Here is a 53047-nt window from a genome sequence, read left to right as displayed (position 1 = left end):
GGTATGACTTCTTCTCCAGCTTCCAAAATATCCTTTGAGGTAGGGTAGGCTAATAAGGTAAGCAAAGAAACATTCGAGTATAATTCTCCAAATACACCTACATACTCTGGAAATACTTGATCCAAAACAGATTGAAACTGTAATTTAGATTGTACAAACATACCTGTTAAATTCTCATGTTGTCTCGTCAGATTACGCAAATTTAAAAGATGAATTCCTCGCTTCTTACATGGTTCCAAATCCTCTTTATAGTACAGCTCGCAGAGGTGGTAGGCATCGATTACGTCTGTTTTGACTTTACGTAAACTCGAACTTTTTGCTTTGTATGAAATGAGTGGGTTCACAATGATTAACAGGTAACCTCTTTTTTCGAAATACTGTACAACAGGCATATGATAATGACCAGTAGACTCCAAAACAATGGGCGGTTTTGAGTCAGTAAATTCTTCTACCTCCCTGATAAATGCATGAAGTTCGTGTAAGCCTTCTAGGGTATGTGCTACTTTAAAGCTCTTTTTATAGGGTTTCTTCTTTTCCAAGAATGCTTGTACCTGATTTTCTCCTTTTGCGACATCCAGACTAATGACTGGATTCATGATTAACTCCTCCTCTTAAAGAATTAGCTGGTAACCCCTATATGGTTCCTTATAGTGTCATAGCTTCGCTTGTTATACGAGATCTCAGTCCCAACCAGCTTCAATCATGTTTCTATAAGTAGGGGGCGAACGGTTTAGTTGTCAGGCTTAAATCCCACGGGTGCGGTCGTTCTACCCCAGCTACCATTAGTATTCTAGACCCTAAACAAAAAGGTCAACCAATAACATTGGTCAATCTTATAATACGAACGGGTGCTAGAGCTGAAGATCAAGGCTGCTAATAAGCAGTCTTTTTTTGTTATGCAGCTACGGGCAGGTTAGTTAAAGAGTCTGTGGGATGGACTTATGTTATGAATTTTGATGTGGCGGAAACATCACTAATGAATTCTATATACTGCATCACAGTCAAAGATAAGAATAATAAACAAATTGTTGGAATGGGGAGAATTATTGGGGATGGGGCTATCTATTTTTATATTCAAGATATAATTGTTCATCCGAATTATGAAAGAAAAGGTATTGGTAAAGACATAATGAATATTTTGGTCGAATATTTAAATCTAAATGCACCAGATAAGGCTTTCGTCGGTTTGTTTTCATCACAAGGTAAAGAACCATTCTATGAAAAATACGATTTTAAAGATTACTCACCAAATATGACAGGGATGTTTACTGTAATTTCAAAAGAATGTACATAATAGACTTTTAATTGCAGGATAGCTTAATAAGGGTTCACTAAAGATTCACAAAATGTTAGAACTAGTTAATTGAATTAAAGGATGTTCTATATTAAAGAAAGAGCCCTAAGGAGAATTAAATGAATAAAAGAATATTTTTAACTACTATATTGTGTTTTTTCTTTTCTATCGTAAGTGTTTGTGAAGTTAATACTAATAAAATAGAAAATGTAGAACGCATAGAGTACTTTTTTAAAGAACCCTCTAAAATCCCATTCGAAGTCAATGAGGTCAATACTGAAATTGATATTAACGACGTAGATTCTTTGTATCAGTATATATTTCATTACCAAGGACACCTTTCGGAATTGGAGAGCCAAATGGTATCCCTAGCAAATGAAATAGAAGAATATAAGATTATCCAAACAATCCCTGGAATCGGTAAAAAAATCGCAGCCACGATTATTTCAGAAATTGGGGGAATTGATCGGTTTAATCACCCTAAGAAATTAGTTGCCTACTCTGGAATTGATCTTAGTGTCCATTCATCTGGGAAGTTTACAGCGACCAATCGGATAACCAAACGAGGTTCCAGTACGCTAAGGTATAGTTTATATCTAGCCATTTTGTGTGGAATAAGAAGTTCCAGAAATAAAAAGCTCAAAGCGTTCTATGATAAAGAAACGATTAGAAGGAAAGCCTTCAAAAGTAGTGCTTGTTGCTTGCATTAATAAGCTTCTTCACTGGATTTATGCTTTATTAAAGAAGAAAGAACATTTCCTAGGTTTAGCTTAGAAAGAGGATGGTTCTTCTTTTTAAATAACCGCCTCTAAGACATTAATAACATCTACTTGCTTGTTAATTTGCTTTATGATTTGCTTTAGAACAAACTCATTATCAATATCTAGCACAACTGTCATATTAGCTATGCCTTCCTTGTCCGATTGATTGACAATGACACTATGAATATTTAAATTTCGCTTGAAAATAAGATTCGTAATTCGATTTAGTACACCAGGACGATTCAAAACCGTCAATACAAGCGTTCCTTTCATTGCTTATAGCCCTCCATTTCATGAAGGCCTTTGCCTGGGGCAACAATCGGATAAACATTCTCCATTTCTTCAACTCTCATATCAATTAGAACGGGCTCCGGCATCGCCAATGCTTCTTTTAACACTGCCTCTGCTTCAGTAGTTGTAGTGGCTACAAATGATTTAATGCCATATGCATCTGCCAATTTCACAAATGATGGTTGACTGCCCAATAAGCTTTGAGAATATCTTTCTTTATAGTATAACTCTTGCTGTTGGCGAACCATTCCAAGCGAATAATTATTTACGATGATAATTTTAATAGGTAAATTCATTTCAGCTATGACACCTAACTCTTGGAATGTCATTTGAAAACTTCCATCACCTACAATCGCAACTACCGTCTTTTCAGGTTGAGCTATTTGAGCTCCAATTGAAGCGGGGACACCAAACCCCATCGTTCCGAACCCTCCTGATGTTACCCACGCATGAGGCTGCCTAAAAGGATAAAATTGTGCTGTCCACATTTGATGTTGCCCTACATCTGTAACAACTGTTGCGTCTCCACTTGTAAGCTTGTGAAGTAATTCAATCACTTTCTGTGGTTTTAGACCTTTATTATCTTCATCATAATATAGCGGATATGTTTGCTTCCAATGCTGGATGGTATGTTTCCACTCTTCACACTCACTCTTCTTACCATTTTGCTTGATCAATTGAATTAACGCTTCCTTAGCATCACCGACAACTGGTATGGCAGTAGGTACGTTTTTCCCGATTTCAGCTGGATCAATATCGATATGTGCAACTATAGCTTTCGATGCAAATGATTTTAAATCACTCGTAACTCGATCATCAAAGCGAGCTCCTATATTAATTAATAAATCACATTCACATAATGCCATATTTGCAGCATACTCACCATGCATTCCAACCATACCAATATATTGTGGATGATCAGCAGGAAAACCACCTAATCCAAGTAGTGTGTGTACAACTGGAATGCCTTGTTGTTCCGCAAATTTTTTAAATTGTTGTGAAGCCTTTGCGTGCAGTACACCAGCTCCAGCTAGAATGATAGGTTTTTTCGCAGTACTAATAGCTTCTAGTAGCTTTCGAATCTGTAAAACGTTAGGTATGATTGTTGGTTGGTAGCCTGGTAAATATATTTCAGGGTCCTCATTTACTTCAGCTTGTATTAATGCCATATCCTTAGGAATATCAATTAATACTGGTCCCGGTCTCCCAGTAGAAGCGATATGAAATGCTTCTTTTATTATGCGTGGAATGTCTTCTACGTTTCTAACTTGAACATTATATTTCGTAATTGGTGTTGTAATGCCTAAAATATCAGCTTCTTGAAAGGCATCTGACCCGATCACTGATGTTGCTACTTGCCCAGTTATGATAACGAGCGGAATAGAATCAATCATAGCGTCCGCTAGTCCCGTAATAATATTTGTTGCTCCAGGTCCAGAAGTTGTAATAACAACACCTGGCTTTCCTGTAATTCTTGCATATCCTTCAGCCGCATGAATGGCTCCTTGCTCATGGCGAGTAAGAATATGAGGAATTCCTGCATCATAAATGCTGTCATAAATCGGTAACACCGCTCCTCCTGGATATCCAAACATCACTTCAACATTTTCCCTCTTTAAAGCATTCAATAAAAGATTGGCTCCTGATAGCTTCTTTCTTTGCGTCTGCTTACTAGTACTCGCTAATTCGTTTAACATCTCATTGTCCTCCTACAAAGTAATTTTCACTTCTGCAAACAATTTGCGGTTATTGAGGCAATAAGAAAAACCCCTTCACCCCCAAATTGTCTAAACGAATAGACTAAGGGGTGAAGAGGTTAATAAACCAATCCACGGTACCACCCTTATTCGTACAACATGTACGCACTAGTTTGTTTTGTTAACGAGTGCTGGTTACACCCGTTCAGCTTTACTCGACTATCTTTCAAGCTGACGCTCCAAGGTTACTTCACTTTATGTTGATCATGCTGGCTCCCACCATCCCAGCTCTCTACCATGTCAGCTCATAAAGCTACTTGTCCTCATCATCACTTTAACTATATATTAAATTTTCTGAATTTTTATTATTGTTCGTTATGATACATTGATTTTAAAAAGTCGTCAATAGTTTTTTGAGTAAAATCGAGGTAGAGAGTGTTTGAGGTTGTATCAAGGGCAATCGTTTGTTCTGTCGTTTTTTACCTCGAGATTTAATGAGGTTTCAAATGAAGATTGGAATTGTGAGGGAGAAAAAAACACGTGGAGAAAAACAGTTTGTTTGTCTCCACGTGTTTTTTTAGGTCTTATTAGTATGCTATGTACCTCATTTTATAACCATTTTACCTTAGGCTCTGTACCGTTTATAATACGTTTAATATTTGCACGGTGGCGATAACAGATAAAAATAGTTAATACGCCTAATACGATAATTAGTGGCATATCCTTTAGAAAGAATGACGTTACTAACGCAGCAATGGCTGTAATCATACTTGTTAGAGATACATATTTTGAAATATATAATGAAACAAAGAATACTACGACCATTCCAATGAATAAAATCGGTGCATATCCTAATAAAATTCCAGCAGAAGTAGCTACGGCTTTACCACCTCTAAATCCAGCAAAGATCGGAAACATATGACCGACTACTGCAATTATCCCAGCTAGAAGTGGATGTATTTGATTGCTAACATCTAGTAATTGTGGAAGCAAAGTGGCAAGTGTACCTTTCAAGATGTCTAGCAAAGTTACCGCAAATCCAGCTTTTTTGCCTAAAATTCTAAATGTATTTGTGGCACCTAAATTACCACTCCCATGTTCACGAATATCCTTACCGTAGAATAATTTACCGACCCATAAACCAGAAGGGATACTTCCTAATAAATATGAAAGAATAATTACAAGAAAAATCATCATTTTTTTAATAGTCCTCTCTAAAGTCAAAACTTACTATTGTATTTTACCACGATAGTGAGAAAATGCTAAGTAAGATAAGTAAATTAATATGTAATGCCATTTGAAACATTGATATAAGTGTGCTATTACATATAAAGAACATTATTATTTTAATATATAGGGGAATACATAATGAAACAATTATTATCATCACTTCAGTGGTTAGCCTTTATTTTTTCTAGTTCTATTATTGCACCAATTGCTGTAGCTAGTCTTTTTGGTCTTAATCCGATAGAATCAGCGGATTTTATACAGCGAGCAGTATTTGTATTAGGGGTAGCGGGGTTATTACAAGTATTAATTGGGCATAAGCTACCAATTAATGAAGGTCCAGCGGGTTTGTGGTGGGGTGTGTTTGCGCTATATGCCGGTCTATCAACCACATTATTTGCTTCACATATGGAAACGTTACAAGCTCTTCAAGGTGCATTGCTTGTAAGTGGGGTATTTTTCATACTTTTAAGTAGCTTTGGATTCATTAAAAAACTTAGCGCTTTATTCACACCAACTGTAACAGGTGTGTATTTATTATTACTTGTTTTGCAGTTAAGCGAATCTTTCATTAAAGGAATGTTAGGTATCAATGGAGAGCGAACAGTTATTCATAGTCAAACAGCTATCCTAAGCGTGTTGCTAGTAATTATAACGTTTTGGTTAACAAGACACAAAAAAACTATTATTAAACAATATGCAATTCTTTTATCATTATTAATCGGATGGTTGCTGTTTGCGATTTTTCATTTAGCTTCCAAACCAAATATCCAAGATGTCAAAATTTTCTCTATGCCGGAAATGTTTGCATTTGGGAAACCAATTTTTAATGCGGGTATGATTATCACAGCTATTTTCGTGACATTTTTATTGATTGCTAACATGATTGCGAGCATTCGTATTACAGAGACTATTTTAAAGAAAATGGATGTGAAAGTGGAAGAGTACAGTTTGAATCGTTCCGGCTTAATTAGTGGCTTCACACAAATGTTAGGTGGAGCATTCAGTACGATGGGACCTGTTCCTATATCAGGTGCAGGAGGCTTCATAGCGGCTACAGGTATTTCGAAGAGATTACCGTTTATCATTGCGAGTATTCTCGTTATTTTAATTAGCTTTTTTCCACCAATCATGAGTATTTTTGCTGCGATGCCGCCAGCTGTGGGCTATTCTGTTAGCTTTGTTATCTTTGCAGGTATGCTAAGCGTAGCATTGAGCGAGCTACAAAATAGTAATGATCGTATTAGAACAGTAATTGGTGTGGCTTTATTAAGCGGAACAGGAGTTATGTTCTTACCAACAGAAGCCTTTGCAGGTATTCATCCTGTTGTAACATCCTTACTATCAAATGGACTAATTTTAGGAACTTTCGTTTGTATATGTGGTGAACAGTTTTTAAAGTATTTAGCTAGAAAAACTAATTAAATTGCAAATAAACATAAAAAGAATCGTGTCTTTCTTGTTGGTTGGATTATGGTGGTCAAATATAATCAAACAAGGGCGATTCTTTTTTATCTATGCTCAATTATGTTTGCATAATGTTTTCTAATGCATTTATATATCTTTTAAGTTGGCATAACCAATTTTTTAGATATTTTTCATATACTTGAGGAGATGTTACATTAATTACACAGCTTACTACCGGGTGGATATTTCTGAATTTTCTAATCATTAATGTAGTAGCAAAAAAATATGTATGGTGTATCAGCAGGGAGAGAGCTAGTTGCTTACAAATAAGTGAAAACGATTTCACTGTGAAGTTATAACAAGTTCAACTATTTTTAAATGCGGCTGATTCATAAAGAAACCATAGTATCAATATTTTGAAATAAGAATTGAAAGGGGTAATTTAAATGCCAGCAAAAACAGGTCAACAGTATATTGAAAGAGTAGATCAAGCACAAGCGGAGGTCTGGATTGATGGAAAGCGAGTAGAAGGGAAGGCGTCTGAACACCCTGCTTTCAAAGGTGTAATGAAATCACAAGCGGAACTATATGATTTGCAACATGACCCAAAGAAAAAAGATTATATGACATTTGAAGATTCAGTAACAGGCGAACGTGTAGGAACATCATTCATTCAACCTAAGACTAAAGAAGATTTAGAAAAACGTCGCTTAATGATGCAAGAATGGGCGAAGCATACAGGTGGAATGATGGGGCGTTCACCAGATTATATAAATGTAGGTATTATGGCGTATGGCGCTGCTTCTGCTATGTTTGGCAACCAAGATCCTTTCTATGCGAAGAACATGCAAAACTATTATGAATTCTGTGCAAAAAATGACGTTTCATTAACGCATACTTTAATTCAACCTCAGGTAAATCGCGGAGTTAATTCAGCTCAGCTACCTGATCCATATATTGCAGCACGTATTGTAGAAAAAACATCTGAGGGTGTTGTCATTCGAGGAGCTCGTTTATTAGCAACTCAAGGTGGAATTACTGATGAAATCATGGTGTTCCCTTCAACATTATTACAGCAAGTAGAGGAAGAAAATCCTTATGCTTACGCATTTTCAATTCCTAACAACACAAAGGGACTTAAGTTCATTTGTCGTGAGTCATTCGATTATGGTAAATCAAACTTTGATCATCCACTAGGTTCACGTTTTGAAGAAATGGATGCAATTGTTGTATTCGATGACGTTGTTGTACCTTGGGATCGTGTCTTTGCATTGGGCGATGTTGGAGTTTGTAATCGAGCATACAATGAGAGTAACGCAGTAGTTCATATGACACATCAAGTTGTTTCGAAGAATGTAGCTAAAACAGAGTTCGTTCTTGGAATTCTACAATTAATGGTTGAAACAATTAATATTGGCCAATATCAACATATTCATGAAAAAATGTCTGAAGTGATTATTGCATTAGAAACGATGAAAGCATTCTTAATTTCATCAGAAGCAAATGCAAAAGTTGATAAGTGGGGAATTATGACACCAGATTTTGGACCATTAAATGCAGCACGTCATTACTTTCCAAAAATATATCCTCGTTTCGGCGAAATTATGCAGTTGATGGGTGCAAGTGGTTTAATGGCGATACCATCAGAATCAGATTTTAACTCAGAAATTCGTCCAGATTTAGACAAATATTTACAAGCTGCAAATGGAGATGCATATAATCGCGTGAAGCTTTATCGTCTGGCATGGGATGTATGTATGAGTTCGTTTGGATCAAGACAAACATTATACGAGCGCTTCTTCTTCGGAGATCCAGTGAGAATGGCAAGCACATTATATAACGGCTATGACAAGCAAATCTATGTGGATCGTGTTCAAGAGTTCTTGAATCGTTCTGAAAGCTTAATTAAAAATGGATAATTCCTAAGGGATAGGGGATTATATTATTTTTAGTAAAATGGGAGGCTAGGGGCTATGGATTTTAATATTATCCGAGTGGCAAGAGTTGTTTTGAATGTAAGTGATTTGGATCGTTCTAGAGACTTCTATGTGAAAACATTAGGTTTTATTGAAACTGAAAGTGATAGCGAGCATATTTACTTACGGGGTTTAGAGGAGCATGTTCATCATAGTCTTGTCTTAAAGAAGTCTGAGAAAAAAGGTGTTCAGGCATTAGGTTATAAGGTTGCTAGTGAGGGAGATTTAGATAAATTAGCACTGTTATTTCAATCAAAAGGCTTAAGAACAAAATGGCTAGAAAAAGGGACACAACATGCATTAGGAAGAGCATTGCATGTACATGATGTTTCTAATCTTCCGTTAGAATTCTTCTGTGAAATGGATGGAGCAGAGCGATTGCTACAACGATATGATTTATATAGAGGATCAAGAGTTCAACGTATTGATCATGTAAACTGTGCTGTTCCAGATGTGCAAAAAGCATATGATTTCTTTACGAATGAACTAGGATTTTCTTGTTCTGAATACACTGCGAATGAAGAAGAAAAACTTTGGGCTGCATGGCTACATCGCAAACCTTGCGTACATGATCAAGCATTTATGAATGGGGTAGGTCCACGCCTTCATCATTTTGCTTATTGGTTACCAGATCCAATGGCATTAATTCATACTTGTGATGTATTAGCATCTGTTGGATATGCAGATTCAATCGAAAGAGGACCAGGACGACATGGACTTTCGAATGCATTCTTCTTATATTTAAGAGATCCAGATGGTTATCGTATTGAGCTTTACAATGGTGATTATTTAACAAGTGATCCTGATTTCAAACCAATACGTTGGGATTTGAATGATGAGAGAAGACAAACTTTCTGGGGGCATAAAGCACCTGATAGTTGGTTCAATGAAACATCTCCATTCTTAGATATTGACACGGGAGAGCAAGTTGAAAATTCAGAGCCTACATTAACGCAAAAGAAGCCTGAGTTTATCATTTAACCTGTCATTCATTCGGAAATGTGTTAGGAAGAGATCATACGTTATTTATTGTGAAGTCAAAATGATCGTTTTACATGAAGGAGTGTCATTAGCATTTTTTGAAGGGAAATACGGTCAAGTTATAAATTAATGCGTGGAAATCTTTAAGGGGGTGTCAACTGTGGAAATTGAATATATTAGGCATCCTTTTAAGGATTCTTCTCAATACAAAGTAGAACCATGTGTATTAGCACTTGGATTCTTCGACGGAGTGCATACCGGTCATCAAAAAATTCTTCAACATGCGAAAGAAATAGCTGAGCAAAAACAACTTATCTTTGGCGTTATGACATTTTTTCCTCATCCTAAAGAAATCTTTAATCCTGCACAAGCTCCTATGACTTATTTAAGTCCATTATCATTAAAGGAAGAGCAATTTAGAAGTTTAGGTGTAGAGAAGCTTTATGTCGTACAATTTACAGCTGAATTTTCACAATTATCTCCTGAAGATTTTGTAAAGGATTATTTGATTGGATTGAACTGTAAACATGTTGTGGCAGGATTCGATTACCATTATGGGCATAAAGGTAATGGAAGTATGAAAACACTAAAGCAACATGGATTAGGATATTTTGATGTTACCACTATAGGCGAAATAACTTATGGAGAACAAAAAATAAGTTCAACTGCAATTCGACAGTTGCTTGCTATTGGAGATGTACAATCCATTCCTTCCTATCTTGGGCGACATTATGAAGTGCATGGAAAAGTAGAGCGAGCTTCTTTATTCTATAGTAGTGATCAATTCATTAGTATAAGAGTTGAAGAGGCTTTCCGATTACCTACTAATGGTATGTATGACATTATGGTGGAATTGGATGGAGAACAATTTAAAGGTAAATGCTTGCAAATGAGAAGTAGGAATGACCAATTGTTTATACTGATTCGTTTGAGCACTTGTTTTACTAATATGAGTCAAAAAAGAGTAACAATTAGGTGGATTTCTTTTGTGATGAGTGAGCTAGATGATAGTCGAGATATGGAAACATATTTTATTCAAAATGAAGATCCGATTACGATTGAGGATTCATTTTATAATAAGTATGTAATTGTATAAGAGCCAGTAAAAGGTCGAGCCAAAACTGATTTTGGTTCGACCTTTTATATTTTTGTTTCTCTCTGTATTTGGATGTGTGACACTTTGCGGTTTAAAGCTATTTTACAATGAGAATTCGTAAATAAAATTAGATAGTTTTTGTTTAAAAATAACTCAAACTTCGTATAATTTTGCTGTGGATTTTTAGTTAATATGAATGTAGTTAAACAAATTGAATATAGAAGAATGTTGGAGGGATATATTATGATGAATGGCAAGGAGTATTTAGAGAGTTTACGAGATGGTCGAGTAGTCTTTTTAAATGGAGAAAAAATTGATGATGTCACAACACATCCTGCATATCAAAACTCTGCAAGATCAATCTCACAATTATATGATGCCTTACATAACCCAGAAACAGCACCAATTTTAACAACAAAAACAGAAGAAGGCCATTTAACACATAAGTTTTTTAAAGCATCAAAAAATGCACAGGAAATGATTGAAGCTAGGGATGCAATTGCTGAGTGGTCTAGAATGAGTTTTGGATTTATGGGAAGAACACCAGACTATAAAGCAGCTTTTACTGGTTCACTAGGACCGTTCTCTGACTATTATAAGGGATTTGAACATAATGCGAAGAAATGGTATACCAAAGCAACGAAAGATGTGCCATTCTGTAATCATACAATCATTAATCCAGCTATGGATCGTCATAAACCGTTACATGAGAATAAAGAAGTTTTCGTACGAGCAGTAGAAGAGAGAGACGATGGAATTATTGTAAGTGGAGCGAAAATGGTAGGAACATCAGCGGCATTAACGAATTATAATTTTGTAGCGAATTACTCACCAGTAGACCTTGGTGAAGGAGATCAAAGTCATGCTTTAATATTCTTCGTACCAATGAATGCTCCTGGTTTAAAGATGATTAGTAGACAGTCTTATGAGCAAATGGCAGCAATGCAAGGAAGTCCTTATGATTATCCTTTATCTAGTCGTTTCGATGAAAATGATGCTGTAATCGTTTTAGATAATGTATTTATTCCATGGGAAGATGTTTTTGCATATAAAAATGTTCAAATTGCAAACGGTTTCAGAGCAGAAACTGGTTGGTTAAATCGATACACATTGCATGGCTGTACACGTTTTGCTGTAAAACTAGATTTCATGGCAGGGTTATTAATGAAAGCTGCTGAAATGGCAGGAACAAGCCAATTTAGAGGTGTTCAAGCGAATATTGGAGAAGTTATTGCATGGCGTAATATGTTCTGGGCTATTTCAACTGCAATGGCGTCAGATCCACTACCAGGTGCAAACGGTACAGTTCTACCAAATAGTACGTATGCAACTGCATACCGTGTATTTGCTCCGATGGTTTGGCCTAAAGTGAAATTAATATTTGAACAAGTGGTTGCAGGTAGTCTTATTCAACTTCCTTCAAGTTCAAAAGATTTCTTAAATCCAGAAATTCGTCCATATCTTGATCAATACTATAAGGGATCAGGTGGAGTAACAGCTGAGGAAAGAGTAAAATTAATGAAATTAGTGTGGGATGCAATCGGTACAGAATTTGGTGGACGTAACGAATTGTACGAAATCAATTATGCTGGTAATCATGAAAACATCCGTTTAGAAACTTTAAAATTTGCTGATAAAAATGGTCAATCTGCTATGTTTACATCATTTGTAGATGCTGCAATGAAAGATTATGATTTGAGCGGCTGGACGAATGATAAGTGGATTAATGCAAGTAATCCAAAGTCGTCTAGTCTAGTTTAAAAAATAATGATAACCCGTAGGAAAAGGATTTTTTTCTACGGGTTATATTAGTTTGGAGAAGTTAGAAGAAAAATCACAAATTAATGAATTAACCGAGGTTTTTTGCTCATTTAAAAAGTGTTTTATTATCCAAAATATAGCTAAATAGTATTAAAGTGGATTTTTTGCTATAATAATAGAAAGGTTACGTATAGGTGGTGGGGGTGTGTCAGCTAACTTTCAACTTGTTAGAGATGAAGGAAAAATATACTTTGACAATGAACGAATAATTTTAACTTCTTCATCTATATTTGGAGCGTTACGTAAAGACCTAGTGGAAAACCTGGGAATTGAAAGAACGAAAGGATTTTTACTCCGATATGGGTGGAATCTTGGGATGAATGATGCAAAGAAAGTGCTGCAACAAGAACACACGTCTATTCAACAATTACTTAGACAAGGCCCCATAATGCATAGAATGCAAGGATACACGGATGTGCAAACAACAGTATTAGAAATTAATACAAACGAAGATGGAAGTATTCAAGCTGTAATAGTGAAAGGTATTTGGAAAAATTCATATGAAGCAGAGGAACATTTATTACAGATGGGAATTTCCAATCATTCCGTATGTCATACGTTAATTGGCTATGCAAGCGGTTACTATTCAACCATTTGTGGTCATGAAGTGATTTTTAAAGAAACTTCTTGTAAAGCAGTTGGAGCTAGTGTGTGTCAGTATGAAGGGAAATCAATAAGTCTATGGGATAGGCAAATTGATGAAGAACGGAAGTATTATAAACCACTTCCTATCGTTCAAGAGCTGGAGGTTACATATGAACGATTACTAGAAGAAAAAAATAATCTATCACAAGTAACAGCTATACATAGTAAGTTAACTGAACAATTGATGAATGGACGAAATCTACAGTCTATAGCTAGAACTATGTTTCAATTAACTCATATTCCAATCATTATAGAGAATGTGTACAATGAGGATTTTTTACATGTAGGTGTTGATAAAGATGTGGTGGATAATATACGAATAAAGCTAAAAGAAATAGTTCATCACAATAATAAAAAAGATGAATCTTTACACAGTCAAGTTTACGAAGAGGAACAATTTCGTTTGCTTTATACACCGATCGTGCTACAGCAGAGGACATGGGGGTATTGTGCTTTTGTTATTATGAAAGAGCTAGAGGATAACAAAGAATTCACTGAAATTAATAAGATGGTTCTAGAACGTATTTCAACAGTATGCTCATTGTATATTTTAAACGAAAAAAATAGTTTTGAAGCTTTAGAGAGAGTAAAAGGTTTATTTCTTGAACAAATATTAAATAAAGAGATTCATTCAGAAGGGGAAATTATCAAAAAAAGCAGGTATTTAGATAGCCCGCTTGAAGAACCGTATTTTATGCTTGTGATTGATTATAAAAAGCAACGTAAACAAGCTAATGAAAATGATTATTTTATACAGCAACAAATGATGGAATCAATTTTTCATTTCTTTAAGAATAATCATATAATCGTTTTGACAGCGCAAAAGGAAGGGAATATCGTACTGTTGATAACGGATCGAAACCATCAAATACGACATTCCCGAATGAATTTAAGTCATGACATCTTTGCTTATTTACAATCATCCTTTCAAGGTTTGCAGTTTAAATTTGGGTTAAGTTCTGTAGCTGAAAAAGTTGAAAGCGTTTTCGATATGTATCAACAAGCTTTAACGGCACTTCTTATGAATAAAGGAATTACGAATATAACGGCTTTTGATGAATTAGATGTTATGGGTATATTAATGCATTCTGGTAATAATCAAATGGTGTTACAAAAGGCGAAAAACACTTTGGAACCATTACTAAAACCGAAAGAACCAAAGATGGAAGAATTATTGAAAACTCTTTATGTGTTTTTACAATGCGGCGGTAACTTAGAGAAAATCATGGAAGAAATGTCTATTTCAATGAGTGGCTTACGCTATCGATTAAAAAGAATTGAAGAATTATTAGGAATTGAAATAAGACAACCAAATAATAGTTTTCAACTATATGCATCTCTTGAGGCGTTAATAATAGCAAAAGAAATTAATCTTGATGATTAGGAAAGAAAGTGTTTGACTCAGAGAATGTTTCAAGAAATCGAATTGCACTTTTCGATAGATAGCGATCTTTATGCCATACGATTGCAGCTTCAGATTGAATACGACAGTCTTCAATTGAAACAACTTTTACGCCAATTTGGGAAAATGATTTCAATGTTGTTTTTGGCAAAACGGCTGCTCCAATTCCTTCACGAACTAACGATAAAATCATTGAGGCATCAGGACATTCGCAGACAATATTTGGTTCGAATCCGTGATGACGACATTCATCAACAACTAATTCATAGGTACCGTGACCACTTACTCGATGAAGTAGTAGTAAAGGTAAGGAAGCTATATATTTCATTTTAATCTTATTAGGGATACTCCAATCCTCTGGTACAACTAAGACAAATGGATCTGGAGTAAGCTCAATAGAAGAAAGTTCCGTGCTGGCGATAGGAAGCCGTATAATAGCTAATTCAATTTCACGATTTAATAAACTTTCTTTTAAGCGGTATGTATCTCCCTCGACTAATCTAAAGCTTACATCAGGAAAATTCTTACGGAAATAACGGATTCGTCCTGGGATATAGGCAAAGCACGTTTTGACGGAGCCAAGAGCTAAAATACCTTTTAGTCCTTCACCAACTTCTTTCACTTCAATAAGGGTTTCTTCAAAGAAAGAGAGCAGTTCTAGTCCTTTTTTGTACAATAACTTGCCAGACTCTGTTAGTTCTAGATTTCGGCCATTACGATCAAATAGCTTTCCACCTAGTTCATCTTCCATTATTTTTAACTGCTGACTGAGTGGAGGTTGAGCCATATGTAATTTTTTTGCTGCCCTTGTCACTTGACCTTCTTCTACAATTGTGACGAAATAGCGCAATTGTCTAATATCCATTGCATACTCCTTTCATATCGAAAAAATATATTTTGAATATTTTTAATATTTAAAATATATAATACTGTATAAGAGGTTGTATATGGTTTTTATGTAAAAAAATGAAAATAATTTTAGCTGTTTAGAAAGGGAAATAGATTTCCTAGATAGAATTAAGAAAAAAGTGTATATATCAGGTAGTTGTTTTAAATGCATATTACGTGTTCTTAATACAAAAAGGTGTAAAATGAAGATTATATTTTGAAATTTTAAGTAATTTGAACACTACATAGAGGTTTTTGCTGAGTTGTATAAAAAACATCCATTGAGGATTATGAAAAGAGGAAAAAGAGATGCCATTTAATGATCTTTCCCGGAGTGATATGGGAGTAATTTTAAAAAAAGCGAAACGTATCGCTGTAGTAGGGTTATCTGATAATCCAAATCGTACGTCTTATAGTGTGTCTAAGGCAATGATGGATTGTGGTTATGAAATAATTCCAGTGAACCCAAGTGTTAGTGAGGTTTTTGGAGTAAAAGCGTATGCATCTTTACTTGACATTGAAGGACATATCGATATTGTGAACATTTTTCGACGAAGCGATGCTGTAGCTCAGCATGCGAAGGAATTCGAACAAATCGATGCCGATGTTTTTTGGACACAACTAGATGTAATTGATGAAGATGTGTATCATGATTTGAAAAATCAGGGCTATACTGTTATCATGAACCGTTGTATTAAAGTTGAGCATGCCTTAACTAAATGACTTAGGAGGAATGGAGCATATTTGCTCCTTTTTCTATGCTCTTGCAAAAAACTTGAGTATATAGTTGTTTTTTATGTTACTATCACTTGTGAATTAATTATGTGCAACAAATGAATAAGCTAAAACGTTATATGCGAAAATGAATTTTAACGTTACAATAAGTTTTGAGCATTTTACATATATCTTCTTATTTTCGAACGATTGTTCGGTTTATGTTATAATAGCGCAGTACATAATAGTTAAACTTTCAAGCAAGTATAGATAAAATAGGGTTTGCTTGTGGAAGGAGAATTTCAGTGGCAGCAAAAAATCAAAACCAAGTAAATTATGATGAAAATGCTATCCAAGTGTTGGAAGGTCTTGAAGCAGTAAGAAAAAGACCTGGTATGTATATCGGAAGCACGGATGCAAGAGGACTTCATCATCTAGTATATGAAATAGTGGATAACTCAGTTGATGAAGCATTAGCTGGGCATGGAAATCAAATAACAATTAAATTGCATAAAGATCAAAGCGTTAGCGTGGCTGATAAAGGTCGTGGGATGCCAACTGGAATGCATAAAATGGGTAAACCTACACCAGAGGTTATTTTAACGATTCTTCATGCGGGCGGTAAGTTTGGACAAGGAGGATATAAAACAAGTGGTGGTTTACACGGTGTTGGTGCCTCTGTCGTAAATGCTTTGTCTGAATGGCTTGTAGTTACCATTAAAAGAGATGGTTTTATATATGAACAACGTTTTAGTCATGGTGGAAAACCAGAGACGACATTAGAGAAGAAAGGTAAGACGAATGGTACTGGAACGACCATTCATTTTAAGCCAGATCCGGAAATTTTCTCAACGACGATTTTTAATTATGAAACGTTATCAGAACGTTTAAGAGAATCAGCATTTCTTCTAAAAGGGATGAAAATAGAGTTAATTGACGAGCGTAATGATCAAAAAGAAGTGTTCTTTTATGAGAATGGTTTAAAGGCCTTTGTTGAATATTTGAATGAAGAAAAAGATTCCTTACATGACGTTGTTACAATTGAGGGACAACAAAATGGCATTGAAATTGATTTTGCTTTTCAATTTAACGACGGTTTCTCAGAAAATATTTTAAGCTTTGTTAATAATGTTCGTACAAAAGACGGTGGAACACACGAAGTAGGAGCAAAAACAGCGATGACTCGTGTTTTTAACGATTTTGCACGAAAAAATGGGCTTCTAAAGGAAAAAGATAAAAATTTAGAAGGTACCGATATTCGTGAAGGGTTAGCTGCGATCCTTTCTGTTAGAATTCCTGAAGAACTGTTACAGTTTGAAGGGCAAACGAAAGGGAAATTGGGTACAAGTATTGCTAGACAAAGTGTAGATAGTGTTATTGCAGAGCACTTAGCATACTTCCTACATGAAAATCCAGAAACAGCTAATCTTCTTATTAAGAAATCGTTAAAGGCATTTCAGGCTCGTGAAGCGGCTCGTAAAGCACGTGAAGAAGCGAGAAGTGGAAAGAAGAGAAAAAAAGGTGAAACAATCCTATCAGGTAAGCTAACTCCTGCTCAATCTCGTAATCCGCAGAAAAATGAACTATATCTTGTCGAAGGAGATTCAGCAGGTGGTTCAGCTAAACAAGGTCGAGACAGACGTTTTCAAGCGATTCTTCCATTACGTGGTAAAGTTATCAATACGGAAAAAGCAAAGCTTGCTGATATCTTTAAAAATGAAGAAATTAACACAATCATCCATGCAATTGGTGGCGGTGTTGGTCCTGAATTTAATATAGATGATATTAACTACGATAAAGTTGTCATTATGACCGATGCTGATACAGATGGTGCACATATTCAAGTACTTCTTTTAACGTTCTTTTATCGTTATATGAGACCATTAATTGAAGCAGGAAAAGTATATATCGCTTTACCACCGTTATATAAAGTGAGTAGAGGTACTGGTAAGAAAGCAGTTATCGAATATGCTTGGAATGATGATGAATTGCAACATGTCATTAAAAAAGTTGGTAAAGGATATATCATTCAACGTTATAAAGGTCTTGGAGAAATGAATGCTGACCAACTTTGGGAGACAACGATGAATCCTGAATCGCGTACGTTTATACGTGTATTAATTGATGATGCAGCTAGAGCTGAACGTCGAGTAACAACATTAATGGGTGATAAAGTTGAGCCACGAAGAAAATGGATTGAAACACATGTCGCTTTCGGCTTAGAAGAAGACACCAATATATTAGATAACACAAATATGATTATTACAGAGGAAGAGGTGTAGGAATTGTCATCAGTAGAAAAATATCGCGACCTACCTCTTGAAGAAGTAATAGGTGACCGCTTTGGACGTTATAGTAAATATATAATTCAAGATCGTGCGCTTCCTGATGTAAGAGATGGCTTAAAGCCTGTACAGCGCCGTATTCTTTTTGCAATGCATACAGAAGGAAATACAAGTGAAAAACCATTCCGTAAGTCTGCGAAAACGGTTGGTAATGTAATTGGTAATTACCATCCTCATGGTGATTCATCTGTATATGATGCAATGGTTCGTATGAGTCAAGATTGGAAGCTAAGAAAAGTATTAATAGAGATGCATGGAAATAACGGTAGTATTGATGGTGATCCACCAGCTGCTATGCGTTATACGGAGGCGAGGCTAGCACCTATTGCTAGTGAACTTTTAAAAGATATCGAAAAAAGAACGGTAGATTTTGTACCAAATTTCGATGATACAGCGGAAGAGCCAGTTGTACTTCCAGCTCTATTTCCAGCGTTATTAGTAAATGGTTCTACTGGTATTTCGGCTGGTTATGCTACAGAAATACCGCCTCATCAACTTGGCGAAGTAATTGATGCAGCATTGATGCGCATCGATAATCCAGAATGTACTGTTGATGAGTTAATGACAGTAATCAAGGGGCCTGATTTTCCAACTGGAGGCATCATTCAAGGTGTCGAAGGTATTAAGAAAGCTTATGAAACGGGCAAAGGTAAAATTATTATCCGTGGTAAAGCGGATATCGAAACAGTTCGTGGTGGTAAGCAACAAATTGTCATTACGGAAATTCCATATGAAGTAAATAAAGCGAATCTTGTTAAGAAGATTGATGAACTTCGAATTGATCGTAAAGTCGAAGGTATTTCAGAAGTTCGTGATGAAACAGACCGTACAGGACTACGTATTGTAATTGAACTTAAGAAAGATGCTGATCCTCAAGGTGTGCTGCATTATTTATATAAAAATACGGATTTACAAGTACCATATAATTTTAATATGGTTGCGATTTATAATAAGCGACCAACACTAATGGGAATTCGTCCAATGTTAGATGCTTATATTGAGCATCGTAAAGAGGTAGTAACGAATCGTTCGAAATATGAACTGCAAAAAGCTCGTGATAGAGAGCATATTGTCGAAGGTTTAATGAAAGCATTATCCATCTTGGATGAAGTAATCGCTACCATTCGAGCTTCTCTAGATAAACGTGATGCAAAAAACAATTTAATTGCGAAATTTGCCTTCTCAGAAGCACAAGCAGAAGCAATTGTTTCATTACAGCTATATCGTTTAACGAATACAGACATAACTGCACTTCAAGCGGAACAAGATGAACTGCAAAAGAAAATTGCTGAGTTAGTTTCGATTTTAGAAAGCGAAAAGAAGCTAATGTCAGTTATTAAAAAAGAGCTTAAAGCTGTCAAGAAGCAATATAATGATGAGCGTCTTACAAAAATTGAACATCAAATCGAAGAGATTAAAATCAATTTGGAGGTGCTTGTTGCTAGTGAAGATGTAATTGTTACAGTAACAAAAGAAGGTTATGTAAAGCGTACATCTCCTCGTTCTTATGCTGCTTCTGGTGGACAAGACTTTGGTATGAAAGAAAGTGACCTACTTCTATATCAAGAAGAAGTAAATACAACAAATAACTTATTGCTATTTACGAATAAGGGTAATTATATATTCTGTCCTGTACACCAATTACCAGATATTCGTTGGAAGGAACTTGGTCAGCATATAGCGAGTATAGTTCCTACTGATCGTGATGAAAACATTATTAAAGCTATTACTGTTAAAGACTTTAATACTAAAGATTACTTATTGTTTATTACGAAGAATGGTATGGTGAAGAAAACGGAATTAGCTTTATATCATGCACAGCGTTATTCTAAACCTCTTGTGGCTGTAAATCTCAAAGGCGATGATGAATTATTATCTGTTTTTGTTACAGATGGCTCAAAGGATGTTTTCTTGGCCACAAAATTAGGATATAGTTTATGGTTCCATGAAGAAGAAGTAAATATTGTGGGTATTAGAGCTGCTGGTGTTAAAGGTATAAGTCTGAAAGATGAAGACGAAGTAATTAATGGTGCTATTATTAGTAAACCAGATGAAGAAGTTGTTGTTGTTGCTACTCAACGAGGAGCAATGAAAAAAATGAAGCTGAAAGAATTTGAAAAAATGAGTAGAGCGAAGCGTGGATTGATTATGCTTCGAGAATTGAAGAATAACCCGCATAGACTTGTTGGTATGGCAGTTTGTGAAGAAACAGATGCTGTGATTTTATTAACGGACCGTGCTCAAGTCGAAGAAGTGATGGTTACTTCATTGAGTTATTCGGATCGCTATTCTAATGGTTCTTTTGTAATAGATATAGGTGAAAGTGGTAATATAGAAAAGCTTTGGTTACAGAAAATAACCGAATAGTATTTGCTATGTTGGGTGAGTGAAAAGTGGTTATACTTTTTCACTCACCTTTTTTTATATTGGTTAGAGAAGGGTATTTCGTTAATATTTGAGCCTTCATAGAAGCGGACTTTTTGAAGCAAACTAAGAAAGTGAAATTGACTTAGGGTATTGCTTTATTACTATAATTTTCATTATTTGGTTAGTAATTTACAATGCAGTAAAAATTAACAGTTAATGGTTTTTATATATAAAGCTTGATTAACCTGACATTTTAATGATAAATTATTAAAGTACATAAATTATTTTAGAATAGTTTATTTTAGAAAATTCAAAAAGGGAGGACACAATTTGTTAGATTTCTTAAACAGTATTAATGATGTAATTTGGACGTATATTTTAATTGCAGTACTATTATCCTTGGGATTGTTTTTCTCAATAAAAACAAATTTTGTACAATTCAGATACTTTGGGGAGATGTTTCGTCTATTAACAGATCGAGCAACTATCGTCGCTGGAAAAAAGGGGATTTCTTCTTTCCAAGCTTTTTGTATTAGTACGGCTTCTCGTGTAGGAACTGGGAATCTTGCTGGGGTAGCAACAGCTATTACATTTGGTGGACCTGGAGCAATCTTTTGGATGTGGCTAATCGCTTTTCTAGGAGGAGCATCAAGTTTTATTGAAAGTACTTTAGCACAAGTTTATAAAGTAAAAGATCGTGATGGCTATCGCGGTGGACCTGCTTACTATATGGAGCGAGGATTAAAAAATCGTAAGCTAGGAATTGTTTTTGCTGTAATCATTACATTCTGTTTTGGTTTAGTATTCAATTCAGTTCAAAGTAATACAATTTCAATGGCATTCAGTGATTCTTTTAATATTAGCCCATCTGTAATTGGGATTGCACTAGCCGCTCTAACGGCTCTAATCATCTTTGGTGGAATTAAGCGTATTGCCCATGTCGTACAAGTAGTTGTACCAGTTATGGCTATTGCTTATCTTCTACTAGCTATTTTTGTTGTTGTGACGAATTTCACTCAGATTCCAGCTGTATTTAAATTAATTGTTTCTAATGCATTTGGATTAGAACAAGCAGTTGGTGGTGGAATGGGTGCCGCTATTCTTTATGGTGTAAAACGAGGCTTATTCTCTAATGAAGCTGGTATGGGTAGTGCACCAAATGCAGCCGCAACAGCAGCAGTAACTCACCCTGTAAAACAAGGATTAATTCAAACATTAGGTGTTTTTACCGATACACTTTTAATTTGTAGTGCTACAGCATTTATTATTTTGCTTTCAGGCGCATACACTAGTGGAGCAGAAGGTATTAATTTAACACAAATGGCTCTTGCGGAACATATTGGTCCATGGGCATCCTCATTTATTTCTATAGCGATTTTCCTATTTGCATTCAGTTCAATTATTGGTAACTATTATTATGGTGAAACGAATATTGAATTTATCAAAGATAATAAAATTGCATTAAATGTTTATCGTGTAGCTGTTCTTGGAATGGTTATGTGGGGCAGTGTAGCAAACCTTACTATGGTTTGGACACTTGCAGATATCTTTATGGGCATCATGGCATTAATTAACTTAGTGGCCATTGCATTGCTATATAAAGTGGCAGTTAAGGCATTACAAGATTATCGAGAACAACGTAAACAAGGGAAAGATCCTGTATTTCATCGTGATTGTTTAGATGATCCTTCAGGTATTGAATATTGGCATGAAGAAGCTGTAAATGATTCTTCAGATGTTGAATACTTGGAAAGAAAAGTTGGATCTAAATAATTCGTCCATTCTTTGATTAACCCCCTCAATTAAACCATTACTTTATTATATGACATAAAGTAATAATGAATAATAAATCCATATGAAAAGTCGCATTTACTCAAATTGAGTATGCGGCTTTTTTCACTTTTTAAAAATAAATTTCGACCAAAATACATTTCATAATAATTGTAAAAATGGGCAAATTATTGGAGATGAATGTGGAGGTGGAAAATGTAATGAAATATTTTCTTATAGGGTTATTTTGTACATTTATTTTATTTATAACGAATCTTAATCAAGTAGCACATGCTAGAGTATGGTATGAAGAAGAGCAGAAACAAGATGTTACCGGTGATAAAATTAAAGAAACAATTTTAATAAAAGGAAAGATTAATTCAGAGGAAAAAACGGAATTACAAGATGTATATTTACAATTAATTAATGGTGCAAATGGAAAAACGATTAAAATTCCATTAGATGATGGTATTAAACCAAATATGCGCTTCGTAGATTTTAACCATGATGGTGTAAAAGATGTCATGATTACTTTGCGCTCTACCTTAGAAAGTTCAAAATTGAATAGTTATATTTATTCATTTAAAAATCATCAAAAAGTAAATTTACAAGTGCCACTGCCGATGGATGTAATGAGTCAATTTCAAGATCAATATCAGGCAGAATTAAAGGTGCAAAATAAAACATATCGGATGGACGTAACAAGTCGAAAAAACATATATGAAAAACTAGGCTTGTATCATAATGGTAAATTGAATGAACCAATGGAATTAATAGTGAGCCCCTATGTAAGTTTAAAATCAACTTATACGATTAAAGGATACGGGCTCATGGGGGTTCAGAGAGTAAGTGGTGCTTTTAAAGAGGATGTACTTGGCGAAATCACAACAGTATGGATTAATCAATCCGGTAAGTGGCAGCTGTATAAATCGAGTTTTAAAAATGTGTTGAAAAAATCGTAGAATATTCACCATTATGGGCTGTTGTCATAGTATAAAGTATATATTACTTTAGAAAAGGGGTATCATACGATGACAGTGTTTGACGTTGATAAATTATCTACTTTCATACTTCCACCAGCTACTTCTACTGCGCCTGTTGCAGAGAGAAAATACACTATGACTCATGATGATAGAACAGGCAATTTGTTTGTAACAATTGGTTACTCATTCGATACATGCTCGCTTACAGCTATGAGGGATGAAGTGTTAGCAGAGTGGGTTCCGCATCATGGTCAATTTGCTTTAATTGGAAAAGCGTATGTATCAGGTGGAGAATATGATGCTAATACTGCACAAGTACGATATTTAATTTTCAAAAAAGAAATGGAAACAGCGCTTCAAGCAATAGTAAATAGTGATCGAAGCTTTTTTGAACATTTTCCATGGTTTTTGGATTTCCCCATTTATATTCATTTTGAAAGTATATTACCACAATATAATCAAGTTATTAATTATGGAACACCCCGATCTTATGTTAGTAATTCTTTTTGTCAATCGGCTGTATAAAGCCGATTGACAAAAAGATAAGAATGTATAAAAAATTTGTATGATGTCTAATCTTACACCTGCTATGCTCGGAAATAAGCCAACCTGTTTTGAAAACCTAGGGCGGGTTTTCAAGAACAGCTCGTCTTATTACGCATAGCTCTTTTTTGATTAGGAGTAAATCAAGAAGCTTAAAATTAATCAATAAAGACCGGTGACTGTTTTTCTTATTTTTCAGTTTGACAAACATGAATTATTTGTTAATATTTATTTATGAGTTATATTTTTTGACTTATATGTAAAAAAATGAAAGTGGTGAAAAGCATCGGAACTTAAAGATAAAATAATTGAAACATCGTTAAAATTATTTGATGAGTATGGATATCATGGCGTAACTGTCCATGAAATTGTTGAACAGAGCGGTACTTCAAAAGGTGGATTTTATCATCATTTTAAGTCGAAAGACGAACTTCTTTATGTGATTCATGATTATTTTATTTCTTATGTATTATTGAAAGCAAATGAAACAATCAAGACATATTCCAGCCCTACAGACAAACTACATAATATTATTCAATCATTTGTTAAAGCATTTGACCTCTACAAACCACACATTACAGTATTCTATCAAGAAAGTAAGTATTTATTACCACATCATCTAGAAAGTATTGATCAAAAACGTGATCGTTATCGAGACATTATTCTGGAAGTAATTCAAGAAGGTATTGATTTCGGAGAATTTCGAAAAGAGTTATCTGTTTCGATTACCGGTATGTCCATTATCGGGATGATTAATTGGACATATAAATGGTATAAAGCGGATGGTGAAAAAACAATAGAAGAAATCACTTGTTATTTTTGTGATATTATTTTTCATGCTATTTGGACTGAAGAAGCTAAACGTAATCCTGCTTATGAAGCCTATCATTGTTGACTATCACAACATTCAACATGAGAAATTACGTTTGCTCAATACAGACCGATTAGTCGGTCTGCAAATAAGGAGGAGCAGAAATGGATTTTTCATTAACTAAAGAACAAAAGATGATTAAAGAAATGGTAAGTGATTTTGCCGAGAAAGAAATTAAACCGTTAGCAATTGAATTAGATCGTGAATCGAAATTTTCAGAGCATCTTTTCAAACGTATTGGAGAACTTGGACTTCTCGGAATTCCATTTCCTGAGAAATATGGTGGTTCTGGTGCTGGTACAATTGCTTATGCAATCGCTGTTGAAGAAATTGGTAAAGTATGCGGCGGAACAGGTTTAAGTTATGCTGCAGCAGTTTCCCTTGGTTCGAGTCCAATTTATTATTTTGGAACGGAAGAACAAAAAGAACAGTATTTAGTTCCACTTGCTAAAGGCGAAGGGTTGGCTTCTTTTGGTTTAACTGAACCAAATGCCGGTTCTGATGCAGGTGGTACACAAACGAAAGCCGAACTTGTTGGTGATGAATATGTCATTAATGGTGAGAAGTGCTGGATTACTAATGCAAGCTATGCAAAAACTATTACAGTGACAGCGGTAACCGGCAAAGATGAACGTGGCAAGAATATTATTTCAGCGATAATTGTTCCAGCTGGGACACCTGGAATGACAATTACGAGTCCATACGAAAAAATGGGTGTACGTGCTTCAAATACTTCACAAATCGTGCTGGAAAATGTTCGAGTGCCGAAAGAAAACATTTTAGGTGATAGTAGGAAAGGATTTAAACAATTCCTATATACATTAGATGGAGGACGTATTTCTATCGCAGCTTTAGCGGTAGGTCTTGCTCAAGGCGCGTATGAAAAAGCATTAGCGTATGCAAAGGAACGTAAGCAATTTGGTAAACCAATTTCTTCATTCCAAGCAATTCAATTTAAATTAGCGGATATGGCAATGGAAATAGAGTTGGCTCGTAACATGGTGTACAAAGCAGCCTGGTTAAAGGATCAAGGTAAACCATTTGCGAAAGAATCAGCTTTTGCAAAGTTATATGCATCTGAAATGGCATTCCGTACTTGTAATCAAGCAATTCAAATCCATGGTGGCTATGGTTATATGAGAGAATATGAAGTAGAGCGCTTCTTAAGAGATAGTAAACTACTAGAGATTGGCGAAGGAACTTCCGAAATTCAAAGACTTGTTATTGCAAGACAAATCGGTTGTTAGGATTCAATATTCATCATGTTTCTTACTCAAAAAATAATACAGGAAAAATGTCATGCGTTGTGAAAAACGTGGGGAGGAACAATAATGTCAACTATTATGAACGTTACAGTTGGACAGTTACTTCAAGAATTGGCAGAAAAACAACCTGAGAGAGAAGCAGTGGTGTATCATGATCGAAATTTACGCTATACGTATAAGCAATTTAACGAAGTTTGTGAACAAGCAGCAAAAGGATTTATGGCTTTAGGAATTGCTAAAGGGGAGCATGTAGCTATTTGGGCTACTAATACACCAGAATGGGTCATTTCACAATTTTCAACAGGGAAAATGGGTGCTGTATTAGTAACCGCCAATACAAACTATCAATCTCAAGAATTGGAATATTTACTACGACAGTCTGATAGTACAACTTTAGTTTTGATAGATGCTTTTAAAACTCATTCTTATATGGAGACATTGTATAGCATAGTGCCTGAGCTGAAAAACTCTGAGCCAGGTCAATTACAATCGGAGAAATTACCATTTTTGAAGAATATTATTGTGCTTGGTGATAAGAGATATCCAGGTACATATTCATGGAATGATTTGTTAGAGAAGAGTGCAGCGGTATCGGATGTCGCTTTAAAAGAAAGAATGGAAGCGCTTCATCCTGAGGATGTTATTAATATGCAGTATACATCTGGTACAACTGGATTTCCAAAAGGGGTTATGCTTACACACAATAATCTAGTAAACAATGCTAGAAATATTGCCGCTTGTATGAAGCTAACAAATGAAGATATTATGTGTATTCCTGTGCCGTTTTTCCATTGCTTTGGTTGTGTCATTGGTACAATGGCTTGTGTGACGGTAGGTGCAACGATGGTTCCAATCCAGGAATTCGATCCAAGAAAAGTACTAGAAACAGTACAGAATGAGAAATGTACAGTATTGCATGGTGTACCTACGATGTTTATTACTGAACTTAATCTTGATGACTTTAGTCAATATGATTTATCCTCATTACGAACAGGTGTAATGGCAGGGTCGAATTGTCCTATTGAGGTAATGAAAGCTGTTGTAGACAAGATGGGTGCTAAAGAAATAACGATTGCATATGGCCAAACTGAAAGTTCTCCTGTTATTACACAAACTCGTACAGACGATCCTATTGATCTTCGAGTATCATCAGTTGGACGTGCATTACCAAATGTTGAAGTTAAAATTATTGATCCAACCAATAATCTAGAAGTCGCACCTGGTATGCAAGGAGAGCTTTGTACAAGAGGATATCAAGTGATGAAAGGCTACTATAAAAATGAGGAAGCTACGAAAGAAGTGCTTGATTCAGAAGGTTGGTTGCGCACCGGTGATTTAGCAGTCATGGATGAGAATGGTTATGTCAAAATAACAGGTAGATTAAAAGATATGATTATTCGTGGTGGTGAAAATATTTATCCACGTGAAATAGAAGAGTTCTTATACAGCCATCCGAAAATTTTGGATATTCAAGTTGTTGGTGTCCCAGATGCAAAATATGGTGAAGAGGTAATGGGGTGGATTATTCTAAAAGAAGGAGAAAGCGCAACTGAGGAAGAAATAAGAGAATATTGTCGAGGAAAAATCTCGCATCATAAAATTCCTCGATATATAGCGTTCACTGATCAATATCCGATGACAGGCTCAGGAAAAATACAGAAATATAAGCTTCGAGAGCAATCAGAGCAATTATTAAGTTTGAGATAAAGGAGAGATGGGCTTGTTTTCAAAAATTCTTATATCTAATCGAGGAGAAATTGCTTCCCGTATTATCCGAACTTGTACAAGATTAGGCATTCAATCAGTTGCTGTGTATTCGGAAGCCGATCGAGAGGCTCCTTTCGTAAGTGAAGCTGATGAATCATATTTATTAGGCAATCCAAGACCTCAGGATAGCTATAATAATATTGAGAAAATCTTAGAAGTGGCTAAGGAATCGGGATGTGAAGCTATTCATCCAGGCTACGGATTTTTAAGTGAAAACTCGCTCTTTGCAAAGAGATGTCGAGAGGAAGGTATTGTATTTATTGGTCCTTCAGCTGATGTCATTGATAAAATGGGAAAGAAAATTGAGTCACGAAGAACAATGGTAGCAGCAGGATTGCCAGTTGTTCCAGGGATTTCTTTCCCTTTAAAAGATGTTGAAGATGCGGTATATCAAGCAGATAAAATTGGCTACCCAATTATGTTGAAAGCATCTGCAGGTGGAGGTGGCATTGGGATGGGAGCTGTTCACAATGCAGATGAAATGCGTGAGGCCTTCGAAGGTCATCAAAAGAGAGCAGCAACCTTCTTCAATAATAATGAAATGTATTTGGAAAAATTAATTGAAAACCCACGTCATATTGAAATACAGGTGTTAGCCGACCAACACGGACGCACCGTCTATTTGTGGGAAAGAGAATGCTCGATTCAACGACGTAATCAAAAGGTAATTGAAGAAGCGCCGTCTCCATTTCTGACGGAAGCAAAGCGAACAGAGATGGGAAGAGCAGCGGTACAGGCGGCATCTGCGATTGGTTATCAGAATGCTGGTACTATTGAGTTTATCGTTGATGAGAAGCAAAACTATTATTTTCTTGAAATGAATACGAGATTACAAGTAGAACATCCAATTACAGAGGAAATTACAGGAATCGATCTTGTTGAACAACAAATTCGAATTGCTTATGGTGAAAAATTATCATTTTCTCAAGATGATATTGTGTTAAATGGTCATGCAATTGAAGTGCGTGTATATGCGGAAGATCCTAAGACATTCTTCCCTTCACCTGGGAAAATCGTAAGTCTACAATTACCTCAAGGTGAAAATATTCGAAATGATATTGGTGTTCAGGCTGGTTCTAGTGTTACACCATTCTATGATGGGATGTTTGCTAAATTAATCGTAAAAGCAAACACGCGTAGTCAATGTATTGAGGAGCTACTTCAAGCAATTGAACAATTTAAAGTTGAAGGTATAAAAACGAATTTATCTATGATTAAAGACATTATTTCACACGAACAATTTCAAAACGGCAATACAACAACAGCGTTTGTTGAAAAACATTATATGAAAGCTTGAAAGGGGAACTACAAATGAGTGAATTAAAAGCGAGTATGGCAGGTAGTGTGTGGAAAATTTTAGTGAAACAAGGTGACGCAGTAACGGAAGGTCAAGATGTTGTGATTCTTGAATCTATGAAAATGGAAATACCAATAGCTGCTGAATCAAATGGAACAGTTTCAAGTGTGAAAGTCAGCGAGAATGATTTCGTCAATGAGGGGGATGTTCTAGTAACAGTGGAATAGGCTGAAGTAAGTCGAGTCGTGAGGTGAGAGATATGAATAAAAAGAACATAGTGATAAAAGAAGTTGGTCCACGAGATGGCTTGCAAAATGAAAAAGAAATCATTTCTACAGGACAAAAAATTCAATGGATTGATCTTTTATCTAATACAGGTTTGAATTATATCGAAATCACATCATTTGTTCCTCCAAAATGGATTCCGCAATTAAGTGATGCATTAGAAGTAGCTAAAGGTATTAAGAAAAAAGAAGGTATTACTTACGCAGCACTTGTGCCCAATTTAAGAGGATTAGAATCGGCATTAGAAGCTGATATGGATGAAATTAGTCTGTTTATGTCAGCAAGTGAATCACATAATTTAAAGAATATTAATAAATCCATAAATGATACATTTCCAGTACTGAAAGACGTAGCGGTTTCTTCTATTAAAGCTGGGAAAACTGTACGAGCTTATGTGTCAACAGTATTTGGTTGTCCTTATGATGGAGAGGTATCTATAGATAAAGTTCGAGATATATGCGAACAACTCTTTCAATATGGAGTAACCGAAATTTCCTTAGGAGATACGATTGGTGTGGCAGATCCTGCGAAGGTAGAAATTGTCCTTGGTGAATTATCGAAACATTTCAACAAAAGCAGAATAGCACTTCATTTTCATGATACAAGAGGGATGGCGTTAGCTAACATTTTACGAGCGGTTGATATGGGGTTCACTACGTTTGATTCTGCCTTAGGTGGATTAGGTGGGTGTCCATATGCTCCAGGTGCATCAGGAAACGTAGCAACAGATGATTTAGTTCATATGCTGGAGAAGATGGGCTATCATACTGGGATTAATGAAGATTTACTACAAACAGCAGCTGTATTTATTCAGAATAGAATTCGCAAGTCGCTAAGAAGTCACCAAATGGCCATTTACAATACAGTTAAATAGGGAATGAAAGGACAGTATGAATGGTACTGTCCTTTCAACTCAAAGACTAAGGAGGTGTATTGATTGTCTCAAATCATATTATCTGAACGAAGTGAAAATGGTATTATCACGATTACATTAAATCGTCCTCAGGCTGCTAATGCTTTAAATAAAGAATTACTCGTACAATTTAATGAATTGCTTGATACTCTTGCAAATGATTCTAGCATTCGCTGTGTCATTATTACAGGAAATGGTGAAAAAGCTTTTTGTGCCGGCGCTGATTTGAAAGAGCGTAAAGGATTAGCTAATCATGAAGTGGAGAAAGCTGTATCGCAAATTCGTGATACCTTCACAAAGTTAGAAGCACTTCCTCAGCCAGTAATTGCAGCTATGAATGGTGTTGCATTTGGTGGAGGATTAGAACTTGCATTAGCTTGTGATTTGCGCATTGCCTCAGCGTCTGCAAGCTTTGGCTTAACAGAAACATCTTTAGCCATTATCCCAGGAGCGGGTGGAACCCAGCGTCTACCACGCTTGATTGGCGTAGCGAAAGCGAAAGAACTTATTTATACTGCAGCTAGAATTGATAGTGCTGAAGCCGAGAAAATCGGCTTGATTTCACGTGCTATCGAACCTTCACAATTACTTCAAGAAGCTTACCTCTTAGCTAATAGAATTGTCCAAAATGGCCCAGTCGCTTTAAAACAAGCGAAAAAAGCTATTCATCATGGTATGGAAACAGATTTGCAAACAGCATTGAAAGTAGAGGAATGGTGCTATGCGGCAACTATTCCTACAAATGATCGCCTTGAAGGTTTACAAGCATTTTCTGAAAAAAGAAAGCCTGTTTATAAAGGGCAATAAAGAAGGAGCTGTCAGTAAATGAGTCAAGAAAATACATATGTTCAAACGGTAGAAAAAATTAAACAAGGTGGATTACCGAAATATCATGAGAAAAATAAAGAAAAAGGTAAATTACCTGTTCGAGAACGTTTAGCACTTTTATTTGACGAAGATACAATGATAGAAGATAGTTTATTTGCTAATTGTAATGCAGAAGGATTGCCAGCAGATGGTGTTGTCACAGCTATTGGTACGATTCATGGACGGAAAGTATGTGTCATGGCTAATGATTCAACTGTTAAAGCTGGTTCTTGGGGAGCTAGAACTGTTGAGAAAATCATACGTATTCAGGAAACAGCATTAAAGTTAAACATTCCAATATTTTATTTAGTTGACTCCGCAGGTGCAAGAATTACAGATCAAGTGGATATGTTCCCAGGTCGACGTGGAGCAGGAAGAATTTTTTATAATCAAGTACAGCTCTCAGGCCGAGTTCCACAAATATGCTTATTATTTGGTCCTTCTGCTGCTGGAGGAGCATACATACCTGCTTTCTGTGACATTGTTGTTATGGTGGACGGTAACGCGTCTATGTATTTGGGTTCACCACGAATGGCTGAAATGGTTATTGGTGAGAAAGTAACCGAAGAGCAAATGGGTGGTGCGAAAATGCATTGTTCTGTTTCCGGCTGTGGTGATGCATTAGTGAAGAGTGAAGAGGAAGCACTTGCGTTTGCTCGTCAATATATTAGTTATTTCCCACAAAATTATGCTGAAAAGCCTGCAGATGCGGAAAGTAAACCAGTTGGCTTAGAAAAAACGCTTGAAAGCTTAATCCCAGCTAATCAAAATGCACCGTTTAATATGTATGAATTTATTGATGGTATCATCGATGAAGGAAGCTTTTTAGAAATTAAAAAATTGTTCGCTGCAGAGCTCATAACAGGTCTTGCACGTATCGATGGAAAGACGGTAGGAATTATTGCGAATCAGCCGAAAGTTAAAGGTGGCGTATTATTCCATGATAGCGCTGATAAAGCGGCTAAGTTTATTACTTTATGCGATGCCTTTCATATACCTTTATTGTTCTTAGCGGATATTCCTGGTTTCATGATTGGTACAAAGGTGGAGCAAGCAGGAATTATTCGACATGGTGCGAAGATGATTTCAGCGATGAGTGAGGCAACTGTACCGAAAATTTCTGTTGTTGTACGAAAAGCATATGGTGCAGGTCTTTATGCTATGGCGGGTCCTGCCTTTGAACCAGATTGCTGTATAGCACTACCTTCTGCATCTATTGCAGTTATGGGTCCAGAAGCAGCAGTAAATGCAGTTTACGCAAATAAAATCCAAGCACTTCCAGTAGAAGAGCGTCAAAGCTTTATTGAGAGCAAACGAGAAGAATATCGTGAAGACATAGATATTTATCGTTTAGCTTCTGAGATGATTATTGATGCGGTAGTTCATCCAAATGAATTACGCAAAGAATTAATTAGTCGCTTTGATGCGTATAGTTCGAAGCAATTAACATTTACGACTAGAAAGCATGGGGTATACCCAGTATAATTTGTATAAAAAGCATCAAAAGGATTCCCTTTGATGCTTTTTTGTATTGTCCAATGATACAATAGAATTTTAATAAGATGCTTTATATAATGAAAAAAATTCTGTCTATTGGGCATTTTAATAGCAACATGCAGTATTTCTTTAAAAATATCAAGAGTGATTAAGAATTATGATAAAATCAACTGTAATTACATAGTACATAGAAAGAAGGGTTATTATGAGACCTTTACAAAAAGAAATTATTGAAGTATTAAAGGCAAAACCAGAAATTGATCCTAAGCAGGAATTTAGAAAAAGTGTTGACTTCATGAAAGATTATTTAAAGAAGTACCCATTTTTCAAAAGCCTAGTTTTAGGTATTTCAGGAGGACAAGATTCAACACTTTGTGGTTATATGGCGCAAACAGCAGTAAATGAGCTAAATGAAGAAAAAGGGAATAATGAATATCAATTTATTGCGGTACGATTGCCATATGGTGTTCAAGCTGATGAACAAGATTGTCAAGATGCCCTTAATTGGATTCAGCCAAGCCTTTCGGTTGCTGTAAATATTAAGCCTGCAGTTGATGCAAGTGTGCAATCAGTTAAAGAAGCAACAGGTAAAGAATTAAATGATTTCTTAAAAGGAAATGTAAAAGCTCGCGAACGCATGAAAGTACAATATGATTTAGCAGGACTTTATCAAGGTGTTGTATTAGGAACAGATCACGCAGCCGAGGCAATAACAGGTTTCTTTACGAAACATGGTGATGGTGCTTGTGATATTGCACCACTGTATCGCTTGAATAAGCGCCAAGGAAAAGCGATTTTAAAGTATTTAGGGTGTCCTGAGCATTTATTCTTGAAGAAGCCAACAGCGGATTTAGAAGAAGATAAGCCACAACTGCCTGATGAAGTAGCTTTAGGTGTAACATACGATGACATTGATGATTATATTGAAGGAAAAGCAGTAAGTGATGAAGCTGCTTCGAAAATAGAAAGTTGGTTCTTGAAAACAGAGCATAAACGATTTGGTCCTATCACTGTTTATGACAACTGGTGGAGAAAATAAGCTTTTTTGGGGGAACTAAGAGATGAAAGTAGCATTGTCATGGAGCGGAGGTAAAGATGCTTGCTATACTCTTCACAAATTGCATGAACAAGGCATTGAAGTAGTGTGCTTGCTAACAACGATTCCAAAAGAATTAAATGCAACATTTGGTCATGGAGAGAAAAGAGAAGCTATTGAAGCACAAGGGCAAGCATTAGGCATACCTGTTGAGTGGATTTCGTGTACGTTTCCAACGTATACAGATGATTTTATTGCAAAAGTAAAGGAAGTAAGGAATACATATCAAATTACTGCAATTGCTTACGGCGATTTATATCTTGATGAGCATCGTGAGTGGGGAGAACAAGTAGCTAAAGCGGCTGAAATTGAAGCTCTATATCCATTATGGATGAAGGAAAGTGATGCTTCTACTGCCTTACAACAATTTATTTCTTCTGGCTATCGCGCCAAAATGATTCGTTCGATGCAAGAGCATTTTAGTAAGGATGATCTTGGTCGCGAAATTAATGAAAGTTTCTATCAAGATCTTCAAAATCAATCTATTTGTCCAATGGGGGAAAAAGGTGAATACCACACTTTCGTTTATGATGGGCCACTTTTTCAGAAGAAGGTTATCTTTACAGAAGGTGCTGTTGAAGAGTTGGAAACAACTTGGCGCTTACATTTAGAAGATATCTCTTTGATGGAGAAATGATGGACAATACAAATAAGAGGATAGTGTTCATATTGGACATTTGTCCTCTTATTTTTTGTTTCAAATATTATGTTGAAATTATTTTGATTTTTCTAGCAAATATAATTCCCTAATTATAAAAATTAGTGTACTCTAATAGAAATTCAAAGGGGGAATTTCTATGTCACAAATAAATTCAAATTTAATCATATGGAATGCTTTTTCAACATCACCACCACCGTTTGCTCCAACTGTGAAATCAGTACTGAATAAGCTTATATTAAAAACAGAGTAAGAATCTGTGAAATATAAGTTGTTTCACAGATTCGAAGGAGTAGACGATGAAATCTAAAATACAATTCGTATTATCAATGATCATCTTCGGTACAATCGGTTTATTTGTAAGATTCATTGATTTATCTTCGAGTGAAATAGCTTTATTACGTGGTTTTATTGGGAGTTTATTTTTAATCATAGTGATGTTTGTGATTAAGAAAAAAATTTCGTGGAAATTAGTAAAAGAAAATAAAATAATTATATTGCTTTCAAGCATTGCATTAGCTGGGAATTGGATTTTTCTTTTCCAAGCGTATAAACACACGACCATTTCAAATGCAGCGCTCAGTTATTACTTTGCACCTGTGTTTGTCATGATTCTTTCTCCATTAGTACTTGCAGAAAAATTATCAATCAGAAAAATCATTTGCATCATTGTAGCAATGTTAGGTATGTTGTTGATTGTCGGTAATGGTAGTGTAAGTACATCTGCTTTAAATGATTTAATTGGTATTGGCTATGGATTAATGGCAGCAATATTCTACGCTTCATTAATGTTATTAAATAAGTTCATCAAAAGAATGGACGGAATGGAACTTACATTAATTCAGCTTGGAATTGCAGCATTATTGCTTTTACCTTATGTATTTGTTACTGAAGGATTCGGCATTTTAGAAGTATCAAGTTCTTCTATTCCATTTATCATCATCTTAGGGATTGTACACACGGGAATAGGATTCTTGCTTTTTTTCTCGGGTATGCAAAAAATAAAAGGGCAAAGTATCGCTGCCTTGAGTTATGTTGATCCAATTACTTCCTTAGTAATTTCTACTGTTATTTTGCAAGAGCAAATGACATTTGTTCAATTGCTAGGTGGGGTATTGCTATTAGGGTCTACGTTTGTTAGTGAAAAGAAGTTTTGATTGTATGTGATGAAACTTATGAATTGCTAACAAAAATTCAAAACAGAATTTTACATGTAGTGATTAGAAGATACTGTATCTTATCAAAATAAATTAAGTGAAACCTTATTTGAAGTAGGTTTATTAAAATAGGACTATGAGAAGGTTTTTTCTTATAGTCCTATTTACTGTTCTACTATTGAAGGGCTAGAACCAAATGGTAATAATGTGTTTAATTAAAATAAAGAAAAGGAATTTTATTTATTGACGATTTTAGCCATTATGTCATGAGTTTTAGTATATTTAACATAAGTGATAGGCAGTGTTCAATTGGATAGGAGGTTGTGTAATGAGGATAAAAGTTGTAGAACATGATAAAAATTGGGGAAGTATGTATAAAAAAGAGGAGAATGCCATTAAATCAATTCTTCAAGAAGAATTAGTGAATAGCTTTCATATTGGGAGTACGTCAGTTCCAGGTCTCAAAGCAAAACCAATTATTGATATTTTACTTGTGGTCAATGACATCAATAAATTAGATTCATTTTCTACACAATTCGGAGCTTTAGGGTATGAAGTTAAAGGTGAATATGGAATCGCAGGACGAAGATTTTTCCGCAAGGGTGGAGATAACCGTACTCATCATATTCATGCCTTTCAATATGACAACATTAATGAAATTGAAAGACACATAAGTTATAGAGATTATCTTCGTTCACACCCAGAAGTATGTGAACAATATGGAGAATTAAAGAGCAAACTAGCAGAACAATATCCAAATAATATTGATAGCTATTGTGATGGAAAAGATGCTTTTGTTAAAAGCGTTGAAAAAGAAGCTCTTAAATGGCATTGGTCTTTACGTTAAGTAATATTAGCTAAAATATATGTAATCTTAACAAGAGTATCTATTATGATACGCTTGTTAAGATTAATAGAACTATCAACTAATTTCATAAACAAAAGTATTATATACTTCAAGATGAGTGATCATTTGTTTTTTTGAACGCTCTTATTTTAATACACTTACATTTTTCTGAATAGCAATAGGTTTTCCTGGAAATCGAAACGAAATCCATATAGCAATAATTACGCCGAAAACAGTATATAAAATGAATGGAATTTGAAAGGCGATACGATAATCTTTTATTAATAATGTATTATTCATTTCGATAATATCTCGATATTCGGGACTAAATTGATATTGAACTACCCAATTATCATTAGATTCTGCAACAGTACCTAAATCATATCCGTCATGAGTTGGAACATTGCTCATTGATGTTAGACTTTTTGAATCGAAGGCATTTGTGGCATATTGATAATTTAGTGGATAAGTGGTTGTAGCTTCTTGTTTAATGTTTGGATTTTGTTTTACCCACGCAGCTACATTTTTGTTTTCATCAACGTTGAAGAGTGCTATATGCTGTAATTGATCACTATGTTCATTAAAGACAGATTGAATTTGCTGTAGTTGATTATTGGTAAGTTCTTTTGAGTCTTTTACAATATGTAGAATGTCTTTCGTTATGGAAGCTTTATTTTCTTTAAAATTTTGTTTAAATTGATAATCAGAATAGAGAGTAGAGATTATTATATATGAAGCTACTAAAAATGCTATACAGCTAACAGAAAGAAGGTACTTCATAAATTTTTTAGGTACATAAAAGAATTCTGATAATCCTTTGTTAAGTTGTTCTTCTTCTCCAAAATTATTTAGAGCTATCATAATGGCTTCTTCTTCGGTTTTCCCCTCAGCTTTCAGTGTTTCAACTGTTTCAATGAGGTGGATTTTCATTTCTTCTTTTAGTTCTTTAATTTCAATAGTATTTCCTCGAACATTTTTATATATTGAATCAACAAATTGAGTTATACGCTTCATTTTTTATTTACTCCTTCCAAAAATGAATCCATCAATTGCTTGACAAAGTGCCACTCTGAGCATTTTTCTTTAAAGCCATCTTCACCTAATGGAGTAAGCTTATAATATTTTCTTCGTCCACCCGCACCTTGTTCATCACTCCAATAGGATTCAATCCAATTATTTCTTTCTAATCGCTTTAAAGACAAATAAAGAGTACCTTCTTTTAATTCAAATACATTGTTACTTCTTTCTCTAACTAATTTTGCTATTTCATATCCATACATATCGTGTTTATTTAGTAGAGATAAAATCATTGTATCGATGTTACCTTTCAACACTTCTTTATTTATTTCCAAATAATCACATCCCTTACAATTATTTATAAAACATAATACCTAATAATGCAAGGTATTGTTGAAAAATATAGATACTTAAGCTTTTACAATTTGTTATAATGTGATATCGAGGTGATAATCAATGATACGTGCAGAAGGTGTTGTTAGATTTTTAATAGGTGAAGATCAAGAATATCATGCAAATGATATTTTCATTCAAAATAAAAATTTATACGTAGAAGTGTTTAGTACAAGAAGAATAGAAGAATCAAATTCTATTGAACTAACCTGCAATTATAAAGTAAATATTGCAGAGAAATATTATTGTCATGATCCGAAAGACTATGTAGGTCAGGTATATCCTGAATTGAAGAAAAGCATTAGTAGAATTTTATTAACACAGGTAGTGTACATTGATAAGGTCTTTCACAATATAGATTTGAATTAGAAGGAGCAGAAGATGCTTCTTTTTGTTTTTTTTGTAGAAGTAGTTGAGTAATGGCAAAAAATCGATGGATTATTGCGAAAAGCGGACAAAAATAAACAAGGCTTCCCTCTAATAACTTAGGGGAAGCCTTGTTTATTTACTTATGCTATCCAAATTCAGTAGCTGACAAATATCTTCATCGGTCAATGATGATTGATCACTACTATCCGATTCGATGATTTCTTCAATGAGATTCCGTTTCTTCTCTTGGAGGTCATTCATTTTGGCTTCTATGGTCCCACGGGTCACCAATTTGATAACTTGTACATTGTTTCGTTGGCCGAGACGGTGGGCGCGATCGGTTGCTTGTTCCTCGACGGCAGGGTTCCACCATAGATCATACAAAACGACAGTGTCAGCACCAGTTAGGTTTAGACCTGTACCGCCTGCTTTCAGAGAAATAAGAAAGAAATCATTCTCACCTTTGTTAAAGCGGGTACACATATCAACTCGTTCTTCGGAAGGTGTTTGACCGTCTAGATAAAAGTAAGATAATCCACGGACAGCCAATTCCTGTCTAATTAAATGTAGCATTTTAGTAAATTGAGAAAAAATCAGTACTCTACGTCCAGAAAGGCTGCATTCTTCAACAATCCGCAGCAATTGTTCGAATTTAGCTGAACGACCGTCATATCCATCTACAAATAATGCTGGATGGCAACATATTTGGCGGAGGCGGGTGAGTCCAGCGAGAATTCGAATTTTGTTCTTCCTAAATGTATCGCGATCAAGATGCTTTAATGTGTCATGGCGAAGCTTTGCTAAATAAGCGATATATAGTTTCTTTTGCTCTGGAAATAGTTCTGCAAATTCAAGTGATTCCAGTTTTTTCGGTAGCTCATCAAGGACATCTTCCTTTACTCTTCGAAGCATGAATGGTCGAATTCGTCTACTGATTGTTTTTCTTCTTAAATTGCTAAATTCTTTAAGCCCCATAAACAATTCAGGGAAAACAACATGAAAAATGGACCATAGTTCTTCAGGCGAATTCTCCATAGGTGTTCCAGTCAATGCAAAGGAATGGTCAGCATTAATCATTTTCACTGCTTTTGCTGTCTGAGTGACTGGATTTTTAAATGCTTGGGCTTCATCAAAAAATACCGTATGGAATGTTTGCTTTCTGAACCAACCTAAATCCTGGCGTAGTAATGGATAGGATGTAATAAATACATCTATTTCGGCAAATTGTTGTTGGATTTTCTGTCTTTCAGACTTTATACCATCCGCAACAACTGCTTCAATTTCAGGAGCGAATTTCATTAATTCGCTTAACCAATTATAAGTAAGGGAAGAAGGGCAGACAATCAATGCAGGTTTTCCTTGCCTACGCATTTCGGCTTGTTCCGAAACAAGATAAGTAATGGCTTGTAATGTTTTTCCTAGTCCCATGTCGTCAGCAAGAATGCCTCCAAATCCATACTCTTTTAATGTTTTTAACCATTTGAATCCGTGTATCTGATATGGATACAGAATGGAGTTCATATGAGCGGGTACTTCAATATCCCTTTTGTCTGGCTGTTCTATGCGTTTCAAAAATTCTCGGAAAGAGGCTTCTAATTGAAAAATCCCATTGTCTTCACCGAGATGCTGTAAACCTTGAACTACTGGCATTTCCCAGTTTTCTTCTTGAATAGGAACAGTATTTAGAAATCGCCTAATTTCATCATATTCTCGTGCATCTAAAGACAGTAGTGAGCCATTTTTCAATCTATAGTATTTACGTTTTTCCTCTAGCGCCTGCAACACACCTCGTATTTCATAATCAGGAATACCATCTTGTTCAAAATTGAACTCAAGCCAGTTCGTTCGATCTTTCTTTAATCTAACTGAGATCCGGGGTGGAGTCGGTGCTCGAAGAATCCGGTTTCTAATTGCGGTAGTAGCATAAACTTTGGCAATTTGCTGTAGTTTTGGCAACGTTTGATTCAAAAAATCATATTCTAATTCTTCGTTTTGTAGGTAATAGCCGCCTTCTGATTTCAAAAAACCATTTTCTTCAAACAATTCAAGAATGGTCATTTCCTTATCTTCATCTCTAATCAAAAGCGTTTGCAAGCTAGGAGCTTCCTTAAAAGGGTCAATAGTTATATCTCCATATTGAAACTCAACGCCTGCTAGCAATCGATTTTTTATTCGATCAAGATATAAATTGGCAATGAGAGGTGTTTTTGTCAACGATGATGTCAGTTTCTCAGGTAATTGAACATTTCCTAATTTTTTTAGACCAGGCACTACTCTTTCGAGGAAGAGTTCTAGTTGTCCATACTCGATAGGTATTATATTAGCCCCAGTTGCTGTAAGCATTTGTTGTAGGTCATATAAACGTTTAGTATCATCATCTGTCATGGTAAACATTTGACCATCTATGATAGCAGTATGATAATCTTTCATTAATATCAGCCTGTTTAGTCCGTTTACCTCACATTGAAAACCTTTTGCTGTTTGAGAAAAATAGAAATTAAGAGGTAGTTTTCCCTCCGTAAAGCCCAAGTTTGTATATTCATCACCGTTTTCTCGAAGTTTAGCATTCTTCAAACAAACAAGTGAAGAGCGTAATTCGGACCATGATGAAGGTGGAATAGGCAGAATAGATGTCTTTTCTGATAGAGACTCCATGTACAATTTGTCATCATGTAACACTCTAATTAGTTGTTGTAAAATATTATCTTGTTCTGAAGAAAAACAGTGATATACAGGGTCATACGTGAAAGATAAAGAAAATGTATAAGCTTTCCCCTCCTGCACTGCTATTAAAAAACTTCGGATATCTAGTACAGGGAAAGCACCAATTCTTAATTCAATTCCAGGAACGAATTTTTTTTCGTTCGTTAAGAGCGGTTCACATACGATTTCTAACTCTAGCATTTGTCTATCTTCGAAATGTTTCAATTCACGACTAGAGCGTACAGATTGTTTTGAAAAAATTTGCAGCAAGTCATTTGCCATTCCATAGTTTTCACTTTGAGGTAATATTACTTCACTTCGACGGGAACGTTCATGAATGGCAAGTAAAACTGCCGCTATATGTTGACAATCTTTTGTGAATGACGACAATGTAGGACAGCTACATGCTGTTTGGATTTCTTCATTTTCATCTATATCAATTTTGACATGGAAATCTTCTTTTCCTTGCACAATTGCTTCAAAGTGTGTAGGTCCGTTTACTTGAAAACGTACTTTATCTGCACGATGAAAAGCTTCTCCTCGCTTGAAGGAGACAGTTCCACACATTTCTTTAATTACATGTTGATTTAACTTCATGGATGCTCTCCTTCCATAGAGATTCGTTCTGTACATAAGCTGTATTGTATCATACATCGACTAACGATGGGCAATGACATCATCTGTTGTTGGATAGATGGAAATTCACTGATAAGTAAAGTAATCTAGATATAATAAGAGACATCAAACAAGTATATAGATAAGCAGAAACAATAAAGAAAGTAGGAGTTGGAAGTGAGAGAAACTATATTAAAGGCTATCAAGCAAATCGAAATAGATAATGATGTAAAGGTATTGTATGCATGTGAATCAGGTAGTCGCGCTTGGGGTTTTCCTTCTAAAGATAGTGATTATGATGTCCGTTTCATTTATGTACATAAACCTGAATATTATTTAAGTATTGATCCTATAGGTGTAGGTAAAAAAAGAGATGTTATTGAATTACCTATTAATAATCTTCTTGATATAGCTGGGTGGGACCTAACAAAAGCCTTAAAGCTATATAGAAAGTCTAACCCGCCATTGATGGAATGGTTACATTCAAGGATTGTCTATTATCAAGCTTTCACAACAATTGATCAAATTAAAATGTTACATTCATCAGTTTTTACTTCAAGCTCTTGCTTATATCATTATTTAAATATGACTAATAAGAATTTTCGAGAATATTTAAAGTCTGATAATGTTCGAATAAAAAAGTATTTCTATGTATTGCGACCATTGTTAGCAGCACGTTGGATAGAGGCGCGTGATGAGTTTCCGCCACTTGAATTTCATACTCTTTTAGAAAAGATGGTTCCAAATTTAGAACTAAAAAAAGAAATAGAGGTACTTCTGGAGCGTAAATTAAGAGGTGATGAACTAGATATAGAGCCGCGTATTAATGTAATTAATTCTTTTGTAGAAGCAGAATTAGTTCGATTAACCGAATATGCAAAGAGTGTAACAAAAAAGGTTGATGACCAAACTCCGCAGTTGGATAAAATATTTCGGGATACTTTACGGGAAGTGTGGTAATACCTTGGAAATAACTTACGTACTAATCAGCAAATTTTAAAGGCTCAAACAGCATAACCCCGTTCTAAATTCAGAACGGGGTAAAAATGTTTAATTTTTGATGTGAGATAATACACTATACTAAAAAAATATAACAATCAAGTCGTTTGGAAACCTGAGCTTGATTCAACAATATCACCTTTGTTTGAAATTAAGGGGTATCAACTTATTGCTCTACGACACTATTTTTAACTGTAAGTACATTAGGTTTCAGTATAACAATTTTAATCAATGCTACAAAAAGGGTCACTGCTGATACGAGTAGTAGAGCTACCATAGCACAGATGTTAAACTCTCTTCTCCAAAAATCACTGTGGTAATTAGCCATCTGTTACTAGCGTGTATCTCTGAGACATTTATATGGATATCCAGCAAGTATGCTTTAGAAAATAAAAAATAGAAAAAAACGTAAAAGAAGTGGGGAGGTACAACAATTTCTTTTACGGTTTTACTTAAGGTTTGTTTACGTTAATTTATAGTATCCACAAATAACATCTGCGACAGTTTTAGCAGTTCTTTATAATGCTTAAAGTTCTATGTCAAAGAAGGAGAAGAGATGTACTTATTTTAATAAATCTATCCCTGATGCCCACCAACTAAGCCAGCTCGTTTAATAGCTGTACCACCGTTCGTATAGGAAGATGCTTTCATAATGGCAGTTTTACCAAATTTATCGCGTATAGAATCTATAGTTGCATCTAAAGCTTCTTCTTTTTGCAGTTTTTCTGTATCTGCAAAAAGATTAAGCTGCATATTTGTTTTTGAAGCTACTTTTCCTACACTAATAGCAATTGAACGTACAATTTGTCCTTGATATCTTTTTCGGAAAATGGTCAAGCAAACGTCTGTAATACGAGAAGTGAGGTCAGTGGCAGTTTCTAATTTCATTTGTTGAGAAAACCCTCGTCCTAACTCATTTTTACTAAAGCCTATAGTTAAATGGACCACTTCTCCAACTACATGATGTCTGCGTAGCCTTGATGCAACATCATCTGCCATTTCAGCTATAACTGTTTCAATCTCATATGGATTTACATAGTCACGTAACAGAATTTGGCTTTTTCCATAACTTTTTTCACGGGGAGGTACTTTTTTATTTATACGACTAAAATCAATACCCCAAGCATGATAATATAGCTGTTCACCTATGACACCTAGTTTTTTCTTTAACAGTTTCACATCGTATTTTGCAAGAGCACCTACTGTTGTAATACCCATTCTATTTAAGGTTAGTGCAGTACGTGAACCAATTCCCCACATGTCAGTTAGTTTTTTTATTTTCCAAACTGTATTTGGTACATCTTCATAGCTCCAATATGCAATACCTTCAGGATGTTTCTTAGCCTCATTATCTAAGCATAGTTTGGCAAGAAGCGGATTATCGCCTATACCTATAGTTGCACATAAGCGTAATTCATGCTGTATGTCATCTCTTATTCGCCTTGCAATTTCAAATTTATTACCAAATAATTTTTGTGAAGCTGTTACATCTAAAAAAGACTCATCAATCGAGTAAATATGAAGGTCATCATTGCTAACGTAACGTCTATATATATCTTGAATAACTCGATTCATATAAAGGTAAAGCTTCATGTTAGGTTCTACGATAAGTATTCGTTCATCGTTTGGTATTTCAAATTTACGATTACCTGTTTTGATTCCGAATTCTTTTTTTACTGCTGGAGAGGATGCTAGCACTACTGAACCTTGTTGTTCTTTTTTTCCTATTACAATAAGGTATGTAGTAAGTGGATCTAATCCTCGTTTAGCACATTCAACGGACGCAAAAAAAGATTTCATATCCACACATAAAATATCTCTGCACGGTCGGGTAGAAAGATCAAATTCCATCTTAATTTACCTCAGATATGTGGCGTATCGAATCAATAGCGATGAATTCTTGTGTACCATCTTCTTGTTTGACAACAATTCCTTTTTTTATAGCATCGTATTTCCACACATAGCCTATAGAATATTTGATAGCGTCATACAGGTTATTTGGATTGGATGAAGTGATTTTAAGTGGTGAGTGATATTCATGCGATTCTTGCAACATTTCATTGAATTGTTCAATTGTTTGCTCGTCAAGTATTATGGGACTTATTTTTTTACGATCATGATAACTTATGTCCTCACTATGTTCTGATAAAACAAATCCTTGCCACTTCATCATACCTCTGTCTTGATAAGCCATTGTAAACCATTCCTTTTTATTCTTTATCCTATGTTCTTTTAAAAAAAATATACAAACATTTGTTCTTGTTAAAAACAATTATAGGAACAAACGTTCTGTTTTTCAATAGGGATTTATTATGAATTTTAACCATTAGATGTCATTTTATTAAGATGGGATAGAAAATAAGATTTCAATGCAATATTGTCAGTCTATTATGAAGTAATTTCCAAAACATTAAAAGGGCGTCCGAAAAATGATTAAAAATCACTTTTCAGACAGCCCTTTATCTAGGTTCTCTGGTTATAGAATTGATTTAAATATAAGACATAGCGATGAAGTGAAATCGAACTTTCATTATGGTGGATGACAACAAGTTGAACTTTGTAAGTTTGATAACTTCGTGGATGCGTTGACAAGTGCATTAAATGTGTAAAAGAAGGTCTTATAGCGGAATTAATCAGATAGGCTGATTGATTGCTTCCAGGTTTCCTCACATCATTAAGAGCTTGAATTAATTGGTCAGCGCTGCCAATACCTATTCCATGTCCAAAATAAGAATCATTTCCAAGATAAACTGCATTTTCTCCTCTCCACCAAGGGGTTTCTGGATGAAATTCTGGATTATTAAAATACACAACATCTCCAGGTATAAAGTGACTAGTATCAATGACTTGTATGCCAAGATCAGAATCAGAATGCCAGCTATATAAATATAAATCTTGGAAGTATTGGTTAAATAATTGTGCACCTATGGTTAGTAGAACAGCGCGATAATAAATAATTAATATTGCCGTGGCACACTCGAAAGCATATTGTGCACTATTTTGAAAGATGTCAGAAATTGCTACAGATGGTTTTACACCTGGTTTCAGCTGCAACCCTCCATCATCTGTTACTTCCCAATATTGAGGGTTAGCACGTGTTTTATCAAATGATTCAAATTGCGCCTGTCCTTGATTCATTGCTAATGCACTTTCTATAATATTTTTCCGAAGTTTTAGTTCAAATAGTAATTCATTGATGGATTGATATGAATAAATAGAAGGAGCGGCTTGCATGCTTTGGATAATACTACTTTCTATGCTGTCATTTATCCACGTGCTACTTTGTTGAAAAGGTATCCCTGATATTTGTATCATACTCTCCTCACTCCAAGTTTTAAGTAGTATTGATTCCTACTAATAAGTTAATGAAAAAGAAGACTTGCAACTTTATTTAGTTAAACCAATTTTCGTGGTGAATGAATGGGAAATCCCACCGAGTAAAGTTTCACTTTATCTAATGTATTTTGATTTTCATTTTAATATGTATTTGAAAAAGGTTAATTAATTATTCGTAAAACGAAAGTAGTTGAATTATCTGTAAAAAAAGCAAAAAAGTTGAAGAAGAGAGTTTGTTATTTTAATATTCAAATATATCTGAAAATAAGGAGAGGTTAGTTTGGGATTAAAAGTGGGAGATGTCATTAAGTTCGAACGAAAATTTACAGTAGAAGATGTTGAGTTATTTACAAAAGTTTCAGGTGACGAGGGAACACATCATATCAACCCTGATGAGCAGGGAAGACTTATCATTCAAGGATTGCTAACAGCTACATTACCAACTAAAATAGGCGGAGATAATAATGTACTCGCACGTACAATGAATTTTGAGTTTATTAAACCAGTTTTTACAGGAGATACAATAATTTGTGAGGTAACAATTGAGAAATATGAAAAACAAGAACGTAGAATAGCTATCACCACATCATTTGTATGTACAAACCAAAATGAGAAAATTGTATTGAAAGGGAATTTTGCTGGGGTTATTTTATAATAGTTGTATTTATTCTACAATTTACAGAAGAAGATAACGGAATGAGTGATGAACTTTCTATGAGCTACAAAATCGCTATCATACTCTACATAAGATGTTAATTTTGGTGATTATACAAGAAAGGAGATACCATATTAGCGTAGCGAATATGGTATCTCCTTTACTTTATGTTTTGATAAATGATTAGTTATATAAACTTTTTACTTTTGTGGAAACGAGCTATGACCCTTTTGTGATTTTCTTTCTAAATAATAGGAACATCAATAAACACCCTAATAAGCCACCAATTAATACAGCTTTTAAAAACTCCCAATCAAAATGACCAGTTAATAAGCTGATGATGAAAAAACTAAGGATATACCCGAGAAATATACCTATCGTCAGATTAAACTTCAGCGAAGAGCCCTCCATTTCTTCTTCTAGGTCTACCTAAGTAGACGAAGCAGATGTATAAAAAAATGTTGTTACGTATTATTATATCAAAAAATCCCTTATTATGGAATTTATCATTGTGTTTATAATAAATATGGTCATTTACTTATAGTGTTTGAAATTCGTTCACTAAATTAGTGAAATACTGTAACGCACTTTCAATTGGTTCTGGACTATTTAAATCAACACCTGCATTCTTTAATAACTCAAGTGGATAGTCAGAACTACCGCTTTGTAGAAAGGCGATATATTTTTGTTGTGCTTCTTTATTTCCTTTTACTAATTGATCCGCAAGATGAATAGCAGTTGCGAAGCCTGTTGCGTATTTGTATACATAGAACGGTCTATAGAAATGCGGAATTCTTGACCAGCCGTATTTTACTTCATCATCGAAAGTAATAATGCTACCGTTGTATTCTTTAAATAATCTCTCATAAATGTTGTTGAACACTTCAACATTTAGGGGTTCGCCTTTTTCAGCCAGTTCGTGTGTCGTTTTTTCGAATTCAGCAAACATCACTTGTGTAAAGAACGTTCCACGGAACATTTCAATAAAGTGATTAATATAATATTTCTTGATAGCAGGGTCAGTAGCTTCTTTTAAAAGATGGTGGATTAAGAGCACCTCGTTTACAGTTGAAGCAACTTCAGCTACAAATATGGAATATCCAGCTGAAATACGTGGTTGATATTTACTAGAATAATAACTATGCATCGCATGACCCATTTCATGCACTAATGTAAATAAACTATCAACATTATCTTGATGATTCAATAGTACATAAGGGTGTACGCCATAAACACCCATATTATAAGCACCTGACATTTTGCCTGGTGTTTCTCTAACATCAATATAATTCTTATTTCTGAAAGATGATAGTGTTTGAATATAGTCTTCACCGAGTGGTTTTAATGCTTGTAGCATAATGTTATATGCTTCTTCGTAAGGAATTGTTTGCTCAACTTCATCGACAAGTTCCATACTTAAGTCATATTGACGCAATTCGTCTAATGCTAATTTTTCTTTTCGTATTTCACTATATTTATGTAATGCTGCAATATTTTGTTTTGTAGTAGCAATTAAATTATCATACACTTCTTTAGGAACCATATCACCAAATAATGATTTTTCGAGTGCAGAAGGGTAATTACGTATTTTTGTCATCGTTACATTATTTTTAATATTAGCAGCAAGAGTTGTTGCAATGGAATTTTTCATTTGTACGTAAGGTTTATAGTATGCTTTATACGCTTCTTTACGTTTATCTCGATTAGGGTCTTTAAGTAATTTATGATACATACCACGAGTTAGTTCAACTTTTTCGCCACGATCATTAGTAACGTCACCAAATTGAATATCGGCGTTATTAATCATTTTATAGACATTGCTTGGTACGCTATAAGCTTCACCCATTAGTGAAAGTAGTTCTTCTTTTTCTTTGTTTAGCACATATTGCTTGTATCGGAAAGTCTCAAATAAATCCTTCTCGAAATAGCGTAATCCTTCATTTTCCTCAATGTATGTTTTTAAAACAGCTTCATCCATACTTAGTAAAAAAGGTAAGAAGAATGCAGTGGCTTCTCGTAATTTATAACTTAAACTTTCTGCTTTCTTTAGAAGAACTTGCGTATCATGATCACGTGTGTCTAAATCATTACCTAGCTTTGCATATGCATATACAAGGGTAAAGATGTTGGATAGTTCTTCTTGTTTTTTAAGAAAAGTTAGAAGAGCCGCACCATCATTGATGTTTTCATTGTATTGTTTTAATTCCTCAATTAGTTTTTCTATCGCTTGATAGCTTTTTTCCCATTCTGCGACAGATGTAAATATATGTGTTAAATCCCATTTCTCATAAGTTGGTACTTCAGAGCGGTTTTTGTAAGTTTGCATAATAATCATCCTTTCTTCGTCATTAATCTTGTTCTAACTAGGGGCCTAGGACTCCCACTTCAAAACGTAAGAGTGGAAAATCAAGAAAAGTCAAGAACCCGTATTGGTTCAACTAATGCTCGATGGGGGATGAAGGAAGCACCTCATCGAGCAAAGCTTCATTTTATATATTCTATTATTATAATCATACACTTAATGCTGTTAAATCAATATGACTTTTTGAATAACATGAACATTCATATGAACTAGTTATTGCTTTTATTGGGAAATTACGATATTTTAAAGTTAGTACATTACACCACTAATGCACTAAGGTTGAAAGAAGGTGGAAGCTTGCTAATAAATAACGATGGATCAAAGCCGATTTATGTTCAAATAGCTGAGTGGTTAGAAACGGAAATAATGAGTGGTCATTTTGAAAGTGATCAAAAGGTATTTTCGCAATATCAGCTTGCCGAGATGTTTAATATTAATCCGGCTACAGCAGCAAAAGGGCTAAATATATTGGTAGATGAAAACATTTTGTATAAAAAGAGGGGGCTTGGAATGTTCGTAACGAATACTGCACGTGAAATGATTGTAGATAAACGAAAAAATCAAACTTTAACTCAGTTAGTAAAAGAATTGGTGTTAGAAGCCTCACGATTAAATGTGAGTGAGCATGAATTATTTGACATGATTAGAGCGGTAAAGAGTAAGGAGGTTGAGTGATGAATATCATTCAGTGTAAAGAGCTTACAAAAGTTTTTTGGAGGAAGAAAGTATTGAATAATATGTCTTTTTCCATTGAAGAAAACAAAATTACTGGACTAATAGGTCGTAATGGTGCTGGGAAAACGACTTTACTAAAAATTATAAGTGGTTTCTACTGTCAAACTTCTGGAGAAATTACGGTTTTTTCAGAAAAACCATTTAATAGCTTACTTGTGTCTGCTAATTCTATCTATATTGAACAGGAGATGAGCTTTCCGTCAGCTCTAAATTTGGTTCAAATTTTAGAAGAAGCGAGTCGATTTTATCCAAACTTTGATTGTGAGCTTGCACATCGTTTGTTTGACTATTTTTCTTTAGAACAATTGGATTATTATGCGCAGCTTTCAAAAGGAATGAGAAGTACATTTAATTGCATTATTGGTATAGCTTCTCGTGCAGAACTTACTATTTTTGATGAGCCAACAAATGGAATGGATGCAGGAGTTCGTAAAGATTTTTATCGAGCCTTATTGAAAGATTATTTAGCCAATCCTCGTACAATTATCCTTTCGAGTCATCATTTAGACGAAATTGAAAATTTATTAGAAGACATTTTGTTAATGCGAGGTGGAAATACACTTCTTCATCTTCCTGTATCAGCATTAAAAGAATATGCAGTGGGACTTAAAGGTGATATGAGTGTTCTTCAACAAGTGTTAACACATCGAAATATTATATATGAACAAGCAATCAGTCCTACGTATTCTTATGTTGTTATTGAAAATGATTTAACGGAAGAGGAAAAACAGGAGCTTCAAAGCAAAGGGATTCAGCTTTCAATGGTGGCTATTAGCGATTTATGTGTGTATTTAACAGACCGTCAAAAAGGAGGGATTGATGATGTCTTTAAATAAAATGAACTTGAGTGAAGTTACAAAAAAACAGTATATGTACAAATTAAAAGCGAATAAAGGGTCAATTAGTTCACTGATTTTTGCCCAATTAATAGCGATTTTGTTTTCATTCAATGGAACTGCAATGTCTGGCTCGGGAACAAGTATTCTGGGAATCGAATTGAATTATTTTAATTCAGATTTAGTGTTTGCGTTTTCGTTAATATGGGCTTTTATCACAGCCGTAACAATTACCACAAAAGATTATCGAAATGCCGAATTTTCATTTATAAATAATCGCTTGAGTAGTACAATGTCGGATGTTCTTTTTTTAGGAACAATGAGTATCCTTGCTGGAATAACAACCTTTTTCTCTGGCTTTTTATTGCAAGACCTGCTGTATTTTTTATCAGATAGTGTCTTTATCAATCAAAGTAATTTTCTTGATACGCCAATAGAATCTCTTTTCGGAATTGTAGCAACGATTCTTTACTTATGGTTGGTAAGTGCTATCGGTTATTTAATTGGTTCTTTAGTTCAGTTACACAAAATATTTGTAGTTGTTATTCCCGCACTACTATTAGGAATATCATTGATTAGCATATCGAATAATCAAATGATTTTTTTAGCACATATTGGTATGTTTTTTATGTTTGAAACATCCTTTTGGCTTTTTGTATTAAAAACAATCACAGCTTCTGCTCTTTGTTTTTATGCTTCCTTTTTGTTATTTAATCGAATGGAGGTGCGAAAATAATGGCACTTCTTAATAGTATATTGCCTATAGTAATCCTTTTAATTTTTGCTCTGTTATTTAGATATTTAGTTCAATATTTAAGAAGGAATAATAACGTATTTTCGAAGAAGCTGATGTGGTTTTTAAGTGGATATCTTCTTCTACTAATTATCGCAACGTTTATCTCAATATTTATACCTAAACATGAGCTAACCAAACATAAAGAAGCTTTTGAATCTAAAGTGGCAAAGGAGATATCGCAATTTAAGAATGATTTACTTCAAGGCAATTTGCAACAGATTGATTCTAACTTAATAAAATCTAGTTACGAGTTTGAATGGAAAGAAAATGTGCTACAAATTCAGGAAATTCAAAATCAATTTCTAGAAATGCCAATTTATATAGAAGAGAAAGAACGTAATGATCATCTTATTGAAGCAATGATGTATACGTCTAAGCATTATTATCAAGATATTGATATTACAGATGAAATTAAACCAATAGAAATGGAATTACGAGATAATACATTATTTATAACTTTAGTACGCTCTGAAATTAAATTATCTAAAATGACGGCAGGATTTCCTATTAGACAATTTACAGGGGAAAGCGTATTTAACGATCACAATGATTCAATTGGACAAAGCGTTATATATATTAAGGTTCCTAAAGGAGTAAAAATTGAAAATGAAGATAATTTCAATATAACTTATGTGGAAAAACTAAAGAAATCAGATTGAAAATAGGGAGAAATAAATGAAAAGCTCTGATTCTCAGTTACAAAGTCGAGGGATGATTACAAGTGAAGGTTTACTACAATATAGTAATCATACAAAAATTGAACTATTGGGAATGCTTAAATCTAAAGAAGCATGTAGGAGAACTATCGCTGTAAAAATACTATCAGAGAAATATGCTTTAAACGATGACTTGATTCGTTCATTTCTTCATACTCTTAAACAAGAAAAAAAACTTTATACAAAGATTGCATTATGTGATGCACTTTCAAAAGGTGATGTTCAGTCTGCAAAGATTATGGTCGAATATTTAGGGGGAATAAACAATAATCAACATACAGCATTACCTACTAAAGGTTTCAATAAGAAAAGTTATCCTTTACCGCGGGATATCATCGCTCGAACTTTAGCTAATATGAAAGAAGATATTCTACCAGTTTTAATGGATGTGCTTAAGACCAATAACATTTTTGCAATTAGAGAAGTTATTGATGCAATAGGGTTCATTTGTTTTTATAACAATTTACATTCGGATAATCAAATTATTGATGGACTTATAGTATGCTTAAGAAACTATCATAACGATGACATTATTCGATGGAAATTGGTAAGAGCATTTGAAAGTTTTAACGACATCAGTATGGTGAAAATTCTTATGGAAATCGAAGAAAACGATAGTCAATTGATTATAAGAAATGAAGCTAAGAGGTCACTCACAATTATTAATAGCCGAACTAAAAGTTAAAAAAATGACTTATCAAGAGAATAGTAAATTGATATATCGTTAAATATTGACATAACAATTTAACAAAGTCAAAAAAAGAAGCCAATAGTAAAAGGTTTGGAC

At 34.7% G+C, this 53047-nt stretch carries 44 protein-coding genes, 2 pseudogenes and 1 other annotated feature; of the genes and pseudogenes, 34 read left to right on the top strand and 12 right to left on the bottom strand.

The genetic code is table 11. The features are described 5' to 3' along the window. The coding region (locus tag TX86_RS27005) for an IS110 family transposase (protein WP_195892886.1) at positions 1–596 on the bottom strand (596 nt) is incomplete at its 3' end. A 326-nt stretch (positions 597–922) separates the two neighbouring features. On the opposite strand from TX86_RS27005, the pseudogene TX86_RS10035 reads away from it, so the two are divergent. Both TX86_RS10035 and TX86_RS10030 read left to right on the top strand, forming a co-directional pair. After that, positions 923–1294: pseudogene (locus TX86_RS10035) on the top strand (GNAT family N-acetyltransferase); the annotation flags it as partial. 317 nt (positions 1295–1611) lie between these two features. Next, a pseudogene (locus TX86_RS10030) lies at positions 1612–2068 on the top strand (transposase); the annotation flags it as partial. Positions 2069–2088: 20 nt separating this feature from the next. On the opposite strand, the gene ilvN reads toward TX86_RS10030, so the two are convergent. From ilvN to plsY, 3 genes are all read right to left on the bottom strand, one after another. Beyond that, positions 2089–2328 (bottom strand): acetolactate synthase small subunit, encoded by a 240-nt coding sequence (ilvN, locus tag TX86_RS10025; protein WP_042350382.1) that lies wholly within the window; start codon positions 2326–2328, stop codon positions 2089–2091. Continuing rightward, positions 2325–4043: an acetolactate synthase large subunit gene (ilvB, locus tag TX86_RS10020; RefSeq protein WP_042348509.1), complete on the bottom strand. Its 1719-nt coding sequence runs from the start codon at positions 4041–4043 to the stop codon at positions 2325–2327. Before ilvB ends, ilvN begins: the two co-directional genes overlap by 4 nt. Before the next feature lie 103 nt (positions 4044–4146). Further along, positions 4147–4382: a binding site (T-box leader), on the bottom strand. A 270-nt stretch (positions 4383–4652) separates the two neighbouring features. Continuing rightward, positions 4653–5240: a glycerol-3-phosphate 1-O-acyltransferase PlsY gene (gene plsY, locus TX86_RS10015; protein ID WP_042348505.1), complete on the bottom strand. Its 588-nt coding sequence runs from the start codon at positions 5238–5240 to the stop codon at positions 4653–4655. 171 nt (positions 5241–5411) lie between these two features. Between plsY and TX86_RS10010 the strand changes: the two genes are divergently transcribed. The 6 genes from TX86_RS10010 (at position 5412) to TX86_RS09985 (ending at position 14580) form a co-directional block, all read left to right on the top strand. Beyond that, positions 5412–6695: a purine/pyrimidine permease gene (locus tag TX86_RS10010; RefSeq protein ID WP_042348503.1), complete on the top strand. Its 1284-nt coding sequence runs from the start codon at positions 5412–5414 to the stop codon at positions 6693–6695. A gap of 428 nt (positions 6696–7123) precedes the next feature. Further along, positions 7124–8596, top strand: a complete 1473-nt coding sequence (gene hpaB, locus TX86_RS10005) for a 4-hydroxyphenylacetate 3-monooxygenase, oxygenase component (RefSeq protein WP_042348501.1) — start codon at positions 7124–7126, stop codon at positions 8594–8596. Between the two features lie 54 nt (positions 8597–8650). Next, on the top strand, positions 8651–9634 hold the full coding sequence (gene hpaD, locus TX86_RS10000; RefSeq protein ID WP_042348498.1) for a 3,4-dihydroxyphenylacetate 2,3-dioxygenase: 984 nt from the start codon (positions 8651–8653) through the stop codon (positions 9632–9634). A gap of 160 nt (positions 9635–9794) precedes the next feature. Continuing rightward, a complete protein-coding gene (locus tag TX86_RS09995) occupies positions 9795–10730 on the top strand; it encodes an adenylyltransferase/cytidyltransferase family protein (RefSeq protein ID WP_042348497.1) in 936 nt (311 codons plus the stop codon). A 243-nt stretch (positions 10731–10973) separates the two neighbouring features. Beyond that, positions 10974–12491, top strand: coding sequence for a 4-hydroxyphenylacetate 3-hydroxylase family protein (locus TX86_RS09990; RefSeq protein ID WP_042348494.1), 1518 nt, complete (start codon positions 10974–10976; stop codon positions 12489–12491). 205 nt (positions 12492–12696) lie between these two features. Continuing rightward, entirely contained in the window at positions 12697–14580 is a 1884-nt protein-coding gene (locus tag TX86_RS09985) for a XylR N-terminal domain-containing protein (RefSeq protein ID WP_042348493.1), read from the top strand. Here TX86_RS09985 and TX86_RS09980 read toward each other — a convergent pair. Beyond that, complete coding sequence (locus tag TX86_RS09980) at positions 14564–15463, bottom strand: LysR family transcriptional regulator (RefSeq protein WP_042348490.1); 900 nt, start codon at positions 15461–15463, stop codon at positions 14564–14566. The genes TX86_RS09985 and TX86_RS09980 overlap by 17 nt on opposite strands. A 332-nt stretch (positions 15464–15795) precedes the next feature. Between TX86_RS09980 and TX86_RS09975 the strand changes: the two genes are divergently transcribed. The 18 genes from TX86_RS09975 to TX86_RS09890 all read left to right on the top strand — a co-directional run bounded on the left by TX86_RS09975 (position 15796) and on the right by TX86_RS09890 (position 36728). Then, positions 15796–16209: a CoA-binding protein gene (locus TX86_RS09975; protein ID WP_042348487.1), complete on the top strand. Its 414-nt coding sequence runs from the start codon at positions 15796–15798 to the stop codon at positions 16207–16209. 296 nt (positions 16210–16505) lie between these two features. Further along, positions 16506–18482, top strand: coding sequence for a DNA topoisomerase IV subunit B (parE, locus tag TX86_RS09970; RefSeq protein ID WP_042348486.1), 1977 nt, complete (start codon positions 16506–16508; stop codon positions 18480–18482). Between the two features lie 3 nt (positions 18483–18485). Then, the gene (gene parC, locus TX86_RS09965) at positions 18486–20912 is read left to right on the top strand and encodes a DNA topoisomerase IV subunit A (protein WP_042348485.1); all 2427 of its coding nucleotides are present in this window, start codon (positions 18486–18488) and stop codon (positions 20910–20912) included. Between the two features lie 330 nt (positions 20913–21242). After that, positions 21243–22685 (top strand): alanine/glycine:cation symporter family protein, encoded by a 1443-nt coding sequence (locus tag TX86_RS09960; RefSeq protein WP_042348483.1) that lies wholly within the window; start codon positions 21243–21245, stop codon positions 22683–22685. 218 nt (positions 22686–22903) lie between these two features. After that, complete coding sequence (locus TX86_RS09955; RefSeq protein WP_052343622.1) at positions 22904–23644, top strand: YybI family spore inner coat protein; 741 nt, start codon at positions 22904–22906, stop codon at positions 23642–23644. Between the two features lie 69 nt (positions 23645–23713). Continuing rightward, the gene (locus TX86_RS09950) at positions 23714–24190 is read left to right on the top strand and encodes a staygreen family protein (RefSeq protein WP_042348482.1); all 477 of its coding nucleotides are present in this window, start codon (positions 23714–23716) and stop codon (positions 24188–24190) included. A gap of 322 nt (positions 24191–24512) precedes the next feature. Beyond that, complete coding sequence (locus TX86_RS09945) at positions 24513–25103, top strand: TetR/AcrR family transcriptional regulator (RefSeq protein ID WP_042348480.1); 591 nt, start codon at positions 24513–24515, stop codon at positions 25101–25103. Positions 25104–25183: 80 nt separating this feature from the next. Further along, positions 25184–26326 (top strand): acyl-CoA dehydrogenase family protein, encoded by a 1143-nt coding sequence (locus tag TX86_RS09940; RefSeq protein ID WP_042348478.1) that lies wholly within the window; start codon positions 25184–25186, stop codon positions 26324–26326. A gap of 84 nt (positions 26327–26410) precedes the next feature. Further along, positions 26411–28051 carry an AMP-binding protein gene (locus TX86_RS09935; RefSeq protein WP_042348476.1) on the top strand — a complete coding sequence of 547 codons (1641 nt, stop codon included), beginning with the start codon at positions 26411–26413 and terminating at the stop codon, positions 28049–28051. Positions 28052–28064: 13 nt separating this feature from the next. Beyond that, positions 28065–29408: an acetyl-CoA carboxylase biotin carboxylase subunit gene (locus tag TX86_RS09930; protein ID WP_042348475.1), complete on the top strand. Its 1344-nt coding sequence runs from the start codon at positions 28065–28067 to the stop codon at positions 29406–29408. 14 nt (positions 29409–29422) lie between these two features. Next, entirely contained in the window at positions 29423–29635 is a 213-nt protein-coding gene (locus tag TX86_RS09925) for an acetyl-CoA carboxylase biotin carboxyl carrier protein subunit (RefSeq protein ID WP_042348473.1), read from the top strand. A gap of 32 nt (positions 29636–29667) precedes the next feature. Then, positions 29668–30567: a hydroxymethylglutaryl-CoA lyase gene (locus tag TX86_RS09920; RefSeq protein WP_042348471.1), complete on the top strand. Its 900-nt coding sequence runs from the start codon at positions 29668–29670 to the stop codon at positions 30565–30567. Positions 30568–30630: 63 nt separating this feature from the next. Then, positions 30631–31413 carry an enoyl-CoA hydratase gene (locus TX86_RS09915; protein WP_042348470.1) on the top strand — a complete coding sequence of 261 codons (783 nt, stop codon included), beginning with the start codon at positions 30631–30633 and terminating at the stop codon, positions 31411–31413. Between the two features lie 18 nt (positions 31414–31431). Next, complete coding sequence (locus TX86_RS09910) at positions 31432–32958, top strand: acyl-CoA carboxylase subunit beta (RefSeq protein WP_042348469.1); 1527 nt, start codon at positions 31432–31434, stop codon at positions 32956–32958. Between the two features lie 217 nt (positions 32959–33175). Continuing rightward, positions 33176–34009, top strand: a complete 834-nt coding sequence (nadE, locus tag TX86_RS09905; RefSeq protein ID WP_042348467.1) for an NAD(+) synthase — start codon at positions 33176–33178, stop codon at positions 34007–34009. A 22-nt stretch (positions 34010–34031) separates the two neighbouring features. After that, positions 34032–34703: a Dph6-related ATP pyrophosphatase gene (locus TX86_RS09900; protein WP_042348465.1), complete on the top strand. Its 672-nt coding sequence runs from the start codon at positions 34032–34034 to the stop codon at positions 34701–34703. A 320-nt stretch (positions 34704–35023) separates the two neighbouring features. Then, the gene (locus TX86_RS09895) at positions 35024–35881 is read left to right on the top strand and encodes a DMT family transporter (protein WP_042348463.1); all 858 of its coding nucleotides are present in this window, start codon (positions 35024–35026) and stop codon (positions 35879–35881) included. A 328-nt stretch (positions 35882–36209) separates the two neighbouring features. Next, positions 36210–36728 (top strand): GrpB family protein, encoded by a 519-nt coding sequence (locus tag TX86_RS09890; RefSeq protein ID WP_042348461.1) that lies wholly within the window; start codon positions 36210–36212, stop codon positions 36726–36728. Positions 36729–36872: 144 nt separating this feature from the next. Here TX86_RS09890 and TX86_RS25735 read toward each other — a convergent pair whose 3' ends face one another. Then, a complete protein-coding gene (locus TX86_RS25735; RefSeq protein ID WP_052343621.1) occupies positions 36873–37742 on the bottom strand; it encodes a permease prefix domain 1-containing protein in 870 nt (289 codons plus the stop codon). Beyond that, a complete protein-coding gene (locus TX86_RS09880; protein WP_042348459.1) occupies positions 37739–38080 on the bottom strand; it encodes a PadR family transcriptional regulator in 342 nt (113 codons plus the stop codon). The genes TX86_RS25735 and TX86_RS09880 overlap by 4 nt, the downstream gene beginning before the upstream one ends. A 121-nt stretch (positions 38081–38201) precedes the next feature. Between TX86_RS09880 and TX86_RS09875 the strand changes: the two genes are divergently transcribed. Then, a complete protein-coding gene (locus TX86_RS09875) occupies positions 38202–38507 on the top strand; it encodes a hypothetical protein (RefSeq protein ID WP_042348457.1) in 306 nt (101 codons plus the stop codon). A 132-nt stretch (positions 38508–38639) separates the two neighbouring features. Here TX86_RS09875 and TX86_RS09870 read toward each other — a convergent pair whose 3' ends face one another. Then, the gene (locus tag TX86_RS09870; protein ID WP_042348455.1) at positions 38640–41807 is read right to left on the bottom strand and encodes a DEAD/DEAH box helicase; all 3168 of its coding nucleotides are present in this window, start codon (positions 41805–41807) and stop codon (positions 38640–38642) included. Between the two features lie 195 nt (positions 41808–42002). Here TX86_RS09870 and TX86_RS09865 point away from each other — a divergent pair, with 195 nt between their 5' ends. After that, complete coding sequence (locus tag TX86_RS09865) at positions 42003–42785, top strand: nucleotidyltransferase domain-containing protein (RefSeq protein WP_042348453.1); 783 nt, start codon at positions 42003–42005, stop codon at positions 42783–42785. A gap of 615 nt (positions 42786–43400) precedes the next feature. Here the strand turns inward: TX86_RS09865 and TX86_RS09860 are convergent. From TX86_RS09860 to tgl, 3 genes are all read right to left on the bottom strand, one after another. Beyond that, positions 43401–44675: a Y-family DNA polymerase gene (locus tag TX86_RS09860; protein WP_042348451.1), complete on the bottom strand. Its 1275-nt coding sequence runs from the start codon at positions 44673–44675 to the stop codon at positions 43401–43403. A gap of 1 nt (position 44676) precedes the next feature. After that, positions 44677–45018, bottom strand: coding sequence for a YolD-like family protein (locus TX86_RS09855; RefSeq protein WP_042348450.1), 342 nt, complete (start codon positions 45016–45018; stop codon positions 44677–44679). A 269-nt stretch (positions 45019–45287) separates the two neighbouring features. Next, positions 45288–46139 carry a spore coat transglutaminase TGL gene (gene tgl / locus TX86_RS09850; protein WP_042348449.1) on the bottom strand — a complete coding sequence of 284 codons (852 nt, stop codon included), beginning with the start codon at positions 46137–46139 and terminating at the stop codon, positions 45288–45290. Between the two features lie 301 nt (positions 46140–46440). Between tgl and TX86_RS09845 the strand changes: the two genes are divergently transcribed. Beyond that, positions 46441–46815: a hotdog family protein gene (locus tag TX86_RS09845; RefSeq protein ID WP_042348448.1), complete on the top strand. Its 375-nt coding sequence runs from the start codon at positions 46441–46443 to the stop codon at positions 46813–46815. A 538-nt stretch (positions 46816–47353) separates the two neighbouring features. Here the strand turns inward: TX86_RS09845 and pepF are convergent. Continuing rightward, positions 47354–49141 (bottom strand): oligoendopeptidase F, encoded by a 1788-nt coding sequence (pepF, locus tag TX86_RS09840; RefSeq protein ID WP_042348446.1) that lies wholly within the window; start codon positions 49139–49141, stop codon positions 47354–47356. Between the two features lie 333 nt (positions 49142–49474). Here pepF and TX86_RS09835 point away from each other — a divergent pair, with 333 nt between their 5' ends. From TX86_RS09835 to TX86_RS09815, 5 genes are read left to right on the top strand one after another with little or no spacing between them, the layout of a single operon-like run. Further along, the gene (locus TX86_RS09835) at positions 49475–49852 is read left to right on the top strand and encodes a GntR family transcriptional regulator (protein WP_042348444.1); all 378 of its coding nucleotides are present in this window, start codon (positions 49475–49477) and stop codon (positions 49850–49852) included. Beyond that, entirely contained in the window at positions 49852–50748 is an 897-nt protein-coding gene (locus TX86_RS09830; RefSeq protein ID WP_042348442.1) for an ATP-binding cassette domain-containing protein, read from the top strand. The genes TX86_RS09835 and TX86_RS09830 overlap by 1 nt, the downstream gene beginning before the upstream one ends. Further along, positions 50732–51484: a hypothetical protein gene (locus TX86_RS09825; protein ID WP_154663095.1), complete on the top strand. Its 753-nt coding sequence runs from the start codon at positions 50732–50734 to the stop codon at positions 51482–51484. The genes TX86_RS09830 and TX86_RS09825 overlap by 17 nt, the downstream gene beginning before the upstream one ends. After that, positions 51484–52203 (top strand): hypothetical protein, encoded by a 720-nt coding sequence (locus tag TX86_RS09820; protein ID WP_042348437.1) that lies wholly within the window; start codon positions 51484–51486, stop codon positions 52201–52203. The genes TX86_RS09825 and TX86_RS09820 overlap by 1 nt, the downstream gene beginning before the upstream one ends. 16 nt (positions 52204–52219) lie before the next feature. Continuing rightward, a complete protein-coding gene (locus TX86_RS09815; RefSeq protein WP_042348436.1) occupies positions 52220–52945 on the top strand; it encodes a HEAT repeat domain-containing protein in 726 nt (241 codons plus the stop codon). The last annotated feature ends 102 nt before the right edge of the window (positions 52946–53047 follow it).

Origin of the sequence: Bacillus massiliigorillae (assembly GCF_000380245.2) — a bacterium.
GTDB lineage: Bacteria > Bacillota > Bacilli > Bacillales > DSM-1321 > Bacillus_AD > Bacillus_AD massiliigorillae.
Note: the sequence above shows the minus strand (reverse complement) of the source record. Positions and strands in the feature narration are given on the sequence as shown.

Excerpts from the sequence above, each read along its gene's own strand:
- ilvB (WP_042348509.1), bottom strand. The coding sequence starts at position 4,043 with ATGTTAAACGAATTAGCGAGTACTAGTAAGCAGACGCAAAGAAAGAAG.
- TX86_RS09890 (WP_042348461.1), top strand. The coding sequence starts at position 36,210 with ATGAGGATAAAAGTTGTAGAACATGATAAAAATTGGGGAAGTATGTAT.
- TX86_RS09870 (WP_042348455.1), bottom strand. The coding sequence starts at position 41,807 with ATGAAGTTAAATCAACATGTAATTAAAGAAATGTGTGGAACTGTCTCC.
- ilvN (WP_042350382.1), bottom strand. The coding sequence starts at position 2,328 with ATGAAAGGAACGCTTGTATTGACGGTTTTGAATCGTCCTGGTGTACTA.
- hpaD (WP_042348498.1), top strand. The coding sequence starts at position 8,651 with ATGGATTTTAATATTATCCGAGTGGCAAGAGTTGTTTTGAATGTAAGT.
- TX86_RS09925 (WP_042348473.1), top strand. The coding sequence starts at position 29,423 with ATGAGTGAATTAAAAGCGAGTATGGCAGGTAGTGTGTGGAAAATTTTA.
- nadE (WP_042348467.1), top strand. The coding sequence starts at position 33,176 with ATGAGACCTTTACAAAAAGAAATTATTGAAGTATTAAAGGCAAAACCA.
- TX86_RS09860 (WP_042348451.1), bottom strand. The coding sequence starts at position 44,675 with ATGGAATTTGATCTTTCTACCCGACCGTGCAGAGATATTTTATGTGTG.
- TX86_RS09990 (WP_042348494.1), top strand. The coding sequence starts at position 10,974 with ATGATGAATGGCAAGGAGTATTTAGAGAGTTTACGAGATGGTCGAGTA.
- TX86_RS09980 (WP_042348490.1), bottom strand. The coding sequence starts at position 15,463 with ATGGATATTAGACAATTGCGCTATTTCGTCACAATTGTAGAAGAAGGT.
- TX86_RS09950 (WP_042348482.1), top strand. The coding sequence starts at position 23,714 with ATGACAGTGTTTGACGTTGATAAATTATCTACTTTCATACTTCCACCA.
- TX86_RS09910 (WP_042348469.1), top strand. The coding sequence starts at position 31,432 with ATGAGTCAAGAAAATACATATGTTCAAACGGTAGAAAAAATTAAACAA.
- TX86_RS09920 (WP_042348471.1), top strand. The coding sequence starts at position 29,668 with ATGAATAAAAAGAACATAGTGATAAAAGAAGTTGGTCCACGAGATGGC.
- TX86_RS09855 (WP_042348450.1), bottom strand. The coding sequence starts at position 45,018 with ATGGCTTATCAAGACAGAGGTATGATGAAGTGGCAAGGATTTGTTTTA.
- TX86_RS09955 (WP_052343622.1), top strand. The coding sequence starts at position 22,904 with ATGAAATATTTTCTTATAGGGTTATTTTGTACATTTATTTTATTTATA.
- tgl (WP_042348449.1), bottom strand. The coding sequence starts at position 46,139 with ATGATACAAATATCAGGGATACCTTTTCAACAAAGTAGCACGTGGATA.
- TX86_RS09830 (WP_042348442.1), top strand. The coding sequence starts at position 49,852 with ATGAATATCATTCAGTGTAAAGAGCTTACAAAAGTTTTTTGGAGGAAG.
- TX86_RS09820 (WP_042348437.1), top strand. The coding sequence starts at position 51,484 with ATGGCACTTCTTAATAGTATATTGCCTATAGTAATCCTTTTAATTTTT.
- TX86_RS09940 (WP_042348478.1), top strand. The coding sequence starts at position 25,184 with ATGGATTTTTCATTAACTAAAGAACAAAAGATGATTAAAGAAATGGTA.
- TX86_RS09875 (WP_042348457.1), top strand. The coding sequence starts at position 38,202 with ATGATACGTGCAGAAGGTGTTGTTAGATTTTTAATAGGTGAAGATCAA.
- pepF (WP_042348446.1), bottom strand. The coding sequence starts at position 49,141 with ATGCAAACTTACAAAAACCGCTCTGAAGTACCAACTTATGAGAAATGG.
- TX86_RS09900 (WP_042348465.1), top strand. The coding sequence starts at position 34,032 with ATGAAAGTAGCATTGTCATGGAGCGGAGGTAAAGATGCTTGCTATACT.
- TX86_RS09895 (WP_042348463.1), top strand. The coding sequence starts at position 35,024 with ATGAAATCTAAAATACAATTCGTATTATCAATGATCATCTTCGGTACA.
- TX86_RS10010 (WP_042348503.1), top strand. The coding sequence starts at position 5,412 with ATGAAACAATTATTATCATCACTTCAGTGGTTAGCCTTTATTTTTTCT.
- TX86_RS09825 (WP_154663095.1), top strand. The coding sequence starts at position 50,732 with ATGATGTCTTTAAATAAAATGAACTTGAGTGAAGTTACAAAAAAACAG.
- plsY (WP_042348505.1), bottom strand. The coding sequence starts at position 5,240 with ATGATGATTTTTCTTGTAATTATTCTTTCATATTTATTAGGAAGTATC.
- hpaB (WP_042348501.1), top strand. The coding sequence starts at position 7,124 with ATGCCAGCAAAAACAGGTCAACAGTATATTGAAAGAGTAGATCAAGCA.
- TX86_RS09935 (WP_042348476.1), top strand. The coding sequence starts at position 26,411 with ATGTCAACTATTATGAACGTTACAGTTGGACAGTTACTTCAAGAATTG.
- TX86_RS09975 (WP_042348487.1), top strand. The coding sequence starts at position 15,796 with ATGCCATTTAATGATCTTTCCCGGAGTGATATGGGAGTAATTTTAAAA.
- TX86_RS25735 (WP_052343621.1), bottom strand. The coding sequence starts at position 37,742 with ATGAAGCGTATAACTCAATTTGTTGATTCAATATATAAAAATGTTCGA.
- TX86_RS09815 (WP_042348436.1), top strand. The coding sequence starts at position 52,220 with ATGAAAAGCTCTGATTCTCAGTTACAAAGTCGAGGGATGATTACAAGT.